The organism is Psychrobacter urativorans (assembly GCF_904846675.1).
GTDB classification, from domain to species: domain Bacteria; phylum Pseudomonadota; class Gammaproteobacteria; order Pseudomonadales; family Moraxellaceae; genus Psychrobacter; species Psychrobacter urativorans_B.
The window spans coordinates 1-57,671 of the sequence record NZ_CAJHBT010000014.1; the positions used below are offsets into that span (position 1 = coordinate 1).

Genomic DNA, 57,671 nt, shown 5'->3' on the forward strand with positions numbered 1-57,671 from the left:
ATGAAGCTGCTGTGATTCTAGCCTGTGTCTTTATTTGGCTGCCGCTGATTTGAATTCTATACAGACCCTAGTCTTAAAGCGTAACTAACATCATTTTAGCCGCATAGCAGTGTAGAACGATATAGCTATGCTGTGTAGCTCTTACATTAACCAACTACATCGATTCTTTGACCACCATGAACTAGTACACACTATCCAACGTCTGCACGCTTACAACCTGAACACTCCCATTGATTGATAAAGTTTGTTAAATAGACAAAAAACTGCCAATTACGTCTAAAAATATAGATTGGGCATTGATACAAACAGTATCTTTTTAAGCAAAAAACTCGCAATTTAAATTTTGATAGCATACAATGACTGCCAATTTGTGTCCGATAGCTTGTTTTTTGTACAGTTTGCGCCGAAAAGTTATTTTATAAATCAGCGTTCTATAGACAGTATCTTGTATAAAAAAGGCACAGAAAGTCAAAACCTCAGTCGACATAGGGAGATGTGATGAGCAACACCGAAATTCCTACCTCAGGATCTAATCCCCAGCCAGATCCAGCCGATTATGACAATGAATTGCAAGGTAGCTATGCAGAATTGCATCAGCCAAGCTCAAGTTTTGAGAATCGGGATGCCTATTTAAATCGTGAATTACAAATCATGCAGCCAAAGCGCTGGCGTGCTAACTTACCGTTTCGCGATTATCGTTTTGAGTATGAAGATACTATTCCTGCGATGGCGGCGACAATTGGTAAAGTGGTGATGGTGGGTGCTATTGCGGCCACCTTCGCAGGACCGTTAGGGTTAGGTGAAGCATTCGTTTTAGAAAACGTACGCTATGAGTTATTAATCGTCTCATTCTTTATTATTGTATTTTCAGGTTTTTTCCTACCTACTGCCAACCTTGCGGGTACGCATGGACCGCTCATTCCTCTGATTCCTATTGTGGTTGCCGCTGGCGGTCACCCGATGGCTTTTGGCTTACTTATCGGTGCCTTTGGCCTATTACTGGCGATTAGTAAAGGGGGTAGTTTGCTGGCGAACTTGACCAGTAAAGGCGTGTGTGGAGGTCTGCTGCTGTACCTGGGCTTTATTGGTACTACCTCCCAAGTCAAAAACTTATTTACATGGGCTGAAGGTATTGGCATGTCGCATATTGCTTTTATCGTAATTTTGCTTACCATTATACTTTATGCTCTGCTAGAGAATTTTAATAAGCGCTGGCTTGCGGTACCGCTTAGCTGCTTATTGGGTGGCGGTGTTGCCTTCGCATTAGGTGCGCCCTTTGAGTTCCATACCGGACCCGGTTTGCCGCATATGAGTCCCATGTATTGGTGGGGAGAGAATACGGGTTGGATGCTAGGTCTGCCGACCGTTGAGAGCTTTATTGTCGTACTGCCCTTTGCAGTATTGGCAGTTGCTATGTGGTCACCAGACTTTTTAGGTCATCAAGTGTTCCAAAAAATAAGCTATCCTAAACGCACCGAAAAAGTGTTGATGGACATTGATGATACGATGGTCAGTGCGTCTGTACGTCAGGTTGCAGGTTCAGTACTAGGCGGCACAAACTTTGCCTCATCATGGGGAACTTATATTGTCCCTGCAGCAATTGCCAAACGTCCTATTCCTGCCGGTGCCGTCTTAACCGCTTTGTTCTGTGTGATTGCTGGCCTTTGGGGTTATCCAATGGACTTGGCAATTTGGGAACCGGTCATGTGTGTGGCCTTAATTGTTGGGGTTTTTATCCCTCTGTTAGAGGCGGGCATGGAGATGACGCGAGTTGGTAAAACGACCCAGTCTGCTGCGATTGTAGTCTTTGCCTCTGCATTAGTGAACCCAGCCTTTGGTTGGTCAATTACCTTGTTACTCGATAACTTGGGCTTGATTGGCTCCAAAGAGCGTAGTGCTAGCTTATCAAAAATGAGCCGCTGGATTATTCCTGGCGTCATGTTTGTGGTGTTGACAGGCGTTATGGCAGTGGTCGGTATGTTACCGGGTATCCCAGCACTGCTACCGAACTTCCGTCATTAAGCTTATAGGTTAAGTACCTTTATTTGAACTGGTTAAATGAGATCATTAATGGCATTCATTAAGTGCAATGACTTGAAATTTAATTCCAGTTATAAAAAGTCAGCTTCGTGCTGACTTTTTTATTATCTGATATTCGTCCAAAACATGCTTACAGTTGCGCTTGCAAAACAGCCGATATCCCCCATAATTAGTAAGATATCAGTATCTTTGAGAGTACTCTGTTTATGGTTAATGTCCCCGCGCCTAATAGTGTCGATGATAAACAAGCCCGCCTGAAGCATTTAATTAAACGCCTGCCAAATTTGCCAGGGGTCTATAAAATGTTGGGTAAAAATGGCGATATTCTCTATGTCGGTAAAGCCAAATCACTAAAGAGCCGCGTCAACAGTTATTTTGCCAAAACCATCGACCATCCAAAAACGCGTGCGCTGGTAGCCCGTATCCACAATATCGAAACTATCATTACCCGTAGTGAAACCGAAGCATTATTGCTTGAGCAAAACCTAATCAAAGAACACCGTCCGCCATATAATGTGCTGCTGCGTGATGATAAGTCTTATCTGTATGTGTTCATTTCCGCCGATAAAGGTTATCCAAGACTGGCGTATGGTCGCGGCAAAGGCAATCATCAAAAAGGCCGCTTTTTTGGGCCATTCCCCTCCGCACATGCCGCCAAAGAAACATTAGTGCTGATGCAAAAAATGTTTCAGATGCGCCAGTGTACCAACACCTTTTTTCGTCAACGTAAGCGTCCTTGTTTAGAGTATCAAATCAAACGCTGCCGCGCGCCTTGTGTGGGCTTAGTCACGGCTGAAGATTATGCTGAAGACGTGAACAATACCATTCGCTTTTTAAAAGGTGACTCCAGCGATATCCATAGTGCCTTGATTGAGAAGATGGAAGCTGCTGCGGAAGAGCTAGATTTTGAAAAAGCAGTATTTTATCGCGACCAGCTGTCTATGCTGCGTGAAGTACAAGCAAAGCAAGCAGTTTACACGGTAGAGGGCGAGGCTGATGTCATTACCATTACCAGTCAGGCTGGGATGACTGCCGTCAATGTGCTGACCGTGCGCGGTGGACGTGTGCTTGGTGGTAAAAATTACTTCCCTGATGTCGATAGCAATGAACCACTAGCGGATAATCTTTCTGCCTTTATCATGTCATTCTATTTTCAGGTGACCGATGACTTGCCCGCTGAGATTATTTTAAGCCATGAATTACCGGATCAAAGCGCGGTTGCCGAAGCCTTAGCGACCCATTTTGGTAGTAAAGTCGTGATAAAAACTAGCGTGCGCGAACATCGTGCCGAATGGTTAGATTTAGCGGCATTAAATGCCAAGAATGCTCTAAAAACTAAGTTAGGCGATTATTTAGAGTTGCATGCACGTTTTGGAGCGCTAAAAGACGTGCTAGCGTCAGTGACGGACCGAGTTATTGATCGTATTGAGTGTTTCGATATCTCGCACACGATGGGTGAGGCGACCATTGGGAGCTGTGTGGTCTTTGACCAAGGTGGCTCGCGTCGGCGCGATTATCGTCAATATGCGATTCATGACATTGTAGGTGGCGATGACTATGCAGCGATGAAGCAAGTACTGACTCGCCGTTATAAAAAACAGCCATTGCCGGACTTGTTGCTTATTGATGGCGGTAAAGGTCAGCTCAGTATGGCAAAAGAGGTGCTGGTTGAGTTGGGTATTCTTGGTGATACCTTACTGATTGGAGTTGCCAAAGGTGAGGGGCGTAAAGCGGGCTTAGAAGTATTGCACTTCTTAGATCACGATCCGCTTGATTTGCCTATGGATAGTAAAGCACTGCATTTGCTGATGCATATTCGCGATGAAGCGCATCGTTTTGCTATTACTGCCCATCGTAAAAAACGCGATAAGCGCCGTTCATCGTCAGTGTTAGAAGTGATTCCGGGCCTTGGTGAAAAACGCCGCCGTGACTTGCTCAATCATTTTGGCGGTATGCAGCAGTTGCTAGGTGCATCACAGCAAGAATTGGGCGGCGTGCAAGGTATTGGACCGGTGTTAGCTAAAACCGTTTATAAAGTCTTGCATGAGTAGTATTGTCTGCTCATAAAAAAATGACAACAGCCCTAAGGCTATTATCATTCTGAAGTCAATAATTTTTAACCGCTAAAAATCAAGATGTAACTGTTGATTCGGATAACTGCGACAGTGTTGGCAAACACGTTCCCAGCGTTTAAATCTATACCGCCAATACCAACGTACGTGCACGGCTTTAGGATAACGGCATTGAATATCCATCAAAACCTCCATAATTGTTAGAAAAATTTCACAACTATGGAGCATAGACATTTATTAGCGTTTGCTATTATGCATATTTACTATAAAATATATGAACCCTACCAAGGTAAATAAACTTTATTAGTAAGCTAGTCTAGCTCCACAGCTGTCTTATATAAAAGTTTTTTAAGCTCAGCGATTAATATTGCTGAGCTTTTTTAATTTTCCATATCTAATTTCTCCTTTTCGCAATAGATTATTAAAAAATAAAGGTTAAGTGAAATCTATCTACCCTTTTTTCTGCATATATGTCACAAATTTAAAGTCTAAACCACTTTTATCATCATGCATTTTCTCAGACTGTTGGACGATATCAAAAGCGCTTGGTAGCACAGGATAAAAAGCATCACCATCACTGATTTCAGTATCGACATGGGTCAGCTCAATACGATCGGTATATGTCAGCGCGTCGCTAAATACCCGCTCGCCGCCGATCACCCAAATCGTCTCAAGCTCTATATCTTTTGCCAAGCTTGCGGCTTGGGTTAACGCTTCATCTAAACTATGTAGCACATGAGCGTTCTCGCATCCTACGAGACCTTTTTGCTCAGCATAGTCTGTTTGGGTGGTGATAATAAAACTAATGCGCTTCGGTAGCGGTTTACTACCCATCGACTCAAAAGTTTTGCGACCCATAATGACAATACCTTGTATCGCACTGTCCGTTTTTGCAGTAGTCATCAGCTTAAAGTGCTTCAAATCTGCTGAGATATGCCACGGCAAGTCATTGCCTTTACCAATACAGCAATTGCTACTGATAGCCGCAATTTGGGCAACTTGGATGTTGGCATAACTCATAGACTGTCCTCTTTATTGTTATGAATACCCGCGAATGAGATAAGCGAGCTAGTTAATAAAGGCATATTAACCAAAACAAATATTTATACCGCAACTTTAGCTTTAATAGCTGGGTGCGATTCATAGTCGTCAATACTAATGTATTCATATTCAAAAGCAAAAATATCTTTCACATTTGAATTTAGCGTCAAAGTCGGCAATGCAAAGGGATTGCGCGTTAGTTGCAATTCTGCTTGCTCACGGTGGTTTTGATAAATATGACAATCGCCACCCGTCCAAATAAACTCACCAATATCCAATCCGCAAACTTGCGCTATCATTTGGGTCAACAGCGCATAGCTGGCAATATTAAACGGCACGCCTAAGAATAAGTCGGCTGAGCGCTGATATAGCTGGCAAGACAGTTTATTATCCGCCACAAAGAACTGAAACATGGTATGGCAAGGGGGTAGCGCTACTTGCTCAGCTTCACTAGGATTCCAGCCGGAAACAATCAAGCGCCGCGAATTAGGATTGGTTTTAATTTGGTTAATGACGTTAGTGATTTGGTCAATACCGTCATTATTATAACTTTGGCAAATACCATCATTATTATCAACGCGCTTACTAGCGCCATAATTGCGCCATTGATGCCCATAAATAGGCCCCAACTCGCCCTCGGGACGATTAAAGCGTGCGGTCTGTGCCGCTGTTGCCCACTCATTCCATATCCGCACATTATGCTGCTGCAGATAATCAACGTGGGTACTACCGCTTAAAAACCAAAGTAGCTCATAAACGATAGATTTAAAATGAACTTTTTTGGTGGTGAGCAAAGGAAAACCGGTTGCTAAGTCAAAGCGCAGTTGCGCCCCAAAATGACTGAGCGTACCCGTTCCTGTACGATCACCTTTTTCGGTGCCATTGGTAAGAACGTGGCGGAGCAAATCTAGATAAGCTTGCTCATTATTACTAGTATAGTAATTACTGTCATGGTTGTTCTTGATCATAAAAGTGCTCTTTCCTATTATTAAAATGCATTATTCACACCTCTTATAAAAACGGTATTTGACGAGACATAATGCTTAATAAGCGCCTTGCTTACCCCAGTCATAGATGCCGCGTTTATAAGCATAAACAAGTAGGATAATGCCAAGAATAACCATAGGTGCAGATAATATTTGCCCTTTGGTCATCCAACCTAATAAGATGAAACCTTGGTCGACATCGGGCTGGCGGAAGAATTCGATGATAAAACGGCTCAGACCATAGCCTAATAAGAAGACCGCAGTCACTGCCATACGCGGACGCGGCTTTGATGAATACCACCATAAAAATAGGAATAATAATAACCCTTCAGCAACCGCTTCATATAACTGTGAAGGATGACGCGGCAATAAATACTGGCCATTTACATCAGTTGCCAGCTCTTGTAATCTAGGATTGGCTTGCAGTTGTTGGATATCAAAATTAGCAGCTTGCGGAAAATAAGTAAGCCAATTATAGCCACCGTCGGAAACTCGGCCCCATAGCTCGCCATTAATATAATTGCCTAAACGCCCGAATAATAGACCAGTTGGGACGCAGGGAACGATAAAGTCGAAGACTTGAAAAGGTGTCTTTTTATATTTATGCGCAAAGTACCACATGCCGAGCATGACGCCGATAAAGCCGCCATGAAATGACATACCGCCTTCCCAAACTTTAAATAAATAAGCAGGGTTCTGTAACAGCTCACCGAACTGATAAAACAGCACATAACCGACACGGCCACCTAAGATGACCCCAAGCGCACCAAAAAATACCAAGTCCGAAACCATATCGGTTGACCAGTTATCGCGCTTAGTACTGCGATACCATGCCAGACCGTAAGCAGCTGCAAAGGCTAGCAAATACATTAGGCCGTACCAGTGAACTTCTACCGGGCCTAATGATAGCGCCACGGGATCAAACTGAGGATGAATCATCATAAGAGCATCATAATAGTGATAATAATTATGCTGCTCATGATAGCAAAATTCGTGCTTTAGGCATACCATCATCGCTACCATAACCCAATCATAACTACGTACTTTTTATAGTCGATGCTATCTATAAAAGCCATCTAGAAAAGGCAGAAGAAAACGGCTAAGATGGAAAAGTTCATTCATGATTTATAGTATCAACAGTGTCATAAAAATTGAGACAAAGGAGCCTTATGTGTATCGTCGCCATTGCTTGGCAGTTATTCGATGAGTTGCCGCTAGTATTACTGTCTAACCGCGATGAGTTTTTACAGCGTCCAACTGAGCCGTTACACCAGTGGTTGGATAAACCCATCTATGCTGGGCGCGATTGCCAAAGCGGTGGTACCTGGTTAGGTATTCATCAAGAGCTGCATCAACAAAACGGACGTTGGGCGGCAGTGCTTAACTTTCGTGATGGTGTACAAGCAACTTCGAATGAGCGTTCACGTGGCGAGTTGGTGACTGATTTTTTGACCAGCGCTCTAAGTCCTATGAGCTTTGCACGACAAATTAGCTTGCCAGATTATGCGGGCTTTAATCTTATTATCGGTGATGCTGAGCAAGCTGTCATCGTTAACAACAGAGGTTATGCACCCACACCGTTATATGCTGGGCTGCATGTATTGTCTAATGGACAACCGGATGAGGGTTGGTTTAAAACGGAACGGCTACGGGGTAGGTTGCGGCAAGAAGTGCTACCGCTGCTTAGCGAGGACAGTAGCTTTAATTATTGGCAAGACGCAGCCTTTGACGTATTGTCAGATAATACTAAAGCGCCGACGGCTGAGTTGCCTAAGACCGGGGTTGCCTTTGAGGTTGAGCAAGCGTTATCCTCTGTCTATATTGAGCCTATGGCTTTGGCTGTTCTTAAAACTACCATGCCGACTTATGGTACGCGTACACAAAGTATTTTAACTTTGCGTAATGAAGAGGGTAGCTGCGCAGAAGTGAGGGCTGAGCTTATCAGTCGTGAGTTAGGTAATGATGGCTAGCACCAATAAAAATGCCTGCTCTAGCGTCTGAAAAGTAACAGACTTTAGAGCAGGCATCAATTTAAATTTAATGCTACTAAGTTATTCTATAAGCAAATGATTATTTTGTTCAGGAATAATCAGCTCTTGTCTGAGAGGTAATTCACGTACCAGCTCTTGCAAGGCGCGGCGATATACTCCGCGTTTAAAATGAATCACTTGTCCAAGTGGATACCAGTAGCTGACCCATTGCCAATGGTCAAACTCAGGCTTACCTTCATCAAAGCGGATATGTTGAGTATTCGGCTCATCTAAGCGTAGCAAAAACCATTTTTGTTTTTGCCCAATACACAGCGGATATTGTCCATGACGCACGTAGCGTTTTGGCAAACGATAGCGCAACCAATCTTGCGTCACCGCCAATAAATCCACATGGCGCGGATATAGCCCGACCTCCTCCCAGAGCTCGCGATACATCGCATCCATCGGCGTCTCCCCACGGTCAATACCACCTTGAGGGAACTGCCAAGCGTTGTGACCAATACGTTTTGCCCACAGAACTTGTCCTTGTGTATTTGCCAAGATGATGCCGACGTTTGCGCGAAAACCGTCTGCATCTATCATGACTAAACCTTTCAAATTATTTAAAAACCGCTTATTTCAATATGGTACTGATAAGTGAGTCATAATTGTTATTTAATGACGGGTATTGGGTGACTGATATCGATACTTTATCAAAATAAGATTCATTGCCATTATTAAACCAAGAAACCAGCAAAATGTGTAACAGTATTTTGCTATAAAATGTTTCACGAATTTATAACTGTAAAATCAATGGTTTATAAAGACAGTTTGTGAGCCATTAAGGGAGTTATATTTAGTGCATTTTAGGTGAGCAAAATTAAATTTTGTATGGCTCATAAAAGTCTGATTTAGTATGCTAACTATTGATAGTCGTTCTATAAAATCGTGTTTTAGCTTGTGCTACACTGGCTCAGTAAAGTTAATAGTAACGTGAATAGGAATATGAATTTAAATTCCTAAACCTATCGACAACGAATTAAAATAAGGGTAAAACCATGGCAGAAACAAAAGCAAGCGTCACGTGGCAACAAGACAAAGCCTTTATGGGCGTGTCACCATCAGGACATAATGTACAAATTGATGCCGACAAAGAAAAAGGCGCAAGCCCGATGGAGCTGATTCTGTTAGGTCTTGGCGGTTGTGCCAGCTACGATATAGTGGGAATATTACAAAAGTCGCGTAAAGAGTTAGTCGCTGTACGTTGTGAGCTTACCGCTCAGCGCGCCGAAACCTTACCAGCGGTATATACGGATATTCATATGCACTTTGTGGTCACGGGGCAAGGTATTGCAGACAAGCAGGTTGAAAAAGCAATTTATTTATCAGCAGAAAAATACTGTTCAGCCAGCCGCATGCTGGTGCAGGGCGGAGTGAATGTCACTCACGATTTTGAAATTATCGCAGGGTAGGGGTAAAAATACTGATGAATGCACTATTTGGGCTTATTCCCGATACGGCAGCGGCAGCAATCTGGGCAATGGTAGTGGCAAGTCTATTACCGCTCGCCATGGCGATGTCAGCTAAAGTGTTTGGTGGTTTTAACTTAAAAGATAACACGCATCCGCGAGATTTTTTGCAGCACACTACTGGCGCGGCAGCACGTGCTAATGCGGCGCAACAAAACAGTTATGAGACCCTGCCAATATTCTTAGTGGCAGTATTGGTTGCCATGTTGTTTTTTGTGCCGCAAGCGATTATTAATAAGATAGCGTGGCTATATGTGATTATCCGTATGGGTTATTGCGTCGCCTATGTCACTAACTTAGCTATGTTCCGCTCGATACTTTGGGTGCTATCCATGATCTGTAGTTTAATGCTATTTTATCTAGCGATTCGGATTAGCGCTTAATACTATCAATGTCACTTTTGTTTTTATAAAGTTCATAAACCTGTATTTCTATAACGGTTATAATATATACGATAAAAGCGGCTATTTATTCTTGATGCGTGCTGCTCTGTAGCGCATTGATAATGGCTGCTTTATTTTTCTCACGTTTAATAGAGTTCCATAATGTCTGCGCCTCGCTATAGCCTTTAGTAAGCATTCCTAACCATTGCTTATAACGTCCAATTAAGACGAGATCATTTTTCGCCTGCCCTTCCAAAAATTTGATTTGATGCGGTATTAATGCTTGCCATGATAATGTCGTGGCACTATCTGCTGGGTTTTCATTATTGCTATCAACCTGCGCAATTAAATCGGGACGAGTCACTGCACCGCGACCCAGCATTAAATGCGACGTTCCTGCCTGCTGTATACAACCCTGTGCTTGCTCGGCTGTCCAAATCTCTCCATTGGCAATTATCGGAATATCCAGCGTATTAAAGCTCTGAATCTTATCCCAATAGGCTGGCGGCTTATAGCCTTGGGTTTTCGTACGCGCGTGAATAGTCAACCAATCTGCGCCACTATCAGCGATAGCTTGTCGAATCTCATTTATTCTGGAAGTATCCGTATAGCCCAAGCGAATCTTGGCGGAGACTGGAATATCAGCAGGAACGGCTTGGCGTACCGCACTAATAATCTCAAACAATACTTCTGGCTCATCTAATAGTACGGAACCGCCACGGTGGTTGTTAACCGATTTTGCAGGGCAACCAAAATTAATATCAATAGCGGGCGCGCCAAGCTCACAAGCATAAGCGGCATTCTCTGCCATCAACTGCGCGTCACTGCCTAATAGTTGTATATGAATGGGCGTTCCCGAGGCAGTCTTGGTATCATTATGCAATTCTGGCACATATTTATAAAACACAGGGGCCGGCAATAGGTGCTGAGTAACGCGAATAAATTCACTCACTGACCAATCATAAGGACGGCCTAAATCACAGGCAATTTGAGTGAGGATTTGGCGCATTAAAGGGTCGCTCAAACCTTCCATTGGCGCAAGCAGGCGAACAGGATTGGCAAAAAGTTGCTGTACTGCAGAAATTGGTTGGCGGTTATTATTCATTGGTAGCTATTATTCATCGGTAGTTGGTCATAATTATAGAGTATGAAACTATTAATTAGTGTAGAGAGTAGGCAAGAACTTAACTAACAGGCAAGGACTGGGCTGTAAAGAATAAGCGTAGTCAAAGCGCTAACTGCCATAAATCACTTTTTTGCCGGACTGTAATCCTGATATTAAGTCTCGGATATTATGAATATCTAAGTTGGTTTGCGCACGAGTACAGGCGACATAAAGTAAGCGCAACTCTTCAGGGTTGATTTTAATGCCATTAGTGGTGACATCATAATAAAAATCATCATCGAGTTGTACACGAGACCATTCAAGGCCTTTGGCTTTATGAGCCGTTGAGATAACATAATCGGCATTTTCAATACTGGTCAAGCTGTTAACCGCTTGGCTCAATACATTAGTACCATGGTCGTCGACTAGCTTGACCAAAGTCTTCAGGTCGCTACCTTCCGAGGTTTCAGAATACTCTTGCACATCAGACCAATTATAAAAATAGGCCAGCTCCGGTACGCCATAAGCAGACTTGCCATTTTTTAAGTTTTCGGCGGCCTGACAGAACTTAAGCATACGCTCAGTATCAGCTTGTAAGGCTACCCGATGTCCTAATTTTAATCCTGTTAATAACTGCGACATAGCAGCGGCATTGGTTCGGCATAAAATGGCATCTTTTTTACTGTGTACCATGCCTTTTTCGGTAGTGGACTGCTTATTAGGATCGCCTTTTAATGGCACGTCTTCTTGTAGCGCTTTGAGTAAGGTATTGGCAATATCTGCAATGGGCTCACCAAAGCGAAACGACTGAGTCAATAAGGTTTGTGGCAGTGGTAGCTTTTTCATGGCATTGACGGCACCGCGCCATTCATAAATCTGTTGATGGGCGTCGCCTACATAGATCACTTGTTTTGATTGTTGGGTCAAAATTCCCATCATTAGGGGGTCCGCATCTTGCGCTTCATCAAATAAGATAAAGTCCGCAGGAATGCTAGGCTTAGATAATGCCCATAGTTTGAGATAAATATCATGACCGATACCTGCCGGATGGCGCGAATCAATCGACTGCAACCAACGCTTCTCAACGGTAGGATAGAGCATCTCACGCAACTGCTCGGCGTCGGAACCGTCGAGCCATTTAGGAAAGTCGATATGACGCGGCGCAGGGTAGCTGGCATGAGTACTACAAAAGTTACTGACCGCATCACTGACGAAGCGCGCTAGTCGCGCCGGAGTTAAAGTAATGTACTTATTGACCCCATCCATTTGCCGACGCACTTGCACTGGCTGCAAGCCCAAGTCATCACCCAGACGTTTGGGTGAAAAACGTGGTAAGGATAATTTGGCGGTAATATCGCGGGGAACGTGCCGATAAGCCAATGAATGAAAGGTTCGGCAGTCTACATGCGACGGAAACTTTTGCCGCGCATCGTTCGCTATCGCCTTGTTAAAGGCCAGATATAACCCGCGTCCAGGCAAACGCTCACCGATAAGTTTCAGCGTCGTCGTTTTACCCGCACCAGCATAGGCCACCACTTTAAATGACTTGCGATCCATCGCCATGTTAAGTGCGTCGAGCTGCTCATCGGTGGGATGGCTCATATAAGCGGGCATAGATGCAGACATAATAATACTACCTAAAATTCTAAAACATGACTATAAAATGACGGGGGTAAAAAAGCCACTGAATAGTCAATGGCTGGCGGGTGAGTAATAGGGTGATGGAAAGTAGTGAAAAATAAAAGACGCAACTATTAAACAAACAACTATTAGATAAGAAGCTGTTAAATAAAAAACAACGGCGTTTAATTTAATCTTAGTTGCTCTCTTATATCTCATTTTCTGAGGTTAAGCTGTTACTCTGCTCATCTTTAATTAATATTTGTGCTAACAATAAACCCAGCTCAAACAATAGCCACATTGGAATCGCCAGCATTAACATAGATACGCCATCAGGCGGTGTCACGACGGCAGAGAGACCAAAACAGCCCACTATGATATAGCGCCGTTTATCCTTAAGACTCTGAATGGAGACGATACCAACCAATATCAATAGTAAAGTAACTACTGGAATCTCAAAAGTCAGGCCAAATACCATAAATAGTTTTAGAGCAAAGCTTAGGTAACTGTCGATATCAGTCATTGGCAATACGTTTTGCGGGGCGAAAGTGATAAAAAATCTTAATACCCCTTTCAGAACAATAAAGTAAGCAAAAGCGACGCCAGTATAAAATAAAAGTATCGAAGATAATAATACCGGAATGGCGATTTTCTTCTCTTTTTTATATAAGCCAGGGGCGACAAATGACCAGATTTGATACAAGATATAAGGCATGGCAAAGAACGCGGCGACAAATATCGTCAAGCGTATGGGCGCCATAAAGTTAGAGGTAATATCGGTGGCAATCATAGTCGAGTTAGCAGGCAGCTGTGCGACTAGCGGATCTGATAAAAAATTATAGAGCTCGCGCGAAAAACCTACTAATGCCAAAAATATAATTAAAACGGCCACAGCTATTCTAATTAAATGGCTACGTAACTCAATTAAATGCTCAGTAATCGGCATATCGGCGAGCGTGCTTAACACATCGTCAGATTTACTGTCGGTGGCGGTATCTGCTTGCGCTTGATTATGGTCTTCTGAATCGGCTGTTTTTTCTTGGCGACTCTTTTGGCGTTTAAATAATTTCATTTATCCGCCTTCTGTTTGACCAAAGAGGGCTGATTAGCTAGAGGTTTAGAAGCTGGCGTAGTGCTGTGATTTGTTTGCTGTAAACCTGAATTCAATAAGGTATAGGCTTTATAGTTTGGTAGGAACGGTGCTGCCGGTAGGCGGCGCGATTTATCATAAGGGCCAAGACGAAACCACATATTTTCCCAGGGTTTGGTAATAATAGGCTGAACAACTACATTAGAAGACTTATCTGCTGCTATGCTGTCATCATTATCAGTAGTCGACGCTTTTAAGGAGTCTTCTGAGTCTTGATCTTGCTGATGAGCCTGATCTTGTCCGTAAGCATATTTAAATTCTTCTGGTATAGCTTGTTTGGGTTTGTCTGTTTCAGGACTGTCTGGTCTGGGATGAATCATTGGTTCTGGTTCTGACGTGGCATTTAGACTTTGATTTTGCGAATATTCAAAATCTTTCATACTACCGCGCATTTCTGCCATTTCACGCTTCATATCCGTTTCAGTTTGACGGATTTTGGCAATCTCTTTTTTCATTTGCTCACGGGTTTCAGCCAAATCAAGCTCAGCCTCTATTTCAGACTGTAGGCTAGATACCGTACGGCGCAGTTTGGAATACCATTGCCCAGCAGTACGCGCGGCCTGTGGTAATTTTTCTGGGCCCAATACGATTAAGGCAATAATGCCAAATAGGAGTAACTCGGAAAATCCGATATCAAACATAAGGCTCAAACATCACTATCTAAATACAACCGTTAAAACGCTGAATAATTTATACTTTATGCTGATCATCCGCTGGTACCGGTTTGACTTTAATATCGTCAACTTTAGTACCTGCTGTAGTGTCGGACTGAGTGTCTGTAGCGCGCGTGTTGCCGTCATGGTCAAGAACGCGATGCTTATTAGCATGTTCTGCATTCTCATCTTTAACCGCTTCTTTAAAGCCTTTTACCGCGCCGCCCAAATCTTTGCCAGCATTTTTAAGCTTGGAGGTGCCAAAGACAACCACCACCACTACCAACAAAATTAGCCAATGCGTAATGGAAAAACTACCCATAACATTACCCTTCCTTATCTTGATGAGACCATTGTTTATAGTGGTCTAGATTAATCCTTTACCTTTCGATTTCTAAGAGCTTGATGGCTACAAAATAGCGTATAGTCAGCTTTAGATAATTCGTTGTAAAGGCAGTAACACTTATTATAACGCGCATGGTTAATGAAAAGGGGAAAACAACAGTAATCTCATGGGTTACCATCAAATTAACCTAAAGTTTGCTCTAAGGCTGTCTGGATTCCTTTTCAGTAATACCAGATAAACCAAAGCGTCGCCCCAGCTCATTTAAAACAGCATCCGACTCAATATCAAACCATGCCAGTCCTACTAAGGTATGAAACCAAACATCGGCCACTTCATAGATAAGCTCATGCCGCGCCGCATCATAGTGCGCTTTGTCTGTTTGCGCATCACAATTGGCAAAGTCTTTAGCAGCAATGATACTCTCGGTAGCTTCTTCGCCTACTTTTTCTAATATTTTATTGAGACCACGCACGTATAAACTGGCCACATATGAGCTGTCAGCATCCGCTTTTTTACGCTCAGCCAATACTCTATCAAGCTGATGTAAGATAGGCGAGCTTTCACTTTTATTATCATTTGTATTATTAACAGAAGTAGCATCAGTGATATTAGTATAGTATGAGCCAGCATTATTTGAACTAGCATTGTCCGAAGTATGGTCTATATTTGAATGATAAATATCCGCAGGGTCTTTGATAACCGCATCGACGGTCTGCCAAGTTGGTTCTGGCCCTGATAAATTTAAGCGCTGATAAAAACAAGACTCGCGTCCAGTATGACAGGCGATACCGCCAACTTGAGTGACGCTGAGGACAATGACATCGGCATCGCAATCTAAGCGAATATCGTGTACTTGTTGGGTGTGACCGGATGTTTCCCCTTTGTGCCACAGCTTATTACGCGAGCGTGAAAAGTAGACTGCCGTCTGTGTTCGGGCTGTCAACTGTAGCGCCTCGGCATTCATCCATGCCATCATCAAAATGCGTCCTGATCGCTCATCCTGTGCAATCGCAGGAATCAAGCCATCAGAGTTAAAGGTTATAGCGGTAAGCCAAGCAGGTGCGGTCATAGTCTGTCTGTCATCTTATAGATAATGGAATTAATAAGTGGGTCTAATAATAGAAAATTAACAGTGAATTCTGAGAAACCAAGGTAACAGAGTACATTTTAAGTCATAACTAAAGCTCAAACGGCTGCAGACTTAGTGCATCTTGCATAATACTATTAATAGCAGTGACTTTATTTAGTCGGTAGTCATAACCGACAAAATGCTGGCGTACATTTGCCACCAACGAACCATCGTGCATACGAGTCACTTTAACTGCCATCACGCCGCCATCATCAGATAACTGTTCGATACCGACCTCAAATAATAGCTCTTCGCGTGCGCGCACACGGCTGACTACACTCAGCTGCAAGTTGTTAATCGTCAGGCCTTGATAATCCGCGTTAATTTCTTCAATACCTTTAGAGTACAAAAAACGCGCTCGTGCTTCTGCTAATAGTGCTATCTGCGCCTCAATAGTCAGGTGCTGACCGACATCGATTTCGGTATTGCGCACGCGCATGACCGTCTCAAAGACAAACACTCTGTCATCAAAGGTTAATTCTTGGTCTTTCAACGTCATCTCCCACATTATCTATATATAGTGAATTGGGTATAATGATTTGTGCTCAACGAGCAAGTATATGAGCTGCCATTAAATATCAGTACCTATTAACCTTAAAATTATTGGTCTCAAACTTAGGATTGTGTATAAACTTAATGCCTACTTAAACATAGCTTAAGCTTACATACAATCTATTTAGGAATGAGCGGTCTGATTATCCAATATTGTTTTATAATACTTATTAAACATATCTAACACTATGATAGATGACGCAATTATACCCGATATGAATTTTATTGAATAAATAAATCTAAGGTAAAGTGAAAGTATGATAAATAAAAAAGGATGTCGTTGATATCTTGATGGATAGGATATTGAAAGTTAATTTATCAAAGAATACAACTTAATCACAACTTACTAAAGCAGTGGCCGAAACTTTACTTGGCAAGTCAGTGCTGTTTCTGCTAAAATAGCGCCTCCCACCTCGAGGCAAATAGCGGGTTAGCTGTTATCTAGTTAAAAAATATTAGATAAAGCAAGCTAACATAAGCTATTTGACGACCAGGTTCTAACAAAGATAAAGAGGCAATCACTCATGAAAGTGAAGATGAAAACCAAACGCGGCGCCGCTAAACGTTTCAAAAAAACGGCGAACGGCTTTAAGCACAAGCAAGCATTCAAAAGCCATATTTTGACCAAGAAATCAGCTAAGCGTATTCGCCAGTTGCGCGGTCTTAAGATGGTGGACAAGTCTGACGAAGCAGCAGTTCGTCGCATGTGCCCATACATCTAACCGACTATTGTCATCTGCATTTTATATGACTTTGCAATCCGGCAGCTTTGCGGACGTTAAAACCGCATCGCTCGTCGCTGAATATCAATTACTGAATGGTGATTACTGAATATTAATCATTCTATATCAGTCACTCAGTATTAATTAAAAATATCTTGGAGTAAATTATGGCCCGTGTAAAACGTGGTGTACAGGCGAATCGCCGTCACAAAAAAATCTTAAAGCGTGCAAAAGGCTACTACGGTGCCCGTTCACGTGTTTACCGTGTAGCGGTACAAGCAGTAACTAAAGCGGGTCAGTATGCATATCGTGACCGTCGCAATAAAAAACGTAGTTTCCGTCGCCTTTGGATTGCTCGTATCAATGCTGGTGCACGTTTAAACGGCCTAAGCTATAGCCGCTTTATTAATGGCATGAAACAAGCCAACATCACTGTCGACCGTCGCGTACTTGCAGACATCGCTATGCATGATGCAGCAACTTTCAGCGTATTGGTTGAAAAAGCAAAAGCAGCATTGGCATAAATAGTAAACTTGTTTAAATGCTTAATTAACTCAAAATTAATAAGTGTTTAAAGCGATATGTTTATTATTGATTAATAGCAGCTATATTAACAAAAGCTACCGCTGGTCGGTGGCTTTTTTTATATGATCTATTTCAAAATTACGCTAATGTCCTACTCAATAGTGCTTATTAACGTCTAAATATTCAAGTTATTAACCAAGTTTTCTTAGTTTAATAGTGAGTGCCGCTTAAGTAAATAATTTGCAATATTTGGTCAAACCCTTACAATTACTAGATTGTCTTAATCAGGAATAATGCGTCCTATGACTACCCCTGCTGCCACAAACGATTCGTCGGCGCTACCGACCTTACCTACTGAGTTGATCGAGCTTAATGAGGCGCAACTGAATGAGTTTGCTAGCGCTGCTGAAACCTTTATTACAAGAGCTACTGAGGGGCGCGCGCTACAAGAATTGCGTGTCCAGCTTACTGGTAAAAAAAGCTTATTAACGAGCTGGTCGAAGCAAATGGGCAAGCTCGACAGCAATGACAAAAAGACTTATGGCGGCTGGTTACATCAAGTGCGTAGCCGTATTCAAGAAGCGTTGACTTCGCAGCAACAGCAGCTAGAAGTTGCGGCTTTAAACGCCAAGCTAGAGACGGAGCGTATCGATATCAGCTTGCCGGCACGCGGTGGACAAAAAGGTCATCTACATCCCGTTACTATGATTACCCAGCGTATGCAGCAGTTCTTTGTGCAAGCAGGATTCAATGTGGCGACCGGTCCTGAAGTCGAAAGCGACTATTATAATTTTGAAGCGCTCAATATTCCCTCGCATCATCCAGCGCGAGCCATGCACGATACTTTTTATTTTGACGCGCATTATCTTTTACGTACTCATACCAGCCCTGTGCAGATTCGTACGATGGAGAAGAGTGCGCCGCCTATTCGTATTATTTGCCCGGGCCGCGTCTATCGTAATGACTCAGACCAAACCCATTCGCCGATGTTCCATCAACTAGAAGGGTTAATGGTCACCGAGTCGAGCACTTTTGCTGATCTCAAAGGTCTCATTAGTGAGTTCTTGCAAGCCTTCTTTGGCAAAGAGCTGACTGTCCGTTTCCGTCCTTCATTCTTCCCATTCACTGAGCCATCAGCTGAAGTCGATATTTTAGCCGATAATGGCAAATGGTTAGAAGTAATGGGCTGCGGTATGGTGCATCCACAAGTGCTGACCAATTGCGGTATTGATGCTGACAAATACACGGGCTTTGCCTTTGGCATGGGCATCGAGCGTTTTGCTATGCTGTATTATGGTATTGATGACTTGCGTTTATTTTTCCAAAATGATATTCGCTTTTTAAAGCAATTTGGTTAAATACTTTGAGTAGCAAGCCAGTATCAAGATGTAAAGAGATCGGTCGTAACGGCCATTGCATTTATTTTGACATTCTTATCCGAGATATCTATGAAAATTAGCGAACAGTGGCTACGTCAATGGGTAAACCCTGCCAACACCAGTGAGCAATTGGCCGAACAGCTAACCATGGCTGGGCTTGAGATTGATGACCGTTATGCGGTCGCGCGTGACTTTAATGGCGTGGTAGTTGGTGAGGTTATCAGCGTTGAGCCGCATCCAGATGCCGATAAACTGCGCGTGACTCAGGTCAATATTGGTAACGATGCGCCGATACAAATTGTATGCGGTGCACCCAATGTTTATGTTGGTATGAAAGCGCCAGTCGCCACCGTTGGTGCAGTATTGCCCACGAATGACAGCCAAGGCTTCCATATTAAAGCAAGCGAGCTGCGCGGTATCGCCTCAAACGGCATGCTATGCGGCGCCTCTGAGATTGACTTAACAGACTCGATAGACGGTTTGCTTGAATTGCCAGAGGATGCCCCGGTTGGCACTGATATTCGTGAATACTTAGGTTTAGACAACCAAATATTTGATATTGCAATCACTCCTAACCGTGGAGATTGCTTTAGCGTACGCGGTATCGCTCGCGAAATATCAGTGATTAATGATTTGGCTGTACAGACTCCCGATATTCCTAATATTCCTGAGACTGAGCCGCAAGTGTTCGACAATGTTAATTCTACGCCTGCCGTAACTGTGAGTGCGACGGCAGCTTGTCCGCGCTATTTATTACAGTCGATTAATGATATCGATCGCAGTATTGATACTCCTAAATGGATGCAAGATGCACTGATACAGTCAGGGCTACGCTCGCATAACTTTTTGGTCGATGTGACCAACTATGTGCTGATGGAGCTTGGGCAACCACTACATGCTTTTGATGCCGATACTATTGTCGGTAGCATTAATGTGCGTTTAGCGCAACCAAAAGAGACCATTACCTTACTTAATGAGCAGACCATTAGCCTAGCTGGTGATGAATTGGTTATTGCCGATGATAAAGGCGTGCTGGCACTAGCCGGTATTATGGGTGGCCAGCGTAGTAGCGTGACTGATAATACGACTAATATTGTGTTAGAAAGTGCTTTCTTTAGCCCCTTAACCATTGCCGGGCGTGCCCGTCGTTTTGGTCTACATACGGATGCCTCGCAGCGTTTTGAGCGTGGGGTTGATTTTGAGTTGCCAGCACTGGCTCTGGCGCGTGCGTGTGATTTAATTATCAGTATTACTGGTGGACAAGCAGGGCCAATAGCCAAATCTGAACACAGTGAGCAACTGCCAGCGCGTAGCCCTATTACCTTACCGATAGCTAAAGTTCGCGATGTTATCGGTATTGAAATCGCACCGGATTTGATGGTACGTATTTTAACCCAATTAGGACTTATCGTAGAACAAACGCCGGACGCGCTTATTTGTACGCCGCCATCGTATCGCTTTGATATAAGTATTCCCGAGGATTTGATTGAAGAGATTGCCCGTATTTATGGCTACGATAATATCCCAAGCACCTTGCCGCATTTGCAAGTCAGCATGGATTATGATGATACTGCCGATTTGACTTACGAGATGAAACTGGCCTTAGTTGATGCTGGCTACATGGAAGCGATTAGTTTTAGCTTCAGTGATGCTAAGTTAGAAGCTTTGATTGATGATGAAGCATTAGGTGAAGTATTAGCACTTGCCAATCCGATCTCTAGTGACTTGGCAGTGATGCGCCGTACCTTATTATCAAGCTTACTGCCATGTGTGCAATACAATCTTAATCGTCAACAGTCTCGGGTGCGCTTTTTTGAAACCGGACTCAGTTTTGTTGGTCGTAGCATCAGCGACTTAGTACAAACCCCAAGTATAGCTTTGGTAGCGGTTGGCAATGTCTGGGGTGAACAAGCCTATCAGAATCGGGCATTAGATTTTCATGATCTCAAACACGATGTTGAGCAATTACTTCCCGCACAGCTTGATAGCGCGCGTATTCGCTATGAGCGTAGTGAGCTAGATTTCTTACATCCTGGCCAAAGCGCTAAGTTATATATCGACGAGCATTATATTGGCTGGCTCGGTCAATTGCATCCCAATACTGCTAGACAGCTGGATTTGCCGGTGACTTGGGTTGCCCAACTAGAGTTAGCACCGCTGTTAACGCTAGCCCGTGAGCAGCATGGCATAGTAACGCCAAGCAAATTTCCACAAGTGCGCCGCGATATTGCTATTTTAGTGGACAGTGATATCAGCGTGCAGACCTTGCAAGCGACTATTCGTGAGTCTGCCGGAGCGTTATTGACAGACTTATGGTTGTTTGATGTTTATCAAGGTGAAAACGTACCTACCGGTCAGCGCTCATTGGCTTTTGCCATTACTTGGCAAGATAAGAACCAAACGCTATCTGATGAGGCGGTTAAAATAATTACTGATAAAGTCATTACCGCTTTAACTACGCAGCATGGCGCGCAGCTTCGCGATAGCTAAGCGCGAAAGATTAATAATATCCAACATAACTTTTATTGGGTAGTATAACCAACAGTTAGCCAAGTAGCGATATATCGTTACTTGGCTAACTGCTTATTAATAAAGGATTTTATGCTAGATTGTGTTAAAATTTCAGTAAGAATCCTTTATAATAGTAAGGCTTATCCACCGAAGCAGTCGGCAGTATTACTATTACCCATTATGTTAAATGTCATACTGTTAAATAATGATAGCCCGCCATCACGACATAGCAAAGGAGTCGTACTGTGAGTACCTTAACTAAATCTGACATGATTGAGCATTTAATGCATCAGCTTAACCTCACCCGTCAAGAAGGGCGCTGTTTGGTTGAGAGTTTTTTTGATGAATTATCAGAAAGCTTAATCGATGGAAAAGAGGTCAAACTCTCAGGCTTTGGTAACTTTGAGCTTAAAGATAAAAACAGCCGTCCAGGTCGTAACCCAAAGACGGGTGAGCCTGTGGATGTTTCTGCGCGCCGCGTGGTGACGTTTAAAACAGGACAGAAGTTCCGCCAAAAGGTTGATGAGCGTTTATTTGACATTTAATCATTAACTATGACAATCAGCGAGCTGATGGATCTTTGTCTATCAAAATATTATGTGCTCACTCACATATTAAGTCATAACTAATCTAAGCTGATAGTCCAGAGAATATTGAACGTTTCTTTTTCGATCTACAACAAGCGTTTTTAATAAAGGCTTAGAGAATTAGTGCTGAGCTGTTTAGGGCTCAGAGCATAAAACTTCATTTACGTAGCATATCGTTATGGTAGTGCTCGCCTAGTTGTACGCATTGAGTTTAAGAAATGAACAATAGTAATGTATTTAGAGGCTGTGATTTGGTTCGAGAAGAGATTAAAAGTCAAAATCTAGGTGTGTTACCATGAAAAGTCAGCGCATTGGACTTCTTGATTACTTCTATAGGACATTATTTCAATCGTAAAGCATCTAATGTTAATTATGAAATGCCAAAGTTAGTCTTGTTAGCTTTAGCACAAAAAACTCAGAGCTATACTGGCAGTTGCCTATCATTCGATATTGATGAATTCTCTAAAACGATTAAATGCTAACTTGGATACTTTTATTTTTGTCAATTTCATCGTAGTCATTTATGTGGCTATAGCGTTCAATTAAAATTTAGCCAACCAATCGGAGTACTATATGGAACTAGAACTGGCTGGGCTTTCAGAAGAAGACAACTTAAACATGCACGATGGCGAGCGTATTATCCTACGTTTAACTTATATTAGTCGTTATAACACCAGTAATGCAAATATCGAAGTCGCGCGTATTCTCGAGCAAGCGCAACGAAACAATGAGCGCAAAGGTATTACTGGGGTATTGGTGATTAATGAAAACTATTTTCTCCAGAGTATCGAGGGCGCAAGACCTATCATTAATGAGCTATTACGAGAATTAGTTAAGGATGATCGACATTTTTCGTTGCAAGTTATTGAATGTCGTGAAGTTGAGCAGCGGCGTTGGAATAAGTGGTCAATGAAATATTTAACTCTCGGCGATCAGGATATAGAATATGTGCTTAAGTTCTCAGCAGGCACTGACTTTAATCCTTATCTAATGAGTACCTCTCAAATAATGATGTTTATTGACACACTATCGGAACTTCAAGGGCAACGAGAGAAATATGCATTTGAGATGAAAAAGTCTTAGTTTTTAAGCAGCCGACTAAACTCAATATAATTTATGCGAGAGACAATATATGGCACAAACCACTTCAGATGCTCATATTTTAGTGAGCATGACATATGTTAGCCGCGCAAACCAAGATATGTCGCCTAAAGAACTGGGTGAAATTCTGCAGCAGGCCCAAGATAACAATGCTACCAACGGCATTACCGGCATACTGATTTTCAATAATAGTATTTTTCTGCAAACCATTGAAGGGTCGAGAGCGCAGATTAATCGTTTGTTGTATAGTCTAATTGCAGATCAGCGACATCATGATTTACAACTACTTGAAACTCGTGAACTGGAGTATAGAGAGTGGCCGAAATGGTCGATGAATTATGTACCCCCAACCAAAGAAAATGCGGCGATCTATCTTAAATACTCTACTACTATCGATTTTAATCCATACTTACTAAGTGCAGGATCAGCACGAGATTTGATGAGTGAACTTAGTATTCAACAAATATAATAGGTAGGATTACAGGCATAAAAAAAGAGAGCACAGGCTCTCTTTTTTTCACTACAATAGGGGTTTATTGTATAAACAATAAAACTTACTGAGCTGGCTCACCTTCAATAACAACAACTTCGTCAGCTGCGTTAGCGGCATCAGTGTCAGTATCATTAGCCATATCCAAGTTGGTTGTAGTGCTATCAACAGGAACTTCAGCGTCCATTTCGTCAGTACCAGTAGCAACTTGTGCATCAGCAATAGCTGATTCAGCATCGGCAACAGCAGTTTCAGCATCAGCAGTAGGTACGCCTGCATCAGCGTCGTTTAGCTCTTCTGAAGCATCTTGCACGTTTTCTTGCGCGTCAGATAAATCTTCAGCAGCGTTTTCTTTGTTGCTATCACAAGCAGTTAAGCCCATAGATGCAGCCATGATACCAGTAAGTGCAAGTAATTTAAGTTTCATATAAGTATTCTCCAAAAAATGAAATGAGCAGTAACTACGACAAAAGGTTGAGCTTTCAATATTTTTCGTTTTTCGAAAGTCAACTTGTCTTAGTCGCAGCTACTCAGCTTTCAAGTATTCTATACCTTTTCATTTGAAATGAAAAGAGCTTATACGATTAAGTAACAATAAAGTAGTAATTAATAATCAACAGCAGCATTTTCATATGAATTTCAACACAACATACGAAGACATAATCCATATAATAAACGAGAATGCCTAAGTTAAAGCCAAGTATAATTTGGGATGAGAATAATATTTTTTCCATTAGAATATTGAATGAGCTATTAAGTGATGTTTGCTAGACAACTAAATTTGAGTAATATACATCTCATAGACAGATGGTTTCTATTAGCTTAAAAAGCTATTTATAGGAATATTAACAACAAACCCTAGGAACTTCTCAAAGGTGTCAGGACGTATGTCCCCTAATAACAATAATTTAATAAGAACGACCTAATACAAGAAATTAATGATATTAAATAGGGCAATAATATAGCCTATAGCTACTATAAGGTTAAAAAAACTGATGTTATTCGATTGGTTTTTTAAACTATTTTCGTTAATAATAGTAAATTGTGCATGCTTAAGGAAAAAATATGAAATGGCAAGGTAGACAAGGTAGCTCTAACGTACGTACGAGTAGTGGCGGTGGCAAAATGATCGGTGGTGGCATCGGTGGTATTATCATTGCCGGTATTTTGTGGCTAGTATTTGGGGTCAATCCGATGACGGCCCTACAGACTGGTCAAGTGATGGCTGGCGGGGTAGGTGGTAACAGCACAACTCAACCTGCAACCGATGACAGTCGCGATACTCGGTTCGTCAAAGTTGTGTTGGCCGATACCGAGGCCGTTTGGCATCAGGTGTTTAATGAGGGTGGACAGACTTATCAAGAACCTTCATTGGTTCTTTTTGATGGACAGGTTAGGTCGGCATGTGGCAGTGCCACCTCAGCGACAGGGCCATTTTATTGCCCAAGTGACCAAACCGTATATTTGGACACCTCATTTTTTGTAGAGATGCGTCAAAGCTTTGGTATTAGCGGCGATCAGCAAGGCTCAGGCGATGCCGAAAATCGAGGTAAAGCTGGCGATTTTGCCCAAGCTTATGTTATCTCGCATGAGGTTGGCCATCATGTACAAACCCTTTTAGGTATCACTCAGCAAGTGAACGAAGCTAGTCGTCAGGTAACGCGGGTACAGGCGAATAAATTATCCGTAATGCAAGAGTTACAGGCCGATTGCTTCGCTGGGGTTTGGGCAAACCGTAATGAATCATTAGTGGCTGGCGGTTTTTTAGAAGCTGGTGATGTCGATGAAGCAATTAATGCTGCTGGACAAATTGGTGATGATCGTCTTGCGCAGGCTAGTGGCCGTACTGTAACGCCAGATAGCTTTACTCATGGTACCAGTCAACAGCGGATTCAGTGGTTCACGCGTGGTTTAGAAAGTGGGAGCGTACAGTCTTGTGATACCTTTAGCGGGGCTTTATAGTTGAGGCTTTAAAGGTTCAAAATGGCTATAATGCTTAAAACTAAAAAAGCCTACAATCCAGATTGTAGGCTTTTTTAGTTTTAAGCATTATAAACAAATCTAGATTTGAGTTATAATGGTGGTTTAGTTCTTATCTGTTATTGTCGAGAATATAAGCACCTGCGCCACCGAGTGCAGCACCACCGAGTGCGCCACGAGCAATGCCTTTGCTGTCGCTGCCACTTTTGATAAGAGCACCAGCGGCTGCGCCAGCGGCCGCGCCTTTAGCAGTATTGCTCAAATTGCCGTTGTGTCCATATCCACCAGTTGAGTTACAGCCACCCATGATAAGAGCAGAGCTAGTAATGGCAGTCATTGCGATAGTTTTAGCAAATTTCATATTATCACCTATTAGTTCATCAAGTTAAGTCATCAAAATTAAAATACGTCACCTTTAGTACTATTTATCTTATTAACAGTACTTTAACAAAGTGTATTTATACCATGCCTAATATTAGCCTGTTTCTAACCTTCTGGACGTAGTAGAAACGCTAAGCTTTGCAAATAAGATGTAAGAGATGTTGCCACTCTGTATCATTGGTAGTGCGTTCACTTTGTATTCTTGTATTTAGTATCAGAGTAAGCTAACTGTTTTCAAGCTTGCTATGGATATAAATATAAGCGAAAAAAAGACCACCATGAGGCGATCTTCTTATAGAACAAGCTCTAAGCGCAGATTAATTTTGTGATTTACGCTTCATTTGCTCAAAAAATTCATCATTCGTTTTAGCTTCTTTTAAGCGATCGAGTAAGAATTCAGTCGCTTGTACGCCGTCCATCGGTTGTAGTAATTTACGTAAAATCCATACTTTGCGTAGCTTATCTTCATCAAGCAGACGCTCTTCGCGGCGAGTACCTGATTTTTTGATATTAATCGCTGGGAAAACGCGTTTTTCGGCCAGATCACGCTCAAGGGTAATTTCTTGGTTACCCGTACCTTTGAATTCTTCAAAGATAACGCTATCCATTTTACTACCGGTATCAATAAGGGCACTGGCAATAATGGTTAAACTACCACCTTCCTCGACGTTACGTGCAGCACCGAAAAAGCGCTTTGGACGCTCAAGGGCATTGGCATCAAGACCACCGGTCAGTACTTTACCTGACGAGGGAATAACGGTGTTATAAGCACGAGCAAGTCGGGTAATCGAATCTAGTAAGATAACCACATCTTGCTTATGTTCTACCAGACGCTTGGCTTTTTCGATAACCATATCGGCTACTTGTACGTGACGCTGGGGCGGCTCATCAAAGGTCGAGGCAACCACTTCACCACGTACCGTCCGTACCATTTCGGTCACCTCTTCTGGGCGTTCATCAATCAGTAGTACAATCAAATAACACTCAGGATTGTTACGGGTGATGGATTGAGCGATGGTTTGTAGCAGCATGGTCTTACCTGCTTTTGGCGGCGCGACAATAATAGAGCGCTGACCTTTACCGATAGGAGCAATTAGGTCGATGATACGACCCGTCAAATCCTCAGTAGTCCCGTTACCAAGCTCTAATTTAAGATGCTCAGTTGGGAATAGTGGGGTTAAGTTTTCAAAAATAAGTTTATGGCGTGAGCGGTCTGGCGTATCAAAGTTGATTTCACCAACTTTCAATAGCGCAAAATAGCGTTCGGAGTCTTTTGGCGGACGGATAGTGCCCGCAATGCTGTCACCCGTCTTAAGACTAAAACGGCGAATTTGGCTGGGGCTGACATAAATATCATCAGGACCGGCTAAATAAGAGCCTTCGGATGAGCGCAAAAAGCCAAAACCATCCGGTAGCACTTCCAGTACGCCATCCCCATAGATAGCTTCGCCATTACGAGCATGCGTTTTTAGAATCGCAAAAATAATGTCTTGTTTACGGCTACGCGCCATATTATCAAGACCCATTTCTTTAGCGATAGACAACAGCTCAGCGATTGATTTTTTCTTTAATTCAGTTAGATTCATAGGTAAGTCATTAGCAATTGATCGGGTGAGAACTGCCATTAGCAGCACAGCCCGCGATATTGATTAAAATAACGATAGGATAGGGTGTGTGCACGGAGTTGAATTTCAGGTAGCGTTAATTGGTTGTATATCAGGTTATCACCAGCTGCACAACATTATGGCAGGATGACAAAAAGTGAATATAAAGAAGGCTACTTAAGAGTCTGTGAAAAGAGCTCAGTATCAGTAATTGTGTTTGGTAATTTTATTCAGTTATTGTGTTCAATAAAGATATTTGTGTTCTGTATTGATAAACACGAGGAGAACAGCGACAAGACGCTCAGGAAAACGGTTATGTTTCTCTTGTCAGAAGACTATACGGTTTTAACATTGGACTTGTCAATTATTTTTGCCAAAAAAGTCGTATAAATTGCTTTCCCATCCTAAAATAATAAAAAAGGCCATTATCTTGTACAGATAATGGCCAATTATGACTAATTTTGGTGAGTACAGTATTTATAGCTTACTTAGTTTATAGCGTACTTAATAGCAGCTACTTATAAGTGTTTATCTAGTACTTTAGCCAACTCAGCTTTTGGTTGTAAGCCCATTACTGAATCTACTTTTTCGCCACCTTTAAAGACAAATAAAGTAGGAATATTACGAATACCAAATCGGCTCGCTGCTTGTGGGTTGTTATCCACATCGACTTTAACAATTTTTACTTTATCTTGGTATTCAGTAGCCAAATCTTCTAAAATAGGAGCGATAGCTTTACAAGGTCCGCACCAAGTTGCCCAAAAATCTACTAAGACTGGCACATCTGCTTGTAGAACGTCTTGGTCAAAGTCGGCATCAGTAGTATTAACAATAAGGTCTGACATAATTTTCTCTCTTGTTGTGTCATCTCTGTCGTCAGTCAATTATGAGCTGTTCTTTAGAAAAGGTCTAAACGCTTACTTCATCTAATTGCTTATGTATTGACTGCTAAAAAAGAATTAGGAATGAATGAATATATGCGATTATATTAACATGTTTGCCGCGCCTTAACAGACACAGGCACGTTAAATTACTTAACAACCATTATTAGTATAATAAATCAAAACATAACTCAACAAATTGTGCAGTAGCTATGATAGTTATCACATACTATTAACATAACCTGTCTCACTTAAATGTATGTTGGCGTTATCTTAGTTTAAAAATGTAAGCGTACAAATCATCGAGAGTTTAAAATATCAATAACTGAAAAAACCAAAAATTCGAAAACGATAGCTAAAAAATAAACCTAAATAAACCACATAAGTAGTAATTCCTATGCCTTTTAATGATGTCACTATCGGCGCTCTAAACCTACAAGAAACTGAGTACCCCGCTGAGTTTTTTCAAGCGTTTGCGCAACAGGTTACGGTTTATGAAGATGATGATATTTGGGTAGTAGATAAGCCAGCGGGGCTACTTAGTGTGGAGGGCAAAACGCTTAAGGTCAGCTTGTTATCGCGGCTTGAGCGTGCCAATCCCAAGGTTAAGCTGATTCACCGTCTTGATATGGATACCTCAGGGTTGCTAATTTTTGCTAAAAACGCTGCTGCGCAAACCAATATCAGTAAACAATTCATTGAGCGCTTGCCGCAAAAGACCTATCAAGCGCGGGTTTTTGGTAAATGGGAAAGCGTTGGAAATAGAGGTAAAATATCGGTACCGGTGCGATATGAGCCAGCAACCAAACCGCGTCATATCGTTGACCATGATTGGCATAAAAACGCATTAACGCATTATAAAGTACTCGCCTATGAAACCTGCGAGGGACAACCAGTAACACGAGTGGCGCTCAAGCCTGTGACCGGACGCAGCCATCAGCTGCGAGTACATATGGTGCACTGCGGTCATGTCATTATTGGTGATCCCATTTATGCTGAAGGCAGTGCGTTAGATATTGCTCCACGACTTAATTTACATGCGCAGCAGCTGCGCCTTAAGCATCCAGTACTTGGTGCTTGGATGGATTGGGAAAGTCCAGTGCCTTTTTAAAACATAAGTTAAAAAAGATGAGCTACAGTCTACGAGCTATAACCTTGCACTAAAAAAGGATAATACTATGATTGGCATTACCTCTACTAAAAACGCTATTAAGAGTCGAACAAGACGCTCAAAACCTCAAGCTAGCATCGCTGCTGATTATGACGTGTTAATTATCGGTGCTGGTATCTCTGGCGTTGGTATGGCGAGCCGTTTGCAGCAAAGTAGCAGCGCAAAAAAAGTAAAAAGAGCAAGAAAAGCAAATAAACGCCGCAATAATAAAGTTACCGAGCGCTTCGTGGTGCTAGAGAAACGGGCTGACCTAGGCGGTACATGGGATTTATTTACTTATCCTGGTATTCGCTCGGACTCTGATGCCTTGACGTTTGGTTATGGCTTTCGCCCTTGGCTAGATCATAAGATGCTGGCAAAAGGCGCGGATATTAAAAGCTATATTGCCGCTACGGCACGCGAGTTTAATGTTGCTGAGCATATTCGTTATCAGCATGAGGTTCAGCAGCTTTCATGGTCAAGTGTCAATAAACAATGGACAGCGATGGTCAAAAATCATGCCAGTGGTGAGGTATCTACTTTAACGGCAAGTTTTGTCGTTGGGGCGACTGGTTATTACGATTATGATGCTGGACACCGCCCGCATTTCGAAGGCGAAGAGCTATTTCGAGGCGATATCGTGCATCCGCAACATTGGCATGATGTGGATTATGATGATAAAAAAGTGGTGGTTATTGGTAGCGGTGCGACTGCCATGACCTTAGTGCCGGCACTGGTCGATGAAAATAGTGCCCAATGTGCCCGTCACGTCACTATGTTGCAACGCTCACCGACTTATGTAGCCAGTGTGCCGGGTGATGATTATGCGCTAGAGTGGCTGTCAGGTAAGTTTTCACCTTTGTCAAAAGGGCAGGCTTATACTCTGCTACGCATGCGCAATGTGATGTTTCAGCAAGGGATCTATCAAGCCGCTACTCATGCGCCGAAAGTAATGAAAGCCTTGTTAAAACACGGCGTAAAAAAAGAGCTAAAAGGCAGCAATGTTGATATTGCGCACTTTATGCCTAGCTATAATCCATGGGATGAGCGCCTATGTGCGGTGCCTGATAGTGATTTATTTATCGCTTTAACTGGTGCGCGAGCAGACGTGGTCACCGATCAGATTAGCCACTTTACAGAGTCGGGCATTGCGCTGATGTCTGGTAAGCATTTAAATGCCGATATTATTGTGACGGCAACGGGACTTAAGCTACAAATGCTCGGCGGTGCAGCGTTATACGTTGATGGACAGCCTATTGATGTGGGTTCATGTATGACTTATAAGGCAGTTCTGCTCGAGGGTGTGCCCAATATGGCGGTACTGTTTGGCTATACCAATGCCTCATGGACACTGAAGATTGACTTGGCTTGTCAATATTTGATTCGTTTGTTGAATTATATGGATAAGCATGGCTATCAGGAAGTATATGCGCAGGCTCAAACAGAGCAAGAAGAAGTGCAAGTGCAGCCTGATACGGTACTTGGAGCGCTAACAGCAGGTTATGTTCGCCGTGCCAAAGATGAGCTACCAAAACAAGGTGACCGCTATCCATGGCAAGTGACCAATAATTATCTGCGCGATCGAATTATGCTCAAATACCGTAAAATGAATGATGATTGGCTACGCTTCACGCGTTAAGCTTTGTTGATTAACTTATCCCTTATCAACTTAACTTTTATGAATAAAGTCTGCTACTTGTTTACTTAAAATTTGCCATAGAGTCTCTTGGGCACTTTTGCTTCCCCAAGCATTATGCGGGCTAAAAATAACGCGCGGATTATCGCTAATAGTTAATAACGGATCGTCGGCTGCAATAGGTTCTTGCTCAAAAACATCGCTGCCATAGCCAATAATCTGTTCATTATTAATAGCATCTGTGAGCGCTTGACTATCGACAATACCACCACGCGCTACATTAACAATTAATGGTTTCTTAGCCATTTTTGCTAAGGTGTCTTTATTAATTAAATGCTGGGTGTGCTCATTTAGTGGGCAATGTAAGCTAATCACGTCAGCGTTAGCGAGTACCTCATCAAAGGCGGTATAATCCTCATTACGCGGCGACCGTCCTTGATGCTCCGCCCATAATACTTTCATACCGAAAGCGGTAGCGATCTCACTCACGCGCTTACCAATTGTACCTACTCCGATAATGCCCAGCGTTTTATCTTCTAAGTCTATGAGTGGAATATCAAGCAGACAAAAATTACCATTTTCACGCCATGAACCATCAACGACTTTTTGATGATAATAAATACCGGCGCGCATCGCGTTCAGCATCAACATAAAGGTGTGCTCAGGAACACTTTTTACTGCGTAACCAGCGACGTTATATAAGGTAATATCATGTTCGGCACAAGCATCCTGATCGACATTATTCATGCCGGTGGCAGTCAGTTGAATCAGTTTAAGCTTAGGAAGCTTAGCGATGACTTCAGCGGTAATTTGAACTTTATTAGTGATGATAATATCAGCGTTTTGGCAACGTTCGATGATGGTCTTTGAGTCTGGAGGCGTGTCCTGATAAGTAATATAGTCACTAACGCCGGTTGGCGCTGGCAGATCGATGCCCTCAGAAAATGTGCCTTTATCTAAAAATACTGCTTGCATAGTTATTCCTTATTATTGGTTGTTTGTTTGTTACTGAAGTCGATGCTGTTTAAATGGATAGGGTATTTATTTTAAGTGCATCAGTCTCAATAAAAAGACTCAAGTTATTTATAATACTTATCAGAATAGCCGTTGTTTATCCTGATATTACTAGCTTAATGTAGCATGAGTGGCTTAAAACAAAAAATACTAGAGTAGGAAAGGTTACATTAATGATTCCATACATTATGAAATCTTACTTACCTCGCAGCTTTACTGCCAATAAATAAGCTCTTGAAAAGTCAACTTATCGCACGCATCTAGCTGCTAACGCTATATAATAGATAAGCTTAATTATTTTATTATTAGCGTAACAAATGCACTCATCACTGAATTAGTGATGCCCGCTTAAATAAGGTGACACTGCGCCTCTGCTGCTCACGCCCAGACCAGTAGCTGTTACCGTATATTTTTTTATCATCTGAGTACAAAAAGACATCGCCCTATGACTATCTCTGCCGCATCATTGCACAGTACCGAATTCGCCGTTGGCCAACGTTATTTATCTGATACTGAGTCCGAATTGGGCTTAGGCGTGGTCATCGATTTAGACGACCGCTGTGTGCATATCTTATTTCCTCAAAGTGAAGAAACCCGTGTCTATGCAAAAAGCTCTGCACCGTTATCGCGCGTGGTGTTCAAAGTTGGCGATAGCATTAGCGACCAACAAGGCAATAGCTATAAGGTCACCGCTGTCGATGAGGTGATGGGGGTACTTAAGTACAGTGTCGAAGGCAGTGATAAGGGAATCATGGAGACCCGTCTTGCTGCTAATATTACTTTAGCAAAACCGCTTGAACGCTTGCTGGCTGGACGTATTGAGCGTGGTGATTGGTACGAGTTGCGCCAAGATTTGCTACGTATGCAATCAGCGCTGGCAAGTCATCCGTTAAAAGGTTTGATGGGCGCGCGCGTTAATATTATCGAGCATCAACTTTATATCGCTCATGAAGTAGGCAAACGTATTGCCCCACGGGTGTTGCTTGCTGATGAAGTAGGACTGGGCAAAACCATTGAAGCCGGTCTTATCATCCATCAGCAACTACTAACGGGTAAGGCTGAGCGCGTTCTAATCTTAGTGCCTGATAGTTTGCAATATCAGTGGATGATTGAGCTGCGTCGCCGCTTTAACCTTAATTTTGCGCTGTTTGATTTGGTACGTACGGCTGCTATCAAAGAACATGACCCCGAACAAAACGTATTCCTGACCGAGCAATGTATGATTGCCGGTATGGATTTATTGCTTGACCATCCTGATTTATATGATCAAGCGATGGAAGCGGGTTTTGATTTATTAGTGGTTGATGAAGCGCATCATCTGCATTGGGATGAAGAGCGCGGCGGCAATGATAAATATGATTTGATTGCGGACTTTGCGGAAGAAACGCCCGGAGTTATGCTACTAACGGCAACCCCTGAGCAGTTGGGTACTCAGAGCCATTTTGCGCGTTTGCGTCTACTTGATGCGGATCGCTTTGATGATTTGGACGAATTTATCAGCGGTCAAGAAGCATTTGCAGAAACTGCAGCTGTTGCTGGTATTTTGATAGACGATAAACCACTCAGTGCGGCGCAAATCTCGGCCTTGACCAGTCTGTTAGGGGTCAGCGCTGATGAGTTGGCCACCATTAATGAAGACGAGAAGCTGCGTACTTATGCGCTGAATGAGTTGCTTGATCGGCATGGTACTGGTCGCGTCTTATTCCGTAACACCCGCGAGAGTGTCAAAGGCTTTCATGGGCGTAGCAGTCAGCCCTATCCACTACCGTTACCGGATATTTGGCAAAACAGCTATCAGACCATAGGCAAGCTACGTGAACAGCTATGGGGTGAAGAAAATCAACCCGATGGCGGCTGGTTAGAAGACGACCCACGCGTACCGTGGTTGATTGAGATTTTAAAAGGCGAGCTTAAGCATCAAAAAGTATTGTTGATTGCCCGTAGTGGCGCGACGATTGAGAGCTTAGAGGCCGTATTGCGTCTCCATGCGGGTATCAAAACCGCTATCTTTACCGAACAAATGACTTTACTTGAACGTGACCAAGCAGCGGCGTTTTTTGCTGATAGCGAAGGCGCACAGATACTGCTATGTTCGGAGATTGGTTCAGAAGGGCGGAATTTCCAATTCGCTAGCCAGTTGATACTTTGGGATTTACCTGCCAACCCAGATACTCTCGAGCAGCGTATTGGTCGCCTAGATCGTATCGGACAAACACAGCAAATCACTTTGCATGTCCCTTATGTCCAAGGTACGGCGCAAGAGCGCTTATACCACTGGTATAACAGTGCGCTAAATATGTTTAATCAGATTTCACCGACGGCGCAAACAGTGCAAGAACAATATATCCAAACGCTTAAGCCGTTATTAGAAGGCGCAGATACGGCTGATAATCGTACGATTTTGCAAGAAGTGATTGCTGATGCACTGCAAATGCGATTGGGCCTTGAAGCCCAGCTACAAGAAGGTCGTGACCGTCTATTAGAGTACAACTCTTGCCGTCCACGGGTAGCAGGTCGTATTGCTGAGGCGATGCATGACTTTGACAGCCATAATGTATTGCCGCAGTTCGTTGAGCGTTTCTTAGCCTCTGCTAATATCGAGTATAGCGTCCAGCGCGATGGTTCATGGGTGATTGCACCGCTAGATAGTACTGAGATTAGTGACTATATCGATGGTTTACCGCTCGGTGACGAAGATGGTATGACCTTGACTTATGAGCGTGATTTGGCGCTGCAACGTGAGGATATTGAGTATATTACTCATGAACATCCCCTTATGCGCGCAATTTACGAGCTTGCTACTACCAGCACTTTTGGTAATACTACGGTTGCCACCCTAAAAAGTGCCGCTATGCCACAAGGTATGGTGATGGTGGAAGTTAACTTCCGTGTGGAAGCCATTGCACCAAGAATATTGAATTTACCTTCAACTTTACCGACGCAAAGCATTCGGGTCTTTATCAGTGAGCAGGGTAGTGATTTATCAGCGCGAGTCAGTGCGGAGATGATTATGCCGCATGTTGAGCGCTTGGATAAGAATCGTGCACGGCAAGTCATTAAAGTACGCGGTGATGTTATTGAAAGCCGCTACTATGAAGCCGAAGAGATTGCCAAAAAGCAATTGGCCGATATCGGCGAGCAGGCAAGCGCCCGCTTTAGTCAGCAATGGTCACGTGAAATCAAACGCCTCAAACATCTGCAAACGATTAATCCTAACGTGCGTCCTGAAGAGATTGAGCGTCTAGAGCAACTGCAAGCGCAAGGCGAACAAGCCCTAGCAAATTTGTCGTTAGTACCTGATTCTATTCGCGTACTTGTCGCTGTGAAGCCTTAATTGTTACCACTGTAATTTTAATAATTTTTCTAACTAACAAATAATTTTTCCAACTAAAAAAGAGGTACTATTACAGTGCCTCTTTTTTTATATAGACCTATAATTAATCTATGGATATCCTTTATTTTTGCTCACGATAGTTTTTCTGTTTGCTGATGGATGAAAAGTAGCGCCCAAAACGCTATTAAATACTGAGTGGTGGCTATCAGTAACTGGTCAAGGGCAGAAATATTGGGTAAGATATTTAACTTTGCTATTTCAAGCACTACCGCAGTGCAATTGCTAAATAGTTATTGTAATAAAATAAGGAAACTTGCCGTCATGTCTGATTATTCGCAACTGATTGATGAGCTGCTCGAGACAGTAGCACTCATTGAAGTCAGCACTGATGTGTTCGAGGGTAAAAGCCATGACTATGTCGGCGCTCGTATTTTTGGTGGTCAAGTGCTCGCGCAAGCGATGATGGCTGCTGCTCATACCTTGACTGAAGACAAGCCTTGTCACTCGCTGCATGGTTATTTTTTACGGGGCGGTGATATTACGCAACCAGTTATTTATCAAGTGCGGCGTCTTCGCGATGGTCGCAGTTTATCGGCGCGGGAAGTGACCGCTATTCAATATAAGCAAGTACGTGGCATGCCACCTGTTGAAGAAGTGATATTTTCGATGACAGCCTCGTTCTCTCCAATGGAGGAAGGCTTAGAATATCAAGAAAATATGCCAGTTTATCCACCACCTGAGGACTTATTAGCTGAGCAAGACTTAAAGGAAGAGTATGTCGGTAAGGTACCTGAAGCCCTCAAAGCGCGTTTTATGCGTCGCCGTCATGTAGAGATTAAACCGGTCAAACCGCGCGATCCTATTCATCCAGAACCGATTAAACCGAAGCAGGCCAACTGGTTACGTATTCGTGAATTAGGTATCCAACCGCAAGCAATTCAGCAAGCATTATTGGCTTTTTCATCTGATTTTTATTTAGTGGGCACTGGGCTGATGTCACATGGCGTCAGCTTTATGACTAGCGGTCTGCAAGCGGCCAGTATTGACCACTCGATGCATTTTCATCGCACCTTTGATCTCAACGATTGGCTGTTATATGACATGTGGAGTGATACCACTTCTAATGCTAAAGGCTTAAACCATGGTCAGTTCTGGCAAGATGGCAAACTGGTGGCGACTGTGCAGCAAGAAGGGTTGATGCGCCTGCGGGTACCAAAATCTTAGTTTGCTGTAGATTTTTGATAGGTAGTTTTAACAGGGTTTTTTAATCGTACGTTTTGATAGCAGTTAATTAAAAGAGCGACTCATAATTTATTATAAGTCGCTTTATTTTGGCTTATATTCTTATGCTTATATTTATGCTGAGGTCTTATTCTAGTATCTTCACCATCGCTCGTGGTAATCCAAGCGTTGCCTGAGCATCATTACTATTTAACCAAGTCACATTAATCTCAGCGGCCTGCAATGCTGAGGTTAATTGTTGCGATTGCTTGGCATTCAAGGTTAATGATTGCGGAGTCAGATACCAATGAAAGTGGGTCAGTGAATGCTTAATAGGTTTAGGCGCATCATCTAATAAATCGCTACTCACTGATTGGGCTATTAGCTGGTGCTTACAGAGCCACTCATTGATAATTTGCTCAGCGGTAGTAAATTCTGCTTCGTACAATTTCCCATTACTAGCAACTTGCGACTGCGGATTATCCGTAGCCGTATCGTTACTAGCGACAGTAGCCGTCTGTTCTTTATCAATGACTTTAGCAGTAACTTTTCCTTCAACTTTCTCTATAAATTCTAGCGGCAAACTCCATAAGCCACCCCAAATACCATTATCAGGACGTTGAAGCCATAATATTTCATTGTCTGAATTTTGAATCAGTAAGGCATTACTAAATTTGCTAGGCTTGGGCGGTTTTTTGGCCTTAACTGGATATTCTTCTTCGCGACCTTGCGCGTGCGCTTGGCAGTCGGCTTGCAGAGGACATAAGACACAAGCAGGTTTGCGGCGGGTACATAAAGTCGCGCCCATATCCATCATGGCCTGCGCAAATAACCCCGAATGCTGCTCAGGAGTTAATCGTTCCGCTAATGCCCACAACTCTTTGGTGGTGGCAGACTTAGTAATATCACCATCGATTGCCGCCCAGCGCGTCAGCACTCGCTTCACATTACCATCACAGATGACCCCATAATGATGTAGCCCCATTGCCATAATCGCCCCAGCCGTTGACGGGCCAACCCCTAATATTGCTTCCCAACCTGCGAGCGTCTGCGGAAAGTCACCGGTGTCATCAATAGTGGCTACTAACTGCTTGGCACCTTTATGCAAGTTACGCGCACGCGCATAATAGCCCAATCCTGCCCAGTGCTCTGCTATCTCATCCCATTCCGCTGCCGCTAAATCCTGCACGGCCGGAAATGAGGTCATAAAGCGCGCAAAGTAAGGCAGCACAGTCTTCACTTGCGTTTGCTGTAGCATGACTTCTGATAGCCAAACGATATAAGGATTGGGCGTGTCGGTTTGGTGCTGTTGCCAAGGTAAATCATGGCGACCGTTGGTTTCGAACCAGTCGAGTAGGCGCGGGGCGAAGCTGGTTAATTCGGCTTCAGATTGGCTAAATGTGTGGTTTTCAATTCTAGTCTTTGAGTTAGCAGTTGGCTGGGTCATAAAAAGAGCATCATATTAGAGACAAGAATTTTAATATGAGGGCTTCGAGCCAGTTTTTCTATCGTTTAGGGTTGATTCTCATAATATCGTTTTATAGCTTTCACATTCACTCTTTAATTTTATCAGTTTTATTTATAACTCAGTATATAATGCGATTGGATCGATAATTATTTCATTACTAAGTCTTCCAGTGAATGCCGCTTCTAAATTAGTTATATGGGCAACCATGTTCATTATAGCTTCTTTCAAAGTTTCATAGTCCCCCTTTACTTCAGAAGGATTAGTCTGTTCTTTTTCGTATTGTGTAATTATACCGAATAACGTAAATTGCACTTCAGTCTGTCTTGAATATTTACGAATCACTAAGTCTTCTGGTTCTCTAAGAAACTTTCGATTGAGATTAGCTGAAGCTATATGATTAGACAGATTCATTTGTACTTCAAGTTGACCTCCCAAACCATATTCTAAAAGGAAACTTAAGTCATCAAGTAACTGTTTATCAAAATTTAAACCTTGATCAGACGACAGTTTATCTATGTTGCTAATTCTTTTAAGTTTAGCGTTCAGTACGCTAATTTTACCTCTTTCATCTTTTCCTTTTTGAGCTCTCGAGAGTTCTGCTTTAACTGACTTGATATCTTCATAATTAGTGACATATGCTAGTGCTTTACCCATTCGGTTAAAATCATTAAGAGTACTTATTATTGAATCTATATCGTTGAATGTTGCCTTTGCTGTAACTTTTATAAATGACTTCTCTTTTATCGACTCTTCTAAACCAGAGCTTTCGTATGAAACTGTAATTACCTTATTCTCTTCAATAAGCTTTTTTTCAAAAAGAGTATACGAGTAATCATTTAAAAACTTCTTTTCTGTGTTTCTTTCACTATTTTTTAGAATGTCGCCAACTATTCTACCACTGGAAATAGGACCTTTTTGTTCTTCTGACTTTGAGCTCTCTAAGTTTTTTTCATTCAAAACATATTCAGTAACCCCTTCAAAAAGTTGCGATGATAGTGAATACATCTTATCCTCATCAAGATATATAATGTTTTTAATCATTTCTTTTCCTTTTTACATAGTCATTATAGTATTTTTTTCGAGTATCTATTATTGACCAGACAACTGTAACTATACCTAGTAAAGCTAGAATGATAGATGCAACTATAATTAAATTAGTCATCTTGGACTCTCAACAGAGTTAGGTATTTTTGAAACCCTATCATATACCGTGTAGCTAATACCAAATGATATTATTGATAATACAATAGTACAGACTGTTATGGACTTGACGTCAATAATATCTCCTCCTATTAAATTAACAGCTAATAAGATACTATAAAAAGCTATGAATAAAATTGAAATACCGTTTTGAACAGTTTTCCATCGCTCTTCTTCCTCAGAGTAGTGTTCTATTTCATTGATGTTAGAGATGTGTAAAACTAATCCGAAAGCAACAAAATCAGAAGCTGATACTAATTCGAGACTACCTTCTTTGGTTACAAACCAAACCATAAGTCTTGCAAGAATTGGAATTAAACCCACAAGTACTGTATAAATTAGCCATTTAGTCTTTTTACTTCTCATAACCCAAGACAGACCTTAGAAACTGTTATAGTAAATAAGTACGCATAATATTAATATATAGCAGGAATAGCTATTAAGTAACTTTACTTCCGATTCTTACGAGTACGCAAACGGCGTTGGCGCTTTTCCTCTTCTTTGGCTATTTTTTTCGCCTCAAGAGCTAGGCGTTGCTCTGCGACCACCGCTTCTTCAGTCTCACGCATCTCTGGCGTTTCCATACTAATTTGACCCAAAGTGCCACTGCGCATCTCATTAATTAAAATCTCAGACATCCGGTAAGTATCAATTTTATTACCCGCACGCACGCAACCACGATTGCGACCCGCGACTTCAAAGAACTCCCAATCGGTTTGTGGTAAATCCTCAATTTTATAGCGTTTTTTTAACAGTTCAGGGTAGGCTTGTATTAGATATTCTGCCGTATAGCTGGCGACATCGGCAAAGTCGAACGCCGTATCACGGATACCGCCAGTAGCCGCCAAACGATAGCCTGAGTTTGCGTTTTCAACTTTTGGCCACAGCATGCCGGGTGTGTCATACAGCATAATATCATCATCAAGCTTAATGAGCTGCTGCGACTTAGTCACTGCTGGCTCGTTACCCGTCTTTGCAACTGCTCGGCCTGCTAAAGTGTTAATTAGGGTTGATTTTCCGACGTTAGGAATACCCAAAATCATAGCTTTAATCTGTCGCCCTGACTCCGCTTTATTGGGCATTAGTTTTTTACATAACGCAATGATACGATGTACGTCAGCAGCTTTGTTATCATCAAAAGCCAGCGCTTTGACGCCATCTTCTTGCTCAAAATAATCCATCCAAGCCTGAGTCATAACAGGGTCGGCTAAATCTGCTTTATTTAAGATTTTGATGACTGGTTTGTCGCCACGCAGGGTTGCCACCATAGGATTTTCGCTGCTATAAGGAATACGCGCATCCAGCACTTCGATAATCACATCCATTTGCGGCATGATTTCTTTGACTTCATTACGGGCCTTATTCATATGCCCAGGGAACCACTGAATATTTGCTCTAGTATCCATTTGCTTTAACAACCTTTTAATTCATAGGATTTAGCGCTAAAAGCACGCAATGCGGTCCCTTTAGCGATGGCGTTCAGTTTACTACAGAACCAAAGTGCTCACGCTACAATTTCATCTAACCATAACGTAAGGCTATTATTAAGACGTAAGGCTATTATTAAGCCTTATCCGCTATGTCATCCCGTGCTGGTGGTAACGGTGCCAAATAACCGATTAATAATATCAAACTGCCCGCACCAAGGAAGGAGATAACCCGCCAAATCGCCTCGGTCTGTGACAAGTCAACCAATACTAATTTAAAGACGACAATCCCTAATAAACCAATACCCATAAACCATAGCGTACGCTGCCAGTGACGACTGGCAACAATAGTGGCAACTAAGGCTAGTAGTGTCCATAGAATCGTTAGTCCCGTCTGCACTTGTTCACTGTGCCATGCGCCCCAAGCCTCATAGCTCCAAAGTGGAGTGCCGATAAAGGCGTGCAATGTTCGGACCAGCATACTGGAGATTACCCAAAAGCTGATGAGCGCTAAAAGAATGAGTAAAGAATCGGCAGTATTTGCCTGATAGCGTAGACCTTTCTTAGATGTCAGCAATGCTTGAGCCGTGATGTCTGTTGGCTGTTGGACAATAGGTTTTAATGTCAGATAGTAAGCACCAAAGCCATATAATAGAACCAACCATAATGTCACATCATATAAATTAATCAGTGGAAAATAGGGCAGACCCCAAATCACACCATCATATGACCAGTTGGTAAAGATGGTCCAGCCTAACGTCACTGGAACGAAAACTTTGGCACAGCCTAAGAGTGCACTTTGCCAGTTAAACCAGTAAAGTGGAAGCGGTGAGGTCGCGTTTTTTGATTGAACGGTGTTATGTTGAACAGGATGATAACGATGAGTAAACCACAACCCAGTCAGCATCAGTGCAACAGGAACAAGTATAGTTATAACGCCTTGGGAATCCGGTAAGCCATAATGTACCGCCTCTGCCAATACCACTATCCCAGCCCCAAGCCAGCTGGCAATATCGTAACCTTTTAAATTAAGATTCGTATGCCATGCTTTTAACCACAGCTGCCCAACCACTAGCCAGCCTATTAATAAGGCCGCAAACAGTAGCCAATGCGCTGTCATCCATTGATAATTAAATTCGAATTTTTGTGGCAGTTGCAGGATAAGCATTAGATAAAATATTAACAATAGACCATGGTTAAATTGCCTGATTTCACTCCATGAACGGTAACGATTAATCAGCCAATAAATAGTCAGACTCAGTAAGGCTGCTAGTGCAATCAGGGTGGTCGTCGCCAGTTGCCAGCTGGCAAGCCATTGGTTAAAGTCGATAATTAAGATGTAAAGTGACCACGCAATAGCGGCAAAGGTTAATAGCCTTATGACTATAGGACTGCGCCAAACTATTTGGAACACTACGCTGTCACTATTAATGCTCGCAAGCCATTGCTGCGCTGCCTGTGTATTCACGCCTAATGCTTTAGCGTATTGTGAAATGTCTTCGTTAGCGCTCGTATCAATGTTTTTATTAATGTTTGGATTAGAACTCGTATAAATAGGCACGTTGCTGGCACGTAGGATAAACATAATGGCAAGATAGCTTATCGCCGAAACTGTTAAGGCCAAGGTTGGATAGTTTTCAACAGCTAGCGTCAGAGTATTAATCAGCATACCAACACTAATAAGCTGCAATAACAATCCAAACAATACCGACCACGCCCGCAATGAGCGCTTGCCAAACCACACCAATACCAATCCTTGCACTGACCAGCCAAAAGCTATCCATTCGGCATTAAAAGCTAGTGGAATCATTAATGCCAAGAAACCACTGCCCAATGCCAGCATGCCCTCAGTTATTAAAGAATAACGCTGGCTGCGCTGAATAAATAACCAACCCAATACTAAATAAATGGCAGCTAAGATAGCGCTGGTAATGGTCAAAGCATGAGTAATGTCATTAAGTAAGGCGGAAAACAAACCAAAGGCTAATATCGGTACTGAAAATAGCAGCCCAATATCGATGGGGAATAGGTAGGCATTGTTTGTAATAGCAGTATTGCTCAAACTATCAATATCATTAAGGCTGTTAACATCAGTTTCATTAATGGCATTATAAGCAATAATTTGCTGCGCATAGCGGATAACGACGAATAAATATAGTATGACATGCAGTGCCACGAGCAGCACTAACGTCCAGCGTTGGCTATCAATAGCCGTCGTTAAGTTCTCAATGGCGCCCCAATAATAAGCCAGCCCAAAAGTCACCGTCACGCCCAATAAATTGAGCACTTTCCAAGGACGATAATGAGCGATAGCAGCAATCGTAACGTTTAATAATAGATAGTAGCTGAATAGTGCTGATAAGCTACCGGTGTAGGCACTGGTCAATATCGGCGCAAAAAATCCGCCGGACAATGCTAGTAAGGCTAAAGGAAAGGCATTTTGGCGCACTGCTAAAGCAACGGTCACCGCAGATAATACACCTAGCATAATAAAGCTCGGCAGGCTGCTGATGACCTGATAGACACTATAGGCAAAAAAGGTACTCAAATAGGCGATAGCTAAGCCGGTCCCTTGTAAAGTAATCCCATAAGCAAAGCGTTTGGCGACCAGCTTAAGCCCCAGTCCTGCTATTGCTAAGCCTATAAGACCTATGGCTGCCAGTTTTAGACTGATAGGCACTTCGATATATTCGCTTAATAAGCGTAATAGCAGCACCACGCCCACCAGTAATACCAGCACCCCAACGCGTACCACTAAATTGCCACCTAAGAACCAGTTTTTAATAGAATTAAACAGGGACGTAACCATAGGCAGCGAGCGTTCATCCGGCTCTATCGGCGCAGGGGTCGTTTTATTTTTTGTTTGCGGCACGAGTGTGGCATCCGCGCGTTCTGCTACTGGTGGATTCGCTATAGAAGAGTTTGTTAGAGAATCGGCTATAGAATTGGGTGCAGGTTGTGAAGGGTGAGAGGTTGTCAAAGGTCGAATGCTATCTTTATGCTGTTGCAACTCGTCTTGCAGCTGCGTCATATTTTGACGTAGCTTGGCAAGCTGCTGATGCAACCTAATGTATAGCACAATCATAATGACTAGCAAAAAGACAATCACCAACCAGCCTAATGATTCTATTAAAAAATACAGCATCAACGCCACTCAATTAATCCTACAATGGAGTGATAATGACGCTATTTAGAGATAAGTACAAGAGTAGCGATTATGAATTCATATGGAGGCGAGGAGTTTACTGGCATACTTTTTGCCATATTTATCAATATTACTTTAGCGATACTATATTCCATAGACTCTGGAGATGAGGTTTTTGCGCCTCATTAGTAAGGTATGTTTTTATATCCATTTATTTTTGACCATAAAAAAACAGAGCATGATGACCACACTCTGTTTTGCTTAGCTATCAAAACTAGCTTTTACAATTAGATTTATTGGCCAGATTTTAACCTAAGTTAGCTTTCATAAATTCAAGCATATTGTCCCAGCTTTGTTTGGCAGCCGTTTCGTCATAACCAAGATTAGGGTTATCGCGCTCGTCTGCTTTTGGATTGGTAAAGCCATGTTTGGCATCGTCATAAACATCGACAGTATAGTCAACATCAGCGGCATCCATCTCTTTTTTGAAGGCTTCAATGTCGTCCATAGTAACTATTGCATCATCACGACCATGGGCGATTAATACTTTGGCTTTAAAGTTTTTGTCTGCAGGTTGTTTGGCAGAAAGGTCGCCGTGGAAGGTCGCGACTGCTTTTAATGGCATAGCTTCGCGCGCCATGTCTAGCACCACCTTACCGCCGAAGCAAAAACCTATGGCGGCTAAGTTATCGCCATCAACGGCAAGCTGATCGCTAAAGTCATTGAGAATAAGGCGGCAGCGAGCCATGAGCATATCTTGGTCTGCCAATACTTGGTCATGCCACATCGTGGCCATCGCAGCGTCAGAAGTCATTTTGCCTTCACCGTAAACATCCATAGCGACTGCTGCATAGCCTGCTTTTGCCAAGCGTTCGGTCATGGTTTTTGAATGCTCAACCAAGCCCCACCATTCAGGTGCGACTAAGACGCCGACGACTGGTTTGTCCTCTGAAGCATTTTCTGGTAGTGCCACATAGCTGATAAGCTGTATGCCATTTTCGGTCGTACTGATAAGCTCGAAAGTCTTAATTGACATGTTATTGTCCTTTTTTATAGTGTGAGTTTTTATTGTTAAGTTAGGGTGTTAGGTTAAGTTATCGCGTTGTTTAATGAAGCTATTTATGTATTTTAATAACTTGCGTCTTACTTACCCGTCCTACCTTAACGCCCAAACCCAGCAAAAACAGCTATAATACTGTAACGCTGTTTATCAAAATGATACGGCGATTTAATACTGTTGCAATTCTATGAGGCTAAATTTGTTATCACCTTTAAAGTCAAACCCAAAGTCAAGTGCTGATGCTACCAATGCCACGATACGTCCGCAGTTTTGGACGCGCTATACGCTCGCTGAATTAAACCATAGCGAATGGGAAGCGTTGTGTGATGGCTGCGGCAGCTGCTGCTTAATCAAATATATCGATGAAGACGAAGATGGTGATGTCGATGAGAGTTTGGTTGAATATACCGATGTGGCTTGCCAGCTGATGAATTGCGAAACCGGTTATTGTCAACACTATGATACGCGTCAGCACTATGTACCGGACTGTATTCAGCTAACTGTAGATAAGCTACCGGACATGATGTGGCTACCGGCGCACTGCGCTTATAAGCGCTTGTATAAAGGGCAGGCGCTACCGTCATGGCATTTATTATTGACTCAAGATGCGGTAGCAACCCAGCAGCAAATGCGCGCGGTTAATATTGGGGTAGCAGGGCGCTGCGTCTCCGAAACCGGCATGGCTGATGAGGAGATGGAAACGCGGGTGGTGAATTGGGTACTGCCTTAGCAGGTTTTCAATAATTATAAAAAAGCTATCCAAGCAAGCGTTGTCATATGAATTGAAGTATAAAATGTACTAACTACTTATTTGAGTAAATTTTTTGCAATCCAAGGATAAGGATATGAATCGAAGCTATCTAAAAGGAAGTTTAGCACTAGGAGTTGCTCTTTTATTAAGCAACTGTTCGAACGTTACGCCCCTTACAAATATCTCCAATCAGAAAGAAGCCGGCAGCGATACTCAAGCTATTATAATACCTGTTAAACAAACACCATCTATATCAGTAAATTGGCAGAATGTGGAAGCAAGCGCTGATCAGTTTTACCAAAACGCACCGACACAGCAATCAAACCTATTACAAAAACAGGATTCTCAATCAAAAGTTAGCTTTATAGAAAAATCGTACGCCAAGGCATTTAGGGTATCAGTTGCCGAAGCTAAGCGCAGATTGGTTCTACAAGCAATTAGCAGCGGAATATTAGAGGCTGTCCAAAAGGATTTGGGAGACGCTTTTGTTGAAGCTTATTATATCAATGATGACCCAGACGAGTTTCGAGTTGGGATTACTACGTTAAACACCGTATCAGCAGAGCGTTACGTGTATGAGTTTAAACAATCTGGCTTAGAAAATGTGACGTTGCCTATTTACGTTTATCCTATTAGTGGTAAAACGATGGTACAAATTAGACAGCTTATAGAAGATTCGACACCTGAGATATTCAAACGTTATCCCGATACACAGCATATTGCTTATAATCCTATCACGAGTAAGATTGAGGTTGCATTATACTTTGAGCCCTCTCAACAACCTAATGACACGGATAGCCAACGTATTACAGATGAATTGTCTCAGCTCGTTAGTCACCCAGTAGTAGTTGAGTTTTGGGAAAGCCGGGTGACGACGCTTTAGTGCTTAAAGTATTTAAAACACCTCAGATTAGCCGTTAGGCCACTTAATCATTAGTAGCCTCGGCAGCAGATTGGGCTTTTGCCTCAGCATCTGCTTTAGAATCAGCAAGCGGAGGAATCGGAATACCTTGACGAATCTGGTCTGAGAAAGCACTACTATGGCCGTCACTGCTATTGTTATTAAATTGATTATTAAAGCCTCTCACCTTAGGATTGATATGAGTGCGTTCGTACCACTTATCCATTGACCACGGCTGAGCGCTTTGCTCCTCGTTTTTTAGTTGGGGATTAGCATCTAGCATACCTAAGTCATATAGATAGTTTGGCAGCCAACCAGACACCCAAATCCGATAATCCCACGGCAAGCGCTCACCGCTAACGATACGCGCCATATAAAAGATAATATTAGTACAGTTACTGGTTAGAGTGTTATACCAAGCCGGTTCAGCATTTAAATCATCAGCGATGGTTAGATACGACTCGAATAACGATTTCACCTCACTTTGATGCAGATGGCTGACGGGAAATAGATATACCTGCTCGCCGCGCGCGTTAGTGCGGGTATAGATAATATCGCGTTCCTCAGAAGCAATAAGGCTAAGCTCGAAACGCTTAAAAAAACCCCCAAGCGCTGAAAACGATTCGCCTTTTTCTTTACGAATCTCGAGCGATAAGGATAGCGGCCGGTCATCCTCAAAGCGAAAACTTACTAAGGTATGGGCAATTAGTGGCCCCATCCAGTAGGAATTAATGATATCGACGCCAGATAACTTAGACATATCAATAGTGCGGGTTTCCCAGCGCTCAGTCGCCTCTTTATCGCCACTATACCAATCAAAGTTACGCACGTTCGATAAGGTAATCAGATCAGGATTATTTGCATCGCGCTTGTAAGACATGATTTGACTGACATCCGGCTGCCAATCGCGCTGTTGCTGCGGGGTAATGGACATAAACCAGCCAACACCAAGCAGCCAAACACCAGCATATAATCCCGCCAGCCATTTGGTAGCAGTGCTTTTATTATGGATTGTGGTTCTATTAAGAGTTGTGCTGTCATTAGCATCGTCTTTAGAATTTTTTTTATTAAATAGCTTATGGTCAAACAGTTTTTTAAAAAATGGCGTGTTACTCAGACGCTGCGGTAAATAACGTAGGGTCAGCAGCACGGTTAACAAACCAACAATAACCACTGTTACAATCCATGTAACCGGACTCTTTACGCCAAATTGATAAAAAATAGCCATCAGTAACCAAACGGCCGATAATATGAGAGCGACCACGATAAAAAACTGCACAACATAATGCCGCCGCGTACGGCGCTGGCAAGTGCCATCTTTATTACGGTTTGCTAGATTCTGTTTCTTGGTACGTGGCGATAACAGCCGTGTGAATAATGAACGATGCGACATAAGCGTAGATTAAGTGAATTAAGGTTTGACCATAGCAAAATTTATAACACACTGACAATACAATTTGGATAAATTTATCGTTGAATGTCTGTCAGGCTTGCGATAAAGTGAAGCTAATTTAGTGCGACCTAATGGTTTTAGGTATCGTTTATCAGACGTTTTTATTTGATAATGGCTATATCTAACATAGCGTTTTTTTCAAAGTGGTTGTTTTTATTTAACATTTTAATCCCCATCTAATATGATACTTATCATTAATTAAAGAGGTTAACTCACACCACCATGTCTGACGACACTCCCAGCCCGAGTAGTTGGTCGATGCGCGGCTTAAAACGCTGGCTATCGACCGCCCCCGAAACCCGTGACGAATTGATTGGTTTAGTGCAACAATCGCGCCAATTTTTAGAACCTGATACTGTCGATATGTTAGAAGGTGTGCTGGATCTGCCCGCCACCCAAGTGCGTGAAATTATGACTCCGCGCCCGCAGGTCATAGGTCTGCATGAGAGCACTAGCCTCGCTGAAGTGATGGATATTATCCTTGAGACCACCCATTCACGTTATCCGGTATTTGATAGCCAAGATGATGATGCGGTCATTGGTATTTTACTCGCCAAAGACTTGATACCGATTCTTGTGCATATGGTGCGCGATGAAGATGATAAAATCGATAGCAAACGCTTAAAGGATTTGGTACGCCAGCCATTATATATCAGTGAGACGGCGCGCTCTGATACCTTGCTGCGCTCATTGCAGCGCACGCAAGTACATATGGCAGTGGTGGTTGATGAATTTGGCAACTTTGGCGGCGTGGTTACGATGGAGGATTTGCTGGAAGAAATCGTCGGTGATATCGTTGATGAACATGATGATTTTGATGAAGACAGTGATATTAATAATATCGTCGTGCATCCAGAAAAGCCTAATACATGGTGGATACAAGCCTCAACGGCGATTGAAGACTGTAATGATGAGTTAGGTAGTCGCTTCGATGATACTGATGTCGATACCATGGGTGGACTGGTCATGCAAACCTTAGGTTACGTGGGCGACTTGGAAGGCGAAAGTGTACAGATAGACGATTGGCAAATCACTATAACGGACGTGGAAGGCCGCTTTATCCATGATTTAGAAGTGACCAAAACTGATCCTGAGCAGCAGTTATTGATAGGTAGTCACTAACCAACAGCGATTAAGTAATATGCAGTCCTCAAGTCATTGATTCTGTAGCCGCCAAGGCTGTATTCATTAAGTTTTTACTACAATTTATGATATAAACGTTACTAATCAGCAAAAAACACGATTGCGGTCGTGTTTTTTGCTATGTAAAGAGTCATAACACAATGAAAGATTGGCGCAACAAGGCACGCAATTATCCCCATTTATTGGCACAGACTGTTATCATAGGCGAGTTTAATTTTGGGTAGGTATAAGCCCCGCAAAATCCCTACTTAAAGTTAAGTATTAAAGTGTGTTATGTAGAATTTAAGATGTGTCATTTTGGATAATTAATATGCGCCTGTCGACTGTAGATTTACAAAAGCGTCTGAATGCCAATAAGTCTAAAAAAATGCCGCTATGGCTAACAATGTTAATAGCATTGCTGGCAGGGGCATCATTCTTATTTGCGTTGGCACCTTATGGATTCTGGCCGCTAGCAGTAGTGTCACCAGCGATTTTATATACGCTATTATTGCCAGATATGAGCGGTAAGCGGGCCTTTATTATTGGTGAGGCTTACGGTACTGGGCTGTGGTGTGTTGGCGCCTTTTGGCTTTACACCTCTATCCATGATTATGGTGATACGCCAGCATGGTTAGCACTGATTATGATTGCGCTGATGGGTCTCGGTATGGGGCTATTTCATGGCTTTTTAGCGCTGCTATTTAATCGCGTGGTCGGTAAGCAGCCGTTGTCGTTTGCCGCCCTTTGGATATTACAAGAGTGGCTAAAAACGTGGCTGTTTACCGGATTTCCTTGGTTATTCATCGGTTACGCCTTTACTGAGCAATACTGGATATCGTCACTCGCGCCTGTTGCTGGAGTTTTTGCGGTTTCCTTTGTAGCGGTATTATTAGCGGCCAGTATGGTGGAGCTGTTGCGTCGCCGTGGCGGTTATATGATTGCGACTGCCGTGCTCCTAGTTATCAGTACTTCATTGTGGCTCATTAATCCACAATGGACGAAGCCGAAAGGCACGCCTGATTTATCGGTATCTTTAATCCAAGGTAACATTCCACAAGATTTAAAATGGCTAACTGAATACCAAGTTGAGACCCTCGAGATTTATGCGGCGTTAACGAGTACTGAATGGGGGCGTGATATTGTCCTTTGGCCAGAATCTTCTATTCCGATGTTTCAAGATGAGGCTGTTGGTTTTATCAATGAAATGGTCAAAATGGCCAATGCTACTAATACCACATGGGTGACCGGTATTCCTTATAAGGATGAGGCAGCATTTGACCCTAGCACTGATAAATATCCACCATTTTATAACAGCGTCATTGCGCTGGGTGCTGAGGCTGATGGCCTATATAAAAAGCAACGTCTGGTACCATTTGGCGAATATATCCCATTCGAAGGCGTGCTCGATATTTTACCCAACCTAGCGGGCAGTCAAGATATTTTGAGTTATAGTCGGGGTAGTGACCAGCAGTCACCACTGCGGGTACGAGGTCATAATTTGGGCGCCGCAGTTTGCTATGAAGTGGCGTATCCCGATACTACCCGTAAAAATGCGATTAATACTGACTTTTTATTGACCATCTCTAATGATGCATGGTTCGGTACTTCAGCGGGGCCATTGCAACATCTACAAATGGTACAGATGCGCGCGCTGGAAAATGGTCGTTGGTTTATGCGCGCCACCAATACCGGTGTTACCGCCATCATTGATCATAAAGGTCGTATCATTGAGCGTGCACCGCAGTTCGAGCGTACCGTGCTACGGGGCGATATTCAGGCGCGGGTCGGTAATACGCCCTTTATGCGTGCTGGTAATTACCCTATATTAATTATCATCGCTTTGTTACTACTATTAAGTTACCTCGGCAAGCGTTCGACCACTCGTGCAGGCTTAGGTAAATAAGTAAAAGTGCTTATAAAGGCTCGATTAGTAAGAATATTAATAATAATTCGTTTAAATAGTTAAGGGTTTTAACAAAATGGTATAATTTGGGATATAATACGCTAATATATTAAATATTTTTTGCGCAAGGTGGATAAGGTATGTCAGAACATGTCGTTAAAAACAACCCTAAGAGAGAGTTCATGTTTGCCTTGGGCGGCGTCGCCTTATTTTTAAGTATTGTCCTACTTATTGGCATCTCTGGCTTTTTGCGCCCAGCTGCGGAACATATTAAGGCTGAAACTACTGCAGCATCAGCGGCGGCGGATGAAGCGAAAGCCATCGCCGCAAAAGATGCCGCGCCAGCTGCTGCGACAACAGTAGAAGCCACTGGAACAGAAGCGGACGCTGCTGCTGAAGCAACCACAACTCCCGCTGATGCCACCGTCACTCCTGATCCAAGTACTGGTGATGCGATAGTTGCTTCTGAATCAGGTACAGCTACGGCTGAAGGTACGGTAGATCAAGCAGCAGTAGCCGACACTGACTTAGAAGGTGATGCTGAAGTGCCTGCGCAATAATATGTCCTAATGCAGCCCCAGTAAGATAGTCGCGGTATGTCCAACACATGAGTTACTTCTATAAAAACTCGCTTACCAGTTACTGGGGCGAGTTTTTTTATGGGAAATTGTCCAATTAGTGAGCATTTTTTTCTTTACTTGTAACCACTCTAGTGGAACAATACTACGTGTATATGACCGCCTAACAGAATAATTAAGGGCTTGGTCATCATTATAGTGGCATATTAAGGAAGAAGTTTATGAGCACGGAGTCACAATCGCAGTTAAGTGCCACTGAGTTAGAAGCATTAGACAATGGGTTTATGGGTCATCCGAAACCGCTGCGTCCATTATTTTTTACAGAGATGTGGGAGCGTTTTTCATATTATAGTATTCGTCCGCTACTGGTCTTATTTATGGTGGCGACCGTTGGTAGCGGCGGCTTCGGCTTTGATGAGGTAACTGCCTCTGCTATTTATGGTATCTTTGCCGGCTCCCTTTACTTAGCAGCAGTGCCTGGTGGTTGGCTTGCAGATAACTGGCTGGGTCAGGAGCGAGCGCTCTGGTGGGGCAGTATTATTATTGCTCTTGGTCATTTGTGTATTGCGCTATCCGCTATATTTGGTATGACGCTATTTTTTGTGGGTCTGATGTGTATCGTTTTGGGTTCAGGCTTGTTTAAAACCTGTATCTCAGTGATGGTTGGTGCGTTGTACCCCAAGGGTGATGCACGCCGTGATGGCGGTTTTACCTTATTCTATATGGGAATCAATATTGGTGCGCTATTAGCCGCACTTATTGTTGGGGTGTTTAAAGAAAAAGGTATGTGGCATGTGGGCTTTGGTGTCGGTGGTCTTGGCATGTTAGTTTCGTTAATCGTGTACCGTTTTACTGCCCAGAAAAGTCTAAAGCGCTATGCGCGAGCAAAAGGTATCACTGCGGATTGGGAGCACGCCAATGGTGGCTACAAAAACGTAGGTCGCTGGGTCGTAGGATTCCTTGCTTTATTGGTCGCAATCATTGTCTTGGTGTCTACAGGTCTTATGCCATTTAATCCTGAAATGGTCGCACAATACATGACCTATATCATCGCAGCTGTGGTCATACTGTACTTCGTGGTTATGTTTCTCTCACCGCGACTGGATAAAACAGATAAGCTACGTTTGTTGATTTGCTTCATACTGATTATTGGATCGACGCTATTTTGGTCAAGCTTTGAGCAGCAACCGACTTCTTTTAACTTGTTCGCCGATAACTATACAGATCTTAATGTCTTAGGCTTTGAGGTACCCAGTATTTGGTTTCAGTCACTGAACCCATTGTTTATTTTAATGCTAGCCCCTATCGCTAGTATCATATGGGTCAAGCTTGGGAACCGAGGCCTTGAACCGAGTAGTATGACTAAGTTTGCGCTTGGTATGCTTTTGGCCGCAGCAGGCTTTGCTTTGATGATATTTGCCTCCAAAAGTATCTTGACGAATGCTGGTGGATTGGCATCACCTTTATGGTTGGTTGGTAGTCTATTACTATTGACTATGGGTGAGTTAGCGCTCAGTCCTGTTGGCTTGTCTGCAATGACTAAGCTTGCGCCAAAGGGTATGCAAGGCCAGATGATGGGGCTTTTCTTTGCCTCTGTCGCATTGGGTAACTTGGTTGCTGCCTTCTTTGGTGGCTTCGTGTCAGCTGATAAGATTGAAGGGTTACCAGGCTTATTTATGACCATGACGATCTTTTTGGTGGTCACCGCTATTTTATTATTGTTATTAGCAAAGCCTGTTAATAATATGCTTAAAAAGAGTGAGCGTGCTGACCAGCTTAGCTAGTTGATGAGAGTTGTTGAAGTGTTTTTATAGAAGCATCTTTATGGATGACAACAGCACAAGTTAGGCAAGACAAGACGTGTTACCATTATTGGTAGCGCGTTTTTATTATCTGATTTGAGCAGTTATTTCTATCAGGCTATTGAAAGCCTACTATCTGCCCAAACATCTAATAATGTGCTTCCGTAATAGCATCTCGCTTGTGCTTATCTTGCTATCTTTGTATATCGTGTCGCATTTATCTTCGTCATTTTAATTATAATAAATTTAATCATTTGCTTAGATTTAAATAATGCTCGTGGTACTAAATACTAGTCATGAGTCTAACTGACTTAAAAAATGGCTGCCTACTATAGCTACCTAATATAGTTGCCTCATGCTGTAGTCGCCTCATAAAAGAACCTTTCTAAAAAATCAATAAGGAACACTCTAATGAATAAACAATCCATTCATGATCGTATCGATAACCTGCGCGCCGCTCTTGTTGAGCAAGATTTAACCGCAATTATTGTACCGTCAGCTGATCCCCATCTCTCCGAGTATTTACCTGAATATTGGCAGGCGCGACTATGGTTGTCAGGATTCACGGGTTCAGTCGGTACGTTGGTCGTCACTGCTGATTTTGCAGGATTGTGGACAGATAGCCGCTATTGGGTACATGCCGCTGACCAATTGGCAGATACGGGTATCAGCTTACAAAAGCTAGCGCCAAAGCAGCCCAATCATATTGATTGGCTAGCTGATCATCTATCTGAGGGCGATAGTGTCGCTGTCGACGGCAACGTCTTGTCTATCGCTGAGCAAGATCGCCTATTGAGCGCCTTTGATGCCCATGACATTACTTTAATTACCGATCGTGATGTGCTCACTGATATTTGGACAGATCGTCCAGCGTTACCAACGGCAAAATTGTATGTCCATGATGCCCAGTTTGTCGCGCAATCTGCCGCTTCAAAACTTGCCGCAGTGCGTACGGGTATGACGGATGCGGGCGCAACTCATCATCTACTTTCAAGTTTGGATGATATCGCTTGGCTAACGAATTTGCGCGGTGCGGATGTTGATTACAATCCAGTATTTTTAGCGCATCTGCTGATTGATTTAAAAGAGAAAGCAACGTTATTTCTTGATAAGAATAAAGTCAGTTCTGAGATTGAGCAAAGCTTAAAAGATAGCGGTTTTACTCTTGTTGATTATGATGGTGTACAAGAAGCATTAGGTGGATTGACTCCTGAGGACTTATTGCTATTAGATCCAAGCAAAGTCGCGGTAGGTACGTTATCGAAGATGGTTGATAATGTCGGTTTTATTGAGCAAATGGCACCCAGCTCGTTACTTAAGTCAGTCAAATCAGACGCTGATATCGACCATGTACGTGAAGCAATGCGTCAAGATGGCGCGGCGTTATGTGAGTTTTTTGCCACATTCGAGCAGCGTCTTGCTAATGGTGAACGTCTAAGCGAGCTAGATGTCGATAGCATACTGATTGAGGTACGCAGTAAACAACCAAACTATGTGTCGCCAAGCTTTCCAACGATTGCAGGTTTTAACGACAATGGCGCATTGCCGCATTATCGTGCAACGCCTGAGAAATTCAGTTATTTGGATGTTAGCGAGGGCGAAGGCGGTTTATTATTGATTGACTCAGGTGCTCAATATCAAAACGGTACTACTGACATTACCCGCGTGGTCGGTATTGGCCAAGTAAGCAGCGAGCACAAACGTGACTTCTCGACCGTGCTTAAAGCCCATGTGGCCCTTGCACGTGCTAATTTCCCTGATGGTATTGCCTCACCCTTGATTGATGCGATTTGCCGCGCGCCATTATGGCAAGCACAGATGGATTATGGACACGGTACCGGACATGGCGTTGGCTATTTCTTAAACGTTCATGAAGGCCCACAAGTCATTGCCTATAGTGCCAGCACCCCAAAAGAGCGCGCGATGAAAGCAGGTATGATTTCAAGTAATGAGCCCGGTCTATACCGCGAAGGCAAATGGGGCATTCGCATCGAAAACTTGATGGTTAATATGCCAGTGAAGCAGCCTACTGAGACTGAGTTTGGCGACTTCCTAAACTTTGAAACCGTCACTTATTGCCCAATCGATACTCGTTTGGTAGATAAGTCGCTATTGACTGACATAGAAGTAGAGTGGCTAAACAATTATCACAGCCAAGTGTATGCTGAGCTAAATGAGCGCGTTAGTGGTGCAGCGCTTAAATGGCTCACTGAACGGACAAAAGCGATATAAAATGAAGAATTAATAATATAGATTATAAAAAAGCACCCCGTAAACTATTTACGGGGTGCTTTTTTATGCAGTGGTTTTTATAAATGGCTTTATAGCAAGCTATTGAATCTATCAGCTATTTTTTCAACTACTGCTTCTCTTTATCACCACTGTCTACGGTTTGTTCTTGATCGCCGAGCTGACGACTTATTTCATTGCGTAGCCACGATTTTAAATCCTCAGACAGTTGCGCCATTTGCTCACTTAAATAGTCATCGATGTGCATACCAAGCTCATGAATCAAATCTTCATTATCTTTACTTAGTTTGGGAGTTTTTGGTAAGCGTTCGATTGCTGCGCCTTGTTTAGGAACATTAGAATCAGTATCAACCTGTCCGGCAGATAAGTCTTTTGATTTATCATCTAGAGTGTCATTGATATTTAGGGCATTGTTACTATCTAGAGTATTGCTACTATCGTCGATAGCATCGTCATTTTCAGCGCTGGCAGCTTTATTACGGTCATCATTGCTATGCTGATTATTGCTAGAGGCTTGATTGTCAGGCGTCTTGTTATTAGACGTTTGCTCAGTAATGCTATTCTCAGTTGCTACTTTAGCTTGTTGTTGCGCGATATTTTGTTGATTATTAATTCCTTTTTCGGCATTAACCTTGTTGGATTCTGCTTTTTCTAGTCGCTGCTGCTCGGCTGCCTTTTTATCAGCAGTTTTTTTGGCAGCAGCTTGCTGGGTTTTATACGTGTTATCTAACTTATCAAGATAAGCATCAAGGTCAGGCTGACTAAAAACAAAATTCTCAAGTGATGTATCGGGCTGTAATAAAGTAGCGATATCGGTCAATTCTTGGACAATCGCTGCGCGTATAGGTTCCGGCGCCTGTGTCCAATGCTGATAAAACTGATGGGAAAATGAGTAGCTTGACATAGTCTCTTCCATAAATATTCCAAAAATTACCCCTCATCATACGCAAGTACGATAAGGGGCTGCAAGGGGACAAACGTAGCAAACTCAATAATGACCTCATATCTGACAGTAACTCTGCATTATTAGTAGCGCTAGACGGTCACCAAATGAGCTCATGACCAGCGGGCAAAAACTAATGAACCGTTAGTCCCGCCAAAACCAAAGCTATTAGAGACGGCGTAGTTTAGATCGTCAACTTTACGAGATTGGTTGGCAACATAATCAAGGTTACAATTGTCTGCAACATTCTCAAGGTTAATCGTTGGCGGTACGTGCTGGTGTTGCAAAGCCAGCACGGTAAAGATGGCTTCAATACCACCGGCAGCACCCAATAAGTGGCCAGTCATTGATTTGGTTGAGCTCACTAAGATACTGTCTTTTACGCTCGAGAATACTGTTTCTATGGCAAGTGATTCTGCGACGTCACCGGCTGGGGTACTGGTACCGTGGGCATTAACGTAACCGACAGCGGAGGCATCAATACCGGCATCGTTGAGCGCGTTTTGCATAGCGCGGGCAGCGCCACTACCATCTTCTGGTGGGGACGTAATGTGACTGGCATCATCACTCATT

Annotated in this window: 49 protein-coding genes (1 of these 49 running past the window's edge); 24 read left to right on the forward strand and 25 right to left on the reverse strand. The window is 42.8% G+C overall.

Annotation, left to right across the window (positions count from 1 at the left end; all coding sequences use genetic code 11):
* Window positions 1–498: 498 nt before the first annotated feature.
* The gene (locus JMY06_RS07695) at window positions 499–2,022 is read left to right on the forward strand and encodes a DUF3360 family protein (protein ID WP_201528383.1); all 1,524 of its coding nucleotides are present in this window, start codon (window positions 499–501) and stop codon (window positions 2,020–2,022) included.
* Window positions 2,023–2,246: 224 nt separating this feature from the next.
* A complete protein-coding gene (gene uvrC, locus JMY06_RS07700) occupies window positions 2,247–4,091 on the forward strand; it encodes an excinuclease ABC subunit UvrC (protein ID WP_201617793.1) in 1,845 nt (614 codons plus the stop codon).
* A gap of 471 nt (window positions 4,092–4,562) precedes the next feature.
* Here the strand turns inward: uvrC and JMY06_RS07705 are convergent, their stop codons facing one another.
* The 3 genes from JMY06_RS07705 to lgt all read right to left on the reverse strand — a co-directional run bounded on the left by JMY06_RS07705 (window position 4,563) and on the right by lgt (window position 7,081).
* Window positions 4,563–5,132 (reverse strand): dihydrofolate reductase, encoded by a 570-nt coding sequence (locus JMY06_RS07705; RefSeq protein WP_201617794.1) that lies wholly within the window; start codon window positions 5,130–5,132, stop codon window positions 4,563–4,565.
* Window positions 5,133–5,215: 83 nt separating this feature from the next.
* Window positions 5,216–6,121, reverse strand: a complete 906-nt coding sequence (locus JMY06_RS07710; RefSeq protein ID WP_201617795.1) for a thymidylate synthase — start codon at window positions 6,119–6,121, stop codon at window positions 5,216–5,218.
* A 75-nt stretch (window positions 6,122–6,196) separates the two neighbouring features.
* Entirely contained in the window at window positions 6,197–7,081 is an 885-nt protein-coding gene (gene lgt, locus JMY06_RS07715; protein WP_201617796.1) for a prolipoprotein diacylglyceryl transferase, read from the reverse strand.
* Window positions 7,082–7,308: 227 nt separating this feature from the next.
* On the opposite strand from lgt, the gene JMY06_RS07720 reads away from it, so the two are divergent.
* On the forward strand, window positions 7,309–8,109 hold the full coding sequence (locus JMY06_RS07720) for an NRDE family protein (protein ID WP_201617797.1): 801 nt from the start codon (window positions 7,309–7,311) through the stop codon (window positions 8,107–8,109).
* Window positions 8,110–8,190: 81 nt separating this feature from the next.
* On the opposite strand, the gene JMY06_RS07725 is transcribed toward JMY06_RS07720, so the two are convergent.
* Window positions 8,191–8,712 carry an RNA pyrophosphohydrolase gene (locus tag JMY06_RS07725; RefSeq protein ID WP_201617798.1) on the reverse strand — a complete coding sequence of 174 codons (522 nt, stop codon included), beginning with the start codon at window positions 8,710–8,712 and terminating at the stop codon, window positions 8,191–8,193.
* Between the two features lie 455 nt (window positions 8,713–9,167).
* On the opposite strand from JMY06_RS07725, the gene JMY06_RS07730 reads away from it, so the two are divergent.
* Entirely contained in the window at window positions 9,168–9,581 is a 414-nt protein-coding gene (locus JMY06_RS07730) for an OsmC family protein (RefSeq protein ID WP_201528369.1), read from the forward strand.
* A 14-nt stretch (window positions 9,582–9,595) separates the two neighbouring features.
* Window positions 9,596–10,021, forward strand: a complete 426-nt coding sequence (locus JMY06_RS07735) for an MAPEG family protein (protein WP_201617799.1) — start codon at window positions 9,596–9,598, stop codon at window positions 10,019–10,021.
* Between the two features lie 85 nt (window positions 10,022–10,106).
* Here JMY06_RS07735 and JMY06_RS07740 read toward each other — a convergent pair whose 3' ends face one another.
* The 7 genes from JMY06_RS07740 to JMY06_RS07770 form a co-directional block, all read right to left on the reverse strand.
* Complete coding sequence (locus JMY06_RS07740; protein WP_201617800.1) at window positions 10,107–11,126, reverse strand: tRNA dihydrouridine synthase; 1,020 nt, start codon at window positions 11,124–11,126, stop codon at window positions 10,107–10,109.
* Between the two features lie 129 nt (window positions 11,127–11,255).
* A complete protein-coding gene (locus tag JMY06_RS07745; RefSeq protein ID WP_201617801.1) occupies window positions 11,256–12,752 on the reverse strand; it encodes a UvrD-helicase domain-containing protein in 1,497 nt (498 codons plus the stop codon).
* Between the two features lie 202 nt (window positions 12,753–12,954).
* Entirely contained in the window at window positions 12,955–13,818 is an 864-nt protein-coding gene (gene tatC / locus JMY06_RS07750; RefSeq protein WP_201617802.1) for a twin-arginine translocase subunit TatC, read from the reverse strand.
* The gene (gene tatB / locus JMY06_RS07755; protein ID WP_201528359.1) at window positions 13,815–14,537 is read right to left on the reverse strand and encodes a Sec-independent protein translocase protein TatB; all 723 of its coding nucleotides are present in this window, start codon (window positions 14,535–14,537) and stop codon (window positions 13,815–13,817) included. The genes tatC and tatB overlap by 4 nt, the downstream gene beginning before the upstream one ends.
* Window positions 14,538–14,586: 49 nt before the next feature.
* Window positions 14,587–14,871 carry a Sec-independent protein translocase subunit TatA gene (tatA, locus tag JMY06_RS07760; protein WP_201617803.1) on the reverse strand — a complete coding sequence of 95 codons (285 nt, stop codon included), beginning with the start codon at window positions 14,869–14,871 and terminating at the stop codon, window positions 14,587–14,589.
* Between the two features lie 223 nt (window positions 14,872–15,094).
* On the reverse strand, window positions 15,095–15,964 hold the full coding sequence (gene hisIE / locus JMY06_RS07765; protein WP_201528355.1) for a bifunctional phosphoribosyl-AMP cyclohydrolase/phosphoribosyl-ATP diphosphatase HisIE: 870 nt from the start codon (window positions 15,962–15,964) through the stop codon (window positions 15,095–15,097).
* 109 nt (window positions 15,965–16,073) lie between these two features.
* Window positions 16,074–16,517 (reverse strand): acyl-CoA thioesterase, encoded by a 444-nt coding sequence (locus JMY06_RS07770; RefSeq protein ID WP_227672239.1) that lies wholly within the window; start codon window positions 16,515–16,517, stop codon window positions 16,074–16,076.
* Between the two features lie 583 nt (window positions 16,518–17,100).
* On the opposite strand from JMY06_RS07770, the gene rpmI reads away from it, so the two are divergent.
* The 7 genes from rpmI to JMY06_RS07805 all read left to right on the forward strand — a co-directional run bounded on the left by rpmI (window position 17,101) and on the right by JMY06_RS07805 (window position 23,870).
* A complete protein-coding gene (gene rpmI, locus JMY06_RS07775) occupies window positions 17,101–17,298 on the forward strand; it encodes a 50S ribosomal protein L35 (protein WP_201528351.1) in 198 nt (65 codons plus the stop codon).
* Between the two features lie 167 nt (window positions 17,299–17,465).
* Window positions 17,466–17,822 (forward strand): 50S ribosomal protein L20, encoded by a 357-nt coding sequence (rplT, locus tag JMY06_RS07780; protein WP_201617805.1) that lies wholly within the window; start codon window positions 17,466–17,468, stop codon window positions 17,820–17,822.
* Window positions 17,823–18,125: 303 nt separating this feature from the next.
* Window positions 18,126–19,181 (forward strand): phenylalanine--tRNA ligase subunit alpha, encoded by a 1,056-nt coding sequence (pheS, locus tag JMY06_RS07785; RefSeq protein ID WP_201617806.1) that lies wholly within the window; start codon window positions 18,126–18,128, stop codon window positions 19,179–19,181.
* Between the two features lie 90 nt (window positions 19,182–19,271).
* Window positions 19,272–21,692, forward strand: a complete 2,421-nt coding sequence (pheT, locus tag JMY06_RS07790) for a phenylalanine--tRNA ligase subunit beta (RefSeq protein WP_201617807.1) — start codon at window positions 19,272–19,274, stop codon at window positions 21,690–21,692.
* 266 nt (window positions 21,693–21,958) lie between these two features.
* Complete coding sequence (locus JMY06_RS07795) at window positions 21,959–22,258, forward strand: integration host factor subunit alpha (protein WP_201528343.1); 300 nt, start codon at window positions 21,959–21,961, stop codon at window positions 22,256–22,258.
* A gap of 615 nt (window positions 22,259–22,873) precedes the next feature.
* Entirely contained in the window at window positions 22,874–23,383 is a 510-nt protein-coding gene (locus JMY06_RS07800; RefSeq protein WP_201617808.1) for a BLUF domain-containing protein, read from the forward strand.
* Window positions 23,384–23,432: 49 nt separating this feature from the next.
* Entirely contained in the window at window positions 23,433–23,870 is a 438-nt protein-coding gene (locus JMY06_RS07805) for a BLUF domain-containing protein (RefSeq protein ID WP_201617809.1), read from the forward strand.
* An 85-nt stretch (window positions 23,871–23,955) separates the two neighbouring features.
* On the opposite strand, the gene JMY06_RS07810 is transcribed toward JMY06_RS07805, so the two are convergent.
* Entirely contained in the window at window positions 23,956–24,318 is a 363-nt protein-coding gene (locus JMY06_RS07810; RefSeq protein ID WP_201528337.1) for a hypothetical protein, read from the reverse strand.
* Window positions 24,319–24,956: 638 nt separating this feature from the next.
* Between JMY06_RS07810 and JMY06_RS07815 the strand changes: the two genes are divergently transcribed.
* The gene (locus JMY06_RS07815; RefSeq protein ID WP_201617810.1) at window positions 24,957–25,853 is read left to right on the forward strand and encodes a neutral zinc metallopeptidase; all 897 of its coding nucleotides are present in this window, start codon (window positions 24,957–24,959) and stop codon (window positions 25,851–25,853) included.
* A gap of 130 nt (window positions 25,854–25,983) precedes the next feature.
* On the opposite strand, the gene JMY06_RS07820 is transcribed toward JMY06_RS07815, so the two are convergent.
* The 3 genes from JMY06_RS07820 to trxA all read right to left on the reverse strand — a co-directional run bounded on the left by JMY06_RS07820 (window position 25,984) and on the right by trxA (window position 28,701).
* The gene (locus tag JMY06_RS07820) at window positions 25,984–26,232 is read right to left on the reverse strand and encodes a hypothetical protein (protein WP_201617811.1); all 249 of its coding nucleotides are present in this window, start codon (window positions 26,230–26,232) and stop codon (window positions 25,984–25,986) included.
* Between the two features lie 337 nt (window positions 26,233–26,569).
* Window positions 26,570–27,838 carry a transcription termination factor Rho gene (rho, locus tag JMY06_RS07825; RefSeq protein ID WP_201528330.1) on the reverse strand — a complete coding sequence of 423 codons (1,269 nt, stop codon included), beginning with the start codon at window positions 27,836–27,838 and terminating at the stop codon, window positions 26,570–26,572.
* A 536-nt stretch (window positions 27,839–28,374) separates the two neighbouring features.
* On the reverse strand, window positions 28,375–28,701 hold the full coding sequence (gene trxA / locus JMY06_RS07830; protein ID WP_201617812.1) for a thioredoxin: 327 nt from the start codon (window positions 28,699–28,701) through the stop codon (window positions 28,375–28,377).
* Between the two features lie 433 nt (window positions 28,702–29,134).
* Between trxA and JMY06_RS07835 the strand changes: the two genes are divergently transcribed.
* Together JMY06_RS07835 and JMY06_RS07840 are read left to right on the forward strand one after the other, a co-directional pair.
* Window positions 29,135–29,848, forward strand: a complete 714-nt coding sequence (locus JMY06_RS07835) for an RluA family pseudouridine synthase (RefSeq protein ID WP_201617813.1) — start codon at window positions 29,135–29,137, stop codon at window positions 29,846–29,848.
* Window positions 29,849–29,984: 136 nt separating this feature from the next.
* Window positions 29,985–31,526, forward strand: a complete 1,542-nt coding sequence (locus JMY06_RS07840) for a flavin-containing monooxygenase (RefSeq protein WP_413786902.1) — start codon at window positions 29,985–29,987, stop codon at window positions 31,524–31,526.
* Window positions 31,527–31,556: 30 nt separating this feature from the next.
* On the opposite strand, the gene JMY06_RS07845 is transcribed toward JMY06_RS07840, so the two are convergent.
* Entirely contained in the window at window positions 31,557–32,498 is a 942-nt protein-coding gene (locus JMY06_RS07845; protein ID WP_201617815.1) for a D-2-hydroxyacid dehydrogenase, read from the reverse strand.
* 484 nt (window positions 32,499–32,982) lie between these two features.
* Here JMY06_RS07845 and rapA point away from each other — a divergent pair, with 484 nt between their 5' ends.
* Both rapA and JMY06_RS07855 read left to right on the forward strand, forming a co-directional pair.
* Window positions 32,983–35,871, forward strand: a complete 2,889-nt coding sequence (gene rapA / locus JMY06_RS07850) for an RNA polymerase-associated protein RapA (protein WP_201617816.1) — start codon at window positions 32,983–32,985, stop codon at window positions 35,869–35,871.
* 321 nt (window positions 35,872–36,192) lie between these two features.
* Window positions 36,193–37,095, forward strand: a complete 903-nt coding sequence (locus tag JMY06_RS07855; protein WP_201617817.1) for an acyl-CoA thioesterase — start codon at window positions 36,193–36,195, stop codon at window positions 37,093–37,095.
* Window positions 37,096–37,240: 145 nt separating this feature from the next.
* Here the strand turns inward: JMY06_RS07855 and mutY are convergent, their stop codons facing one another.
* The 6 genes from mutY to JMY06_RS07885 form a co-directional block, all read right to left on the reverse strand.
* A complete protein-coding gene (gene mutY, locus JMY06_RS07860; RefSeq protein WP_201617818.1) occupies window positions 37,241–38,539 on the reverse strand; it encodes an A/G-specific adenine glycosylase in 1,299 nt (432 codons plus the stop codon).
* Between the two features lie 132 nt (window positions 38,540–38,671).
* Complete coding sequence (locus JMY06_RS07865; protein ID WP_201617819.1) at window positions 38,672–39,601, reverse strand: hypothetical protein; 930 nt, start codon at window positions 39,599–39,601, stop codon at window positions 38,672–38,674.
* A 117-nt stretch (window positions 39,602–39,718) separates the two neighbouring features.
* On the reverse strand, window positions 39,719–40,126 hold the full coding sequence (locus tag JMY06_RS07870) for a hypothetical protein (RefSeq protein ID WP_201617820.1): 408 nt from the start codon (window positions 40,124–40,126) through the stop codon (window positions 39,719–39,721).
* Window positions 40,127–40,209: 83 nt separating this feature from the next.
* Window positions 40,210–41,166, reverse strand: coding sequence for a ribosome biogenesis GTPase YlqF (ylqF, locus tag JMY06_RS07875; protein WP_201617821.1), 957 nt, complete (start codon window positions 41,164–41,166; stop codon window positions 40,210–40,212).
* Window positions 41,167–41,323: 157 nt separating this feature from the next.
* A complete protein-coding gene (locus JMY06_RS07880; protein ID WP_201617836.1) occupies window positions 41,324–44,335 on the reverse strand; it encodes a DUF2339 domain-containing protein in 3,012 nt (1,003 codons plus the stop codon).
* A 304-nt stretch (window positions 44,336–44,639) separates the two neighbouring features.
* Entirely contained in the window at window positions 44,640–45,368 is a 729-nt protein-coding gene (locus tag JMY06_RS07885; RefSeq protein ID WP_201617822.1) for a dienelactone hydrolase family protein, read from the reverse strand.
* Window positions 45,369–45,579: 211 nt separating this feature from the next.
* Here JMY06_RS07885 and JMY06_RS07890 point away from each other — a divergent pair, with 211 nt between their 5' ends.
* Together JMY06_RS07890 and JMY06_RS07895 are read left to right on the forward strand one after the other, a co-directional pair.
* A complete protein-coding gene (locus tag JMY06_RS07890; RefSeq protein ID WP_201617823.1) occupies window positions 45,580–46,122 on the forward strand; it encodes a YcgN family cysteine cluster protein in 543 nt (180 codons plus the stop codon).
* A 115-nt stretch (window positions 46,123–46,237) separates the two neighbouring features.
* A complete protein-coding gene (locus JMY06_RS07895; protein ID WP_201617824.1) occupies window positions 46,238–47,026 on the forward strand; it encodes a hypothetical protein in 789 nt (262 codons plus the stop codon).
* A 43-nt stretch (window positions 47,027–47,069) separates the two neighbouring features.
* Here JMY06_RS07895 and JMY06_RS07900 read toward each other — a convergent pair whose 3' ends face one another.
* The gene (locus JMY06_RS07900; RefSeq protein WP_201617825.1) at window positions 47,070–48,437 is read right to left on the reverse strand and encodes a DUF4105 domain-containing protein; all 1,368 of its coding nucleotides are present in this window, start codon (window positions 48,435–48,437) and stop codon (window positions 47,070–47,072) included.
* A gap of 282 nt (window positions 48,438–48,719) precedes the next feature.
* On the opposite strand from JMY06_RS07900, the gene JMY06_RS07905 reads away from it, so the two are divergent.
* From JMY06_RS07905 to JMY06_RS07925, 5 genes are all read left to right on the forward strand, one after another.
* Entirely contained in the window at window positions 48,720–49,619 is a 900-nt protein-coding gene (locus JMY06_RS07905; protein WP_201528300.1) for a CBS domain-containing protein, read from the forward strand.
* Between the two features lie 331 nt (window positions 49,620–49,950).
* Window positions 49,951–51,525, forward strand: coding sequence for an apolipoprotein N-acyltransferase (gene lnt, locus JMY06_RS07910; RefSeq protein WP_201617826.1), 1,575 nt, complete (start codon window positions 49,951–49,953; stop codon window positions 51,523–51,525).
* Between the two features lie 140 nt (window positions 51,526–51,665).
* Window positions 51,666–52,085, forward strand: coding sequence for a hypothetical protein (locus tag JMY06_RS07915; protein WP_201528296.1), 420 nt, complete (start codon window positions 51,666–51,668; stop codon window positions 52,083–52,085).
* A gap of 239 nt (window positions 52,086–52,324) precedes the next feature.
* Window positions 52,325–53,887: a peptide MFS transporter gene (locus tag JMY06_RS07920; RefSeq protein WP_201617827.1), complete on the forward strand. Its 1,563-nt coding sequence runs from the start codon at window positions 52,325–52,327 to the stop codon at window positions 53,885–53,887.
* Between the two features lie 429 nt (window positions 53,888–54,316).
* Window positions 54,317–56,137 carry an aminopeptidase P family protein gene (locus tag JMY06_RS07925; protein ID WP_201617828.1) on the forward strand — a complete coding sequence of 607 codons (1,821 nt, stop codon included), beginning with the start codon at window positions 54,317–54,319 and terminating at the stop codon, window positions 56,135–56,137.
* 127 nt (window positions 56,138–56,264) lie between these two features.
* On the opposite strand, the gene JMY06_RS07930 is transcribed toward JMY06_RS07925, so the two are convergent.
* Together JMY06_RS07930 and fabF are read right to left on the reverse strand one after the other, a co-directional pair.
* Window positions 56,265–57,071: a hypothetical protein gene (locus tag JMY06_RS07930; RefSeq protein ID WP_201617829.1), complete on the reverse strand. Its 807-nt coding sequence runs from the start codon at window positions 57,069–57,071 to the stop codon at window positions 56,265–56,267.
* Window positions 57,072–57,211: 140 nt separating this feature from the next.
* A protein-coding gene (gene fabF, locus JMY06_RS07935; protein WP_227672242.1) for a beta-ketoacyl-ACP synthase II crosses the window boundary here: on the reverse strand, window positions 57,212–57,671 show its 3' portion. Its footprint extends 803 nt past the window's final position; only the last 460 of its 1,263 coding nucleotides appear in the window; the start codon falls outside the window, past its right edge; the stop codon is at window positions 57,212–57,214.

Bases quoted from the DNA above. Each gene is read 5' to 3' on its own strand.
- JMY06_RS07695 (WP_201528383.1), top strand. From the start codon at position 499: ATGAGCAACACCGAAATTCCTACCTCAGGATCTAATCCCCAGCCAGAT.
- uvrC (WP_201617793.1), top strand. From the start codon at position 2,247: ATGGTTAATGTCCCCGCGCCTAATAGTGTCGATGATAAACAAGCCCGC.
- JMY06_RS07705 (WP_201617794.1), bottom strand. From the start codon at position 5,132: ATGAGTTATGCCAACATCCAAGTTGCCCAAATTGCGGCTATCAGTAGC.
- JMY06_RS07710 (WP_201617795.1), bottom strand. From the start codon at position 6,121: ATGATCAAGAACAACCATGACAGTAATTACTATACTAGTAATAATGAG.
- lgt (WP_201617796.1), bottom strand. From the start codon at position 7,081: ATGATGATTCATCCTCAGTTTGATCCCGTGGCGCTATCATTAGGCCCG.
- JMY06_RS07720 (WP_201617797.1), top strand. From the start codon at position 7,309: ATGTGTATCGTCGCCATTGCTTGGCAGTTATTCGATGAGTTGCCGCTA.
- JMY06_RS07725 (WP_201617798.1), bottom strand. From the start codon at position 8,712: ATGATAGATGCAGACGGTTTTCGCGCAAACGTCGGCATCATCTTGGCA.
- JMY06_RS07730 (WP_201528369.1), top strand. From the start codon at position 9,168: ATGGCAGAAACAAAAGCAAGCGTCACGTGGCAACAAGACAAAGCCTTT.
- JMY06_RS07735 (WP_201617799.1), top strand. From the start codon at position 9,596: ATGAATGCACTATTTGGGCTTATTCCCGATACGGCAGCGGCAGCAATC.
- JMY06_RS07740 (WP_201617800.1), bottom strand. From the start codon at position 11,126: ATGAATAATAACCGCCAACCAATTTCTGCAGTACAGCAACTTTTTGCC.
- JMY06_RS07745 (WP_201617801.1), bottom strand. From the start codon at position 12,752: ATGTCTGCATCTATGCCCGCTTATATGAGCCATCCCACCGATGAGCAG.
- tatC (WP_201617802.1), bottom strand. From the start codon at position 13,818: ATGAAATTATTTAAACGCCAAAAGAGTCGCCAAGAAAAAACAGCCGAT.
- tatB (WP_201528359.1), bottom strand. From the start codon at position 14,537: ATGTTTGATATCGGATTTTCCGAGTTACTCCTATTTGGCATTATTGCC.
- tatA (WP_201617803.1), bottom strand. From the start codon at position 14,871: ATGGGTAGTTTTTCCATTACGCATTGGCTAATTTTGTTGGTAGTGGTG.
- hisIE (WP_201528355.1), bottom strand. From the start codon at position 15,964: ATGACCGCACCTGCTTGGCTTACCGCTATAACCTTTAACTCTGATGGC.
- rpmI (WP_201528351.1), top strand. From the start codon at position 17,101: ATGAAAGTGAAGATGAAAACCAAACGCGGCGCCGCTAAACGTTTCAAA.
- rplT (WP_201617805.1), top strand. From the start codon at position 17,466: ATGGCCCGTGTAAAACGTGGTGTACAGGCGAATCGCCGTCACAAAAAA.
- pheS (WP_201617806.1), top strand. From the start codon at position 18,126: ATGACTACCCCTGCTGCCACAAACGATTCGTCGGCGCTACCGACCTTA.
- pheT (WP_201617807.1), top strand. From the start codon at position 19,272: ATGAAAATTAGCGAACAGTGGCTACGTCAATGGGTAAACCCTGCCAAC.
- JMY06_RS07800 (WP_201617808.1), top strand. From the start codon at position 22,874: ATGGAACTAGAACTGGCTGGGCTTTCAGAAGAAGACAACTTAAACATG.
- JMY06_RS07805 (WP_201617809.1), top strand. From the start codon at position 23,433: ATGGCACAAACCACTTCAGATGCTCATATTTTAGTGAGCATGACATAT.
- JMY06_RS07810 (WP_201528337.1), bottom strand. From the start codon at position 24,318: ATGAAACTTAAATTACTTGCACTTACTGGTATCATGGCTGCATCTATG.
- JMY06_RS07815 (WP_201617810.1), top strand. From the start codon at position 24,957: ATGAAATGGCAAGGTAGACAAGGTAGCTCTAACGTACGTACGAGTAGT.
- JMY06_RS07820 (WP_201617811.1), bottom strand. From the start codon at position 26,232: ATGAAATTTGCTAAAACTATCGCAATGACTGCCATTACTAGCTCTGCT.
- rho (WP_201528330.1), bottom strand. From the start codon at position 27,838: ATGAATCTAACTGAATTAAAGAAAAAATCAATCGCTGAGCTGTTGTCT.
- trxA (WP_201617812.1), bottom strand. From the start codon at position 28,701: ATGTCAGACCTTATTGTTAATACTACTGATGCCGACTTTGACCAAGAC.
- JMY06_RS07835 (WP_201617813.1), top strand. From the start codon at position 29,135: ATGCCTTTTAATGATGTCACTATCGGCGCTCTAAACCTACAAGAAACT.
- JMY06_RS07845 (WP_201617815.1), bottom strand. From the start codon at position 32,498: ATGCAAGCAGTATTTTTAGATAAAGGCACATTTTCTGAGGGCATCGAT.
- rapA (WP_201617816.1), top strand. From the start codon at position 32,983: ATGACTATCTCTGCCGCATCATTGCACAGTACCGAATTCGCCGTTGGC.
- JMY06_RS07855 (WP_201617817.1), top strand. From the start codon at position 36,193: ATGTCTGATTATTCGCAACTGATTGATGAGCTGCTCGAGACAGTAGCA.
- mutY (WP_201617818.1), bottom strand. From the start codon at position 38,539: ATGACCCAGCCAACTGCTAACTCAAAGACTAGAATTGAAAACCACACA.
- JMY06_RS07865 (WP_201617819.1), bottom strand. From the start codon at position 39,601: ATGATTAAAAACATTATATATCTTGATGAGGATAAGATGTATTCACTA.
- JMY06_RS07870 (WP_201617820.1), bottom strand. From the start codon at position 40,126: ATGAGAAGTAAAAAGACTAAATGGCTAATTTATACAGTACTTGTGGGT.
- ylqF (WP_201617821.1), bottom strand. From the start codon at position 41,166: ATGGATACTAGAGCAAATATTCAGTGGTTCCCTGGGCATATGAATAAG.
- JMY06_RS07885 (WP_201617822.1), bottom strand. From the start codon at position 45,368: ATGTCAATTAAGACTTTCGAGCTTATCAGTACGACCGAAAATGGCATA.
- JMY06_RS07890 (WP_201617823.1), top strand. From the start codon at position 45,580: ATGAGGCTAAATTTGTTATCACCTTTAAAGTCAAACCCAAAGTCAAGT.
- JMY06_RS07895 (WP_201617824.1), top strand. From the start codon at position 46,238: ATGAATCGAAGCTATCTAAAAGGAAGTTTAGCACTAGGAGTTGCTCTT.
- JMY06_RS07900 (WP_201617825.1), bottom strand. From the start codon at position 48,437: ATGTCGCATCGTTCATTATTCACACGGCTGTTATCGCCACGTACCAAG.
- JMY06_RS07905 (WP_201528300.1), top strand. From the start codon at position 48,720: ATGTCTGACGACACTCCCAGCCCGAGTAGTTGGTCGATGCGCGGCTTA.
- lnt (WP_201617826.1), top strand. From the start codon at position 49,951: ATGCGCCTGTCGACTGTAGATTTACAAAAGCGTCTGAATGCCAATAAG.
- JMY06_RS07915 (WP_201528296.1), top strand. From the start codon at position 51,666: ATGTCAGAACATGTCGTTAAAAACAACCCTAAGAGAGAGTTCATGTTT.
- JMY06_RS07920 (WP_201617827.1), top strand. From the start codon at position 52,325: ATGAGCACGGAGTCACAATCGCAGTTAAGTGCCACTGAGTTAGAAGCA.
- JMY06_RS07925 (WP_201617828.1), top strand. From the start codon at position 54,317: ATGAATAAACAATCCATTCATGATCGTATCGATAACCTGCGCGCCGCT.
- JMY06_RS07930 (WP_201617829.1), bottom strand. From the start codon at position 57,071: ATGGAAGAGACTATGTCAAGCTACTCATTTTCCCATCAGTTTTATCAG.